This is a genomic window from Phenylobacterium sp. GW821-FHT12F10, assembly GCF_058806695.1.
Window position 1 is genome coordinate 1,850,442 of record NZ_JBXAPY010000001.1, and the last position, 53,688, is coordinate 1,904,129.

General features: G+C 69.7%; 56 protein-coding genes (2 of these 56 running past the window's edge). 21 read left to right on the forward strand and 35 right to left on the reverse strand.

The genetic code is table 11. The features are described 5' to 3' along the window. Window positions 1–142 carry the 3' portion of a non-homologous end joining protein Ku gene (gene ku / locus AC1RN5_RS09310; protein WP_493040908.1) on the forward strand. It extends 707 nt beyond the left edge of the window, so the window shows 142 of its 849 coding nt (coding positions 708–849); its start codon lies beyond the left edge, outside the window; the stop codon is at window positions 140–142. Between the two features lie 120 nt (window positions 143–262). On the opposite strand, the gene ligD is transcribed toward ku, so the two are convergent. Next, window positions 263–2,893 carry a DNA ligase D gene (ligD, locus tag AC1RN5_RS09315; protein ID WP_493040909.1) on the reverse strand — a complete coding sequence of 877 codons (2,631 nt, stop codon included), beginning with the start codon at window positions 2,891–2,893 and terminating at the stop codon, window positions 263–265. A 214-nt stretch (window positions 2,894–3,107) separates the two neighbouring features. On the opposite strand from ligD, the gene AC1RN5_RS09320 reads away from it, so the two are divergent. Continuing rightward, a complete protein-coding gene (locus AC1RN5_RS09320) occupies window positions 3,108–4,772 on the forward strand; it encodes a M10 family metallopeptidase C-terminal domain-containing protein (RefSeq protein ID WP_493040910.1) in 1,665 nt (554 codons plus the stop codon). A gap of 121 nt (window positions 4,773–4,893) precedes the next feature. Here AC1RN5_RS09320 and AC1RN5_RS09325 read toward each other — a convergent pair whose 3' ends face one another. The 4 genes from AC1RN5_RS09325 to AC1RN5_RS09340 all read right to left on the reverse strand — a co-directional run bounded on the left by AC1RN5_RS09325 (window position 4,894) and on the right by AC1RN5_RS09340 (window position 7,481). Then, entirely contained in the window at window positions 4,894–6,492 is a 1,599-nt protein-coding gene (locus tag AC1RN5_RS09325; protein ID WP_493040911.1) for a methyl-accepting chemotaxis protein, read from the reverse strand. Window positions 6,493–6,500: 8 nt separating this feature from the next. Next, entirely contained in the window at window positions 6,501–6,824 is a 324-nt protein-coding gene (locus AC1RN5_RS09330) for a hypothetical protein (protein ID WP_493040912.1), read from the reverse strand. 121 nt (window positions 6,825–6,945) lie between these two features. After that, window positions 6,946–7,194: a hypothetical protein gene (locus AC1RN5_RS09335; protein ID WP_493040913.1), complete on the reverse strand. Its 249-nt coding sequence runs from the start codon at window positions 7,192–7,194 to the stop codon at window positions 6,946–6,948. A 77-nt stretch (window positions 7,195–7,271) separates the two neighbouring features. After that, window positions 7,272–7,481, reverse strand: coding sequence for a cold-shock protein (locus AC1RN5_RS09340; RefSeq protein ID WP_304697132.1), 210 nt, complete (start codon window positions 7,479–7,481; stop codon window positions 7,272–7,274). A gap of 220 nt (window positions 7,482–7,701) precedes the next feature. Between AC1RN5_RS09340 and AC1RN5_RS09345 the strand changes: the two genes are divergently transcribed. The 4 genes from AC1RN5_RS09345 to AC1RN5_RS09360 all read left to right on the forward strand — a co-directional run bounded on the left by AC1RN5_RS09345 (window position 7,702) and on the right by AC1RN5_RS09360 (window position 10,037). Further along, the gene (locus AC1RN5_RS09345; protein WP_493040914.1) at window positions 7,702–7,848 is read left to right on the forward strand and encodes a hypothetical protein; all 147 of its coding nucleotides are present in this window, start codon (window positions 7,702–7,704) and stop codon (window positions 7,846–7,848) included. 91 nt (window positions 7,849–7,939) lie between these two features. Next, window positions 7,940–8,509, forward strand: a complete 570-nt coding sequence (locus tag AC1RN5_RS09350) for a carboxymuconolactone decarboxylase family protein (RefSeq protein ID WP_493040915.1) — start codon at window positions 7,940–7,942, stop codon at window positions 8,507–8,509. A 2-nt stretch (window positions 8,510–8,511) separates the two neighbouring features. Continuing rightward, a complete protein-coding gene (locus AC1RN5_RS09355; protein WP_493040916.1) occupies window positions 8,512–9,312 on the forward strand; it encodes an SDR family NAD(P)-dependent oxidoreductase in 801 nt (266 codons plus the stop codon). Beyond that, complete coding sequence (locus tag AC1RN5_RS09360; RefSeq protein WP_493040917.1) at window positions 9,309–10,037, forward strand: peptidylprolyl isomerase; 729 nt, start codon at window positions 9,309–9,311, stop codon at window positions 10,035–10,037. The genes AC1RN5_RS09355 and AC1RN5_RS09360 overlap by 4 nt, the downstream gene beginning before the upstream one ends. On the opposite strand, the gene AC1RN5_RS09365 is transcribed toward AC1RN5_RS09360, so the two are convergent. Both AC1RN5_RS09365 and AC1RN5_RS09370 read right to left on the reverse strand, forming a co-directional pair. Continuing rightward, entirely contained in the window at window positions 9,997–10,806 is an 810-nt protein-coding gene (locus tag AC1RN5_RS09365; RefSeq protein ID WP_493040918.1) for a thioesterase family protein, read from the reverse strand. The genes AC1RN5_RS09360 and AC1RN5_RS09365 overlap by 41 nt on opposite strands. A gap of 68 nt (window positions 10,807–10,874) precedes the next feature. Next, on the reverse strand, window positions 10,875–11,849 hold the full coding sequence (locus AC1RN5_RS09370) for a phosphoribosylaminoimidazolesuccinocarboxamide synthase (RefSeq protein WP_493040919.1): 975 nt from the start codon (window positions 11,847–11,849) through the stop codon (window positions 10,875–10,877). Window positions 11,850–11,919: 70 nt separating this feature from the next. Here AC1RN5_RS09370 and AC1RN5_RS09375 point away from each other — a divergent pair, with 70 nt between their 5' ends. From AC1RN5_RS09375 to AC1RN5_RS09435, 13 genes are all read left to right on the forward strand, one after another. Beyond that, window positions 11,920–12,483 carry a peroxiredoxin gene (locus AC1RN5_RS09375; RefSeq protein WP_493040920.1) on the forward strand — a complete coding sequence of 188 codons (564 nt, stop codon included), beginning with the start codon at window positions 11,920–11,922 and terminating at the stop codon, window positions 12,481–12,483. A gap of 185 nt (window positions 12,484–12,668) precedes the next feature. Continuing rightward, the gene (gene rpsF / locus AC1RN5_RS09380) at window positions 12,669–13,040 is read left to right on the forward strand and encodes a 30S ribosomal protein S6 (protein WP_421931248.1); all 372 of its coding nucleotides are present in this window, start codon (window positions 12,669–12,671) and stop codon (window positions 13,038–13,040) included. Between the two features lie 18 nt (window positions 13,041–13,058). Beyond that, the gene (gene rpsR / locus AC1RN5_RS09385; RefSeq protein ID WP_215340908.1) at window positions 13,059–13,337 is read left to right on the forward strand and encodes a 30S ribosomal protein S18; all 279 of its coding nucleotides are present in this window, start codon (window positions 13,059–13,061) and stop codon (window positions 13,335–13,337) included. Window positions 13,338–13,349: 12 nt separating this feature from the next. Next, on the forward strand, window positions 13,350–13,934 hold the full coding sequence (gene rplI / locus AC1RN5_RS09390) for a 50S ribosomal protein L9 (protein ID WP_421931247.1): 585 nt from the start codon (window positions 13,350–13,352) through the stop codon (window positions 13,932–13,934). A 170-nt stretch (window positions 13,935–14,104) separates the two neighbouring features. Then, window positions 14,105–16,519, forward strand: coding sequence for a TonB-dependent receptor plug domain-containing protein (locus tag AC1RN5_RS09395; protein WP_493040921.1), 2,415 nt, complete (start codon window positions 14,105–14,107; stop codon window positions 16,517–16,519). Window positions 16,520–16,753: 234 nt separating this feature from the next. After that, window positions 16,754–18,256 (forward strand): replicative DNA helicase, encoded by a 1,503-nt coding sequence (locus AC1RN5_RS09400; RefSeq protein WP_421931245.1) that lies wholly within the window; start codon window positions 16,754–16,756, stop codon window positions 18,254–18,256. A 55-nt stretch (window positions 18,257–18,311) separates the two neighbouring features. After that, complete coding sequence (alr, locus tag AC1RN5_RS09405; protein WP_493040922.1) at window positions 18,312–19,406, forward strand: alanine racemase; 1,095 nt, start codon at window positions 18,312–18,314, stop codon at window positions 19,404–19,406. Between the two features lie 129 nt (window positions 19,407–19,535). Then, window positions 19,536–20,252, forward strand: coding sequence for a DUF4386 domain-containing protein (locus tag AC1RN5_RS09410; protein ID WP_493040923.1), 717 nt, complete (start codon window positions 19,536–19,538; stop codon window positions 20,250–20,252). Window positions 20,253–20,507: 255 nt separating this feature from the next. Continuing rightward, window positions 20,508–21,875 (forward strand): DNA repair protein RadA, encoded by a 1,368-nt coding sequence (gene radA, locus AC1RN5_RS09415; RefSeq protein ID WP_493040924.1) that lies wholly within the window; start codon window positions 20,508–20,510, stop codon window positions 21,873–21,875. A 5-nt stretch (window positions 21,876–21,880) separates the two neighbouring features. Further along, window positions 21,881–22,501, forward strand: a complete 621-nt coding sequence (locus tag AC1RN5_RS09420; protein ID WP_493040925.1) for a CvpA family protein — start codon at window positions 21,881–21,883, stop codon at window positions 22,499–22,501. Then, the gene (purF, locus tag AC1RN5_RS09425; RefSeq protein ID WP_493040926.1) at window positions 22,498–23,988 is read left to right on the forward strand and encodes an amidophosphoribosyltransferase; all 1,491 of its coding nucleotides are present in this window, start codon (window positions 22,498–22,500) and stop codon (window positions 23,986–23,988) included. The genes AC1RN5_RS09420 and purF overlap by 4 nt, the downstream gene beginning before the upstream one ends. Continuing rightward, window positions 23,985–24,983, forward strand: coding sequence for a bile acid:sodium symporter family protein (locus AC1RN5_RS09430; RefSeq protein ID WP_493040927.1), 999 nt, complete (start codon window positions 23,985–23,987; stop codon window positions 24,981–24,983). The genes purF and AC1RN5_RS09430 overlap by 4 nt, the downstream gene beginning before the upstream one ends. Before the next feature lie 10 nt (window positions 24,984–24,993). Then, a complete protein-coding gene (locus AC1RN5_RS09435) occupies window positions 24,994–25,749 on the forward strand; it encodes an SDR family NAD(P)-dependent oxidoreductase (RefSeq protein WP_493040928.1) in 756 nt (251 codons plus the stop codon). On the opposite strand, the gene der is transcribed toward AC1RN5_RS09435, so the two are convergent. From der to AC1RN5_RS09455, 4 genes are all read right to left on the reverse strand, one after another. Then, the gene (gene der / locus AC1RN5_RS09440) at window positions 25,694–27,295 is read right to left on the reverse strand and encodes a ribosome biogenesis GTPase Der (RefSeq protein ID WP_493040929.1); all 1,602 of its coding nucleotides are present in this window, start codon (window positions 27,293–27,295) and stop codon (window positions 25,694–25,696) included. The genes AC1RN5_RS09435 and der overlap by 56 nt on opposite strands. 21 nt (window positions 27,296–27,316) lie before the next feature. Further along, window positions 27,317–28,708 (reverse strand): PQQ-like beta-propeller repeat protein, encoded by a 1,392-nt coding sequence (locus AC1RN5_RS09445; protein ID WP_493040930.1) that lies wholly within the window; start codon window positions 28,706–28,708, stop codon window positions 27,317–27,319. Further along, on the reverse strand, window positions 28,705–29,472 hold the full coding sequence (locus AC1RN5_RS09450; RefSeq protein ID WP_493040931.1) for a tetratricopeptide repeat protein: 768 nt from the start codon (window positions 29,470–29,472) through the stop codon (window positions 28,705–28,707). Before AC1RN5_RS09450 ends, AC1RN5_RS09445 begins: the two co-directional genes overlap by 4 nt. A 94-nt stretch (window positions 29,473–29,566) precedes the next feature. Further along, the gene (locus AC1RN5_RS09455; protein WP_493040932.1) at window positions 29,567–30,424 is read right to left on the reverse strand and encodes an SDR family NAD(P)-dependent oxidoreductase; all 858 of its coding nucleotides are present in this window, start codon (window positions 30,422–30,424) and stop codon (window positions 29,567–29,569) included. Window positions 30,425–30,544: 120 nt separating this feature from the next. Here AC1RN5_RS09455 and AC1RN5_RS09460 point away from each other — a divergent pair, with 120 nt between their 5' ends. After that, the gene (locus tag AC1RN5_RS09460) at window positions 30,545–31,528 is read left to right on the forward strand and encodes an aldo/keto reductase (protein ID WP_493040933.1); all 984 of its coding nucleotides are present in this window, start codon (window positions 30,545–30,547) and stop codon (window positions 31,526–31,528) included. Window positions 31,529–31,531: 3 nt separating this feature from the next. Here the strand turns inward: AC1RN5_RS09460 and AC1RN5_RS09465 are convergent, their stop codons facing one another. Together AC1RN5_RS09465 and crcB are read right to left on the reverse strand one after the other, a co-directional pair. Then, on the reverse strand, window positions 31,532–32,515 hold the full coding sequence (locus AC1RN5_RS09465) for an RluA family pseudouridine synthase (RefSeq protein ID WP_493040934.1): 984 nt from the start codon (window positions 32,513–32,515) through the stop codon (window positions 31,532–31,534). After that, window positions 32,512–32,895 (reverse strand): fluoride efflux transporter CrcB, encoded by a 384-nt coding sequence (gene crcB, locus AC1RN5_RS09470; protein WP_493040935.1) that lies wholly within the window; start codon window positions 32,893–32,895, stop codon window positions 32,512–32,514. The genes AC1RN5_RS09465 and crcB overlap by 4 nt, the downstream gene beginning before the upstream one ends. A 125-nt stretch (window positions 32,896–33,020) precedes the next feature. On the opposite strand from crcB, the gene AC1RN5_RS09475 reads away from it, so the two are divergent. Next, the gene (locus AC1RN5_RS09475) at window positions 33,021–34,259 is read left to right on the forward strand and encodes a hypothetical protein (RefSeq protein ID WP_493040936.1); all 1,239 of its coding nucleotides are present in this window, start codon (window positions 33,021–33,023) and stop codon (window positions 34,257–34,259) included. Here AC1RN5_RS09475 and AC1RN5_RS09480 read toward each other — a convergent pair. The 22 genes from AC1RN5_RS09480 to rpsE form a co-directional block, all read right to left on the reverse strand. Beyond that, entirely contained in the window at window positions 34,256–34,744 is a 489-nt protein-coding gene (locus tag AC1RN5_RS09480; RefSeq protein WP_493040937.1) for a CC0125/CC1285 family lipoprotein, read from the reverse strand. The genes AC1RN5_RS09475 and AC1RN5_RS09480 overlap by 4 nt on opposite strands. A gap of 82 nt (window positions 34,745–34,826) precedes the next feature. After that, on the reverse strand, window positions 34,827–35,582 hold the full coding sequence (locus AC1RN5_RS09485; protein WP_493040938.1) for an RluA family pseudouridine synthase: 756 nt from the start codon (window positions 35,580–35,582) through the stop codon (window positions 34,827–34,829). Next, complete coding sequence (locus AC1RN5_RS09490) at window positions 35,579–36,886, reverse strand: replication-associated recombination protein A (RefSeq protein WP_493040939.1); 1,308 nt, start codon at window positions 36,884–36,886, stop codon at window positions 35,579–35,581. Before AC1RN5_RS09490 ends, AC1RN5_RS09485 begins: the two co-directional genes overlap by 4 nt. A 137-nt stretch (window positions 36,887–37,023) precedes the next feature. Next, window positions 37,024–38,439, reverse strand: a complete 1,416-nt coding sequence (locus tag AC1RN5_RS09495; RefSeq protein WP_493040940.1) for a Do family serine endopeptidase — start codon at window positions 38,437–38,439, stop codon at window positions 37,024–37,026. A gap of 66 nt (window positions 38,440–38,505) precedes the next feature. Further along, entirely contained in the window at window positions 38,506–39,735 is a 1,230-nt protein-coding gene (locus tag AC1RN5_RS09500) for an MFS transporter (RefSeq protein WP_493040941.1), read from the reverse strand. 135 nt (window positions 39,736–39,870) lie between these two features. Further along, the gene (locus AC1RN5_RS09505) at window positions 39,871–41,175 is read right to left on the reverse strand and encodes an MFS transporter (RefSeq protein WP_493040942.1); all 1,305 of its coding nucleotides are present in this window, start codon (window positions 41,173–41,175) and stop codon (window positions 39,871–39,873) included. A gap of 155 nt (window positions 41,176–41,330) precedes the next feature. Then, on the reverse strand, window positions 41,331–42,587 hold the full coding sequence (locus AC1RN5_RS09510; RefSeq protein WP_493040943.1) for a TCR/Tet family MFS transporter: 1,257 nt from the start codon (window positions 42,585–42,587) through the stop codon (window positions 41,331–41,333). A 57-nt stretch (window positions 42,588–42,644) separates the two neighbouring features. Further along, a complete protein-coding gene (locus tag AC1RN5_RS09515; RefSeq protein WP_493040944.1) occupies window positions 42,645–43,109 on the reverse strand; it encodes an SRPBCC family protein in 465 nt (154 codons plus the stop codon). After that, on the reverse strand, window positions 43,106–43,435 hold the full coding sequence (locus AC1RN5_RS09520; protein ID WP_493040945.1) for an ArsR/SmtB family transcription factor: 330 nt from the start codon (window positions 43,433–43,435) through the stop codon (window positions 43,106–43,108). The genes AC1RN5_RS09515 and AC1RN5_RS09520 overlap by 4 nt, the downstream gene beginning before the upstream one ends. 2 nt (window positions 43,436–43,437) lie before the next feature. Beyond that, the gene (locus tag AC1RN5_RS09525; RefSeq protein WP_493040946.1) at window positions 43,438–43,881 is read right to left on the reverse strand and encodes a VOC family protein; all 444 of its coding nucleotides are present in this window, start codon (window positions 43,879–43,881) and stop codon (window positions 43,438–43,440) included. A gap of 11 nt (window positions 43,882–43,892) precedes the next feature. Then, window positions 43,893–44,342, reverse strand: a complete 450-nt coding sequence (locus tag AC1RN5_RS09530; protein ID WP_493040947.1) for a VOC family protein — start codon at window positions 44,340–44,342, stop codon at window positions 43,893–43,895. A 52-nt stretch (window positions 44,343–44,394) separates the two neighbouring features. Then, window positions 44,395–45,603 (reverse strand): alkaline phosphatase family protein, encoded by a 1,209-nt coding sequence (locus AC1RN5_RS09535; RefSeq protein WP_493040948.1) that lies wholly within the window; start codon window positions 45,601–45,603, stop codon window positions 44,395–44,397. A gap of 46 nt (window positions 45,604–45,649) precedes the next feature. Continuing rightward, the gene (locus AC1RN5_RS09540) at window positions 45,650–47,356 is read right to left on the reverse strand and encodes a M61 family metallopeptidase (protein WP_493040949.1); all 1,707 of its coding nucleotides are present in this window, start codon (window positions 47,354–47,356) and stop codon (window positions 45,650–45,652) included. A gap of 225 nt (window positions 47,357–47,581) precedes the next feature. Beyond that, complete coding sequence (gene rplQ, locus AC1RN5_RS09545) at window positions 47,582–47,998, reverse strand: 50S ribosomal protein L17 (protein WP_493040950.1); 417 nt, start codon at window positions 47,996–47,998, stop codon at window positions 47,582–47,584. 178 nt (window positions 47,999–48,176) lie between these two features. Further along, window positions 48,177–49,193, reverse strand: coding sequence for a DNA-directed RNA polymerase subunit alpha (locus AC1RN5_RS09550; protein WP_421931214.1), 1,017 nt, complete (start codon window positions 49,191–49,193; stop codon window positions 48,177–48,179). Between the two features lie 79 nt (window positions 49,194–49,272). Next, window positions 49,273–49,662 carry a 30S ribosomal protein S11 gene (gene rpsK, locus AC1RN5_RS09555; RefSeq protein WP_056730086.1) on the reverse strand — a complete coding sequence of 130 codons (390 nt, stop codon included), beginning with the start codon at window positions 49,660–49,662 and terminating at the stop codon, window positions 49,273–49,275. 12 nt (window positions 49,663–49,674) lie between these two features. Next, window positions 49,675–50,043: a 30S ribosomal protein S13 gene (gene rpsM / locus AC1RN5_RS09560; RefSeq protein WP_215340948.1), complete on the reverse strand. Its 369-nt coding sequence runs from the start codon at window positions 50,041–50,043 to the stop codon at window positions 49,675–49,677. Between the two features lie 465 nt (window positions 50,044–50,508). Next, the gene (locus AC1RN5_RS09565) at window positions 50,509–51,078 is read right to left on the reverse strand and encodes an adenylate kinase (RefSeq protein WP_493040951.1); all 570 of its coding nucleotides are present in this window, start codon (window positions 51,076–51,078) and stop codon (window positions 50,509–50,511) included. Between the two features lie 64 nt (window positions 51,079–51,142). Continuing rightward, window positions 51,143–52,492 (reverse strand): preprotein translocase subunit SecY, encoded by a 1,350-nt coding sequence (secY, locus tag AC1RN5_RS09570; protein ID WP_493040952.1) that lies wholly within the window; start codon window positions 52,490–52,492, stop codon window positions 51,143–51,145. A 108-nt stretch (window positions 52,493–52,600) separates the two neighbouring features. Continuing rightward, window positions 52,601–53,089, reverse strand: a complete 489-nt coding sequence (gene rplO, locus AC1RN5_RS09575; protein ID WP_421931211.1) for a 50S ribosomal protein L15 — start codon at window positions 53,087–53,089, stop codon at window positions 52,601–52,603. A gap of 107 nt (window positions 53,090–53,196) precedes the next feature. Continuing rightward, entirely contained in the window at window positions 53,197–53,382 is a 186-nt protein-coding gene (gene rpmD, locus AC1RN5_RS09580; protein WP_493040953.1) for a 50S ribosomal protein L30, read from the reverse strand. A 3-nt stretch (window positions 53,383–53,385) separates the two neighbouring features. Further along, window positions 53,386–53,688: the 3' portion of a 30S ribosomal protein S5 gene (rpsE, locus tag AC1RN5_RS09585; protein ID WP_304700164.1), read on the reverse strand. Its footprint extends 300 nt past the window's final position; only the last 303 of its 603 coding nucleotides appear in the window; the start codon falls outside the window, past its right edge — the gene reads right to left on this strand; its stop codon occupies window positions 53,386–53,388.

Genomic DNA, 53,688 nt, shown 5'->3' on the forward strand with positions numbered 1-53,688 from the left:
CGAGGCGCCGCAGGGCGCCGAGGTCATCGACCTGATGGAGGCCCTGCGCCGCAGCCTGGCCGGAGACAAGAAGGCCCCGGCGAAGAAGCCTCCCGCCAAGAAGGCCGCCGCCAAGCATCCCCCGGCGAAGAAGCGCGCGTAATCCATCTCCGCTCGTCCCGGCGAAGGCCGGGATCCAGATTCATCCACGGCTTCCAGGACCCTGGCCAGGGCTGTGACCTACGACCTGGGTCCCGGCCTTCGCCGGGATGAGCGGTTCTGGCTACACCTTCCCCAACCGCTTGATCGCCGCCGCCAGGGGGCGCTCGGACTCGAAGTAGTCGGCCCAGGCGGTCAGCTTGGGCAGCAGGGCCGGCACGGTGCGGACGGTGTAGGCGGCCGGATCGAGCCCCTTCCTCACCTGGCTCCAGGTCAGCGGCATGGAGACCGGCGCGCCGTCCCGGCCGCGCGGCGAGAAGGGCGCCACCGCCGTCGCCATCCGGTCGTTGCGCAGATAGTCGAGGAAGATCCGCCCGCCGCGATCCTTCTTGGCCATGGTGATCAGGAACCGCTCGGGATCGTCGGCCGCCATGGCCTTGCAGACGTCCCGGGCGAAGGCCTTGGCGGCGGGCCAGTCGATCTTCCCGGCCTTCAGCGGCGTGACCACGTGCAGGCCCTTGCCGCCGGTGGTCTTGCAGAAGCTCACCAAGCCCAGGTCCTCCAGCCGGTCGCGCACCTCGCGCGCCGCCTCGATCACCGCCTCGAACGGCACGTCCGGCCCGGGATCGAGGTCGAAGACCAGCCGGCCCGGAACCTCCGGCTTGAAGGGCTCGCAGTTCCAGGGGTGCAGTTCCACCGCCCCGATCTGGGCCGCGGCGATCAGGGCCTCGGGCCGGTCGATCTGCAGGTAGGGCTTGTGGTCGCCAGACACCTCCACCTCGGTGAACAGGGACGACGAGCCCCGCGAGGCGTGGCGCTGGAAGAAGGTCTCCCCGCCTGTGATCCCGTCCGGCATGCGGATGATCGAGCAGGGCCGGCCCTTGATGTGGGGCAGGATCGCCCCGGCCATGGCCTCGTAGTAGTGGGCCAGGTCCAGCTTGGTCACCGGCTGGCCGTCGCGCGCGTCGGGCCAGAGCGCCTTGCCGGCGTTGGAGATCGTGACCCCCATCACCACCGCCGAGCTCTTCGGCGAGACGGTCTTCGAATCCGCGGCCCTAGGCGCCGGATCGGCCAGCTCGGCGCTCTGCGCCGGCGCCGGGACCTCGGCTTCCACCTCCTGGGCGGGCTTGTCCTCCCTCAGGCCCTTGAAGGCCGCCTGCCGGATCGAGCCGTCGCCGGTGAAGCCGGCATATTCGATCTCCGCCACCAGCTCGGGCTTCACCCAATGGACCCCGGCGGCCTTCTTCGGCGCGCCCTTGCCGGTGAAGGGGCTCCTGTCGGTCTCCAGGGCCTTCAGCTTCGGCAGCAGGCGGTCGACCTTGTCGCGGCCGAAGCCCGTGCCGATCCGGCCCACATGGACCAGATCGCCGTCGCGATAGACCCCGGCGATCAGCGAGCGGAAGGCGTCGCCGGTGGTGGTCCAGCCGCCGATCACCACCTCATGGCCCTGGCGGCACTTGGACTTGGCCCAGGTCTCGCTGCGGCCGGACCGGTAGGGCGCGTCGGCCCGCTTGGAGATGATCCCCTCCAGGTCCATGCGGCAGGCCGACTGCAGCACCGCGTCGCCGGCGGTGGTGAAGTGGTCGACATAGCGGATATTCGGCGGGGCCTTGGCCGTGAGCGCCTGCAGCCGCGCCTTGCGTTCGGTGAGCGGCAGGCCGCGCAGGTCCGCGGTCCCCGCAAACAGCAGGTCGAAGACGAAGAAGATCAGGTCGTCGGTCCTGCCCTCCGAGATCGCCGCCTGCAGGGCCGCGAAATCCGGCGCGCCGGTGTGGTCCAGCGCCACCACCTCGCCGTCGATCACGCAGTCGGGCAGGCGGGCGCCGGCCGCCACGATGGCCGGGAACTTGGCCGACCAGTCCAGGCCCTTGCGGGTCTTCAGGCTCGCCGCGCCGCCGACGGTCCGCAACTGCATGCGATAGCCGTCGAACTTGATCTCATGCACCCAGCCCGGCCCCAGGGGCGGCTTTTCCAGGGTCTTGCACAGCTGGGGTTCCACGAAGGCGGGCACGGCGGCGACGGTCTTGGGTTTGGCGACGGACTTCGGGTCGGCCCGCGCCACCTTCGGCGAGGCCGCGGCGGTGGAATGGGCGTTGGCCCGGCTCTGCCAGACGGCGTCGGCGGCGGCCCCCTTGGCGGTCATGAAGGGGCTGGCGGGCTCGCCCTCCCCCGCGGCGATCTGGGCCATGCTGCGGCCCGAGGCGATGGAGCGGTCCTCGGCGGCGAGCGCCCCGCCCTCCCCCTCCACGGCGGCCGCGTCGCGGTGCTTGATGAGCAGCCAGTTGTTGCGCTTGGACTTGGCGTCGGGCCGTAGCCGAACCAGCACCCAGGAGCCGTGCAGCCGCCCGCCCTCCATGACGAACTTCAGCTCGCCCGTCTTCAGGGCCTTGTCGATGTCCTCCATCCCCGGCTCGGGCGCCCAGTAGCCCCGGTCCCAGAGTTGGACCGTGCCGCCGCCGTACTGGCCCTTGGGGATGGCGCCCTCGAAGTCGCCATAGTCCAGGGGGTGGTCCTCCACCTCCACGGCCAGGCGCTTGTCGTGCGGATCAAGCGAGGGCCCGCGGGTCACCGCCCAGGACTTGAACACCCCATCGTGCTCCAGCCGCAGGTCGAAGTGCAGGCGGGTGGCGGCGTGCTTCTGGACCACGAACCGCAGGCGGTTGGACTTGACCACCTTGGCGTCCCGGCCCGACGGCTCGGCCGTCTGCTCGAAGTCCCGCATCTTCTGGTAGCGGGCAAGTTTCTCTGCCGCCATGGCCGCCTCCGATCCCGGTTAGATTGCCGAAACGATTGACGCCGATACTCGATCCAGATCGCCCGCGAAGATGAACGGCAGATAACAGAAAACCATAGCTAAGCCTTTGAAACCTGCGGGAAAACGTCGCAACGCGGGGTTCCTGGTTGCCGGGGGCGCCGTCCCCCCGTACGGAGGTCTGGAGTTGGGGAGCTTGTAGTGTGGTGACCGTCCCATGGCCATGACCTCTTCCGGCGACCCCATCGGCGCCAGCTTCGCCCTGGAGGGCGACGCCTCCCCCCAATCCTACCTCAACGCCGACGCCCGCGGCGGCACGGTGGGAAGCAAGCAGAGCTTCACCGTCGCCGAGGCGGCCAACCGCCTGGTGGGCGGCGAGCCCGGCTGGTCCAACGCCCTGGGGGTCGGCTTCACGGTGACCTACGGCTTCCGGGCCGACGCGCCGGCCACCATGCCCGACGACGCCACCGGCTTCTCGCGGTTCAATTCCGCCCAGATTCATCAGGCCGAGCTGGCCCTGGCCGGCTGGTCCGACGCCGGCAATATCAGCTTCGTCCGCGTGGGCTCCGGCGCCTCGGGCGACGCGGCCTACTCCAATTCGGCGAGCATCCTGTTCGGCAACTATTCGGGGGGCGTCGCCGGGGCCTCGGCTTTCAGCTTCTTCCCCCGCAACACCAGCTTTTCCGCCCAGTCGGGGGACGTCTGGACCAACAGCACCTTCAGCTACAACGTCAATCCCACGGTCGGGAACTATGGCGGCTCGGTGCTGATCCACGAGATCGGTCACGCCATCGGCCTGGGCCACCCCAGCAACTACGACGCCAGCGACGCCACGGCCCCCACCTACGCCACCAGCGCCGACTACGCCGAGGATAGCCGCCAGTACACGGTGATGAGCTACTTCAGCGAGACCAACACCGGCGGCAGCTTCGGCGGGACCTATTCGGCCGCGCCGATGCTGGACGACATCGCCGCGGTGCAGCTGGAATACGGCGTCAACACCACCACCCGGCTGGGCGACAACACCTACGGCTTCAACGCCAACGCCGGCCGGCCCTGGTTCGAGGCGACCTCGGGGGGCTCGCGCCTGGTCTTCGCGGTGTGGGACGCCGGCGGCGCCGACACCTTCGACTTCTCCGGCTTCAGCCAGAACCAGGTCATCGACCTGCGCCAGGGCTTCTTCTCCAATGTCGGGGGCTTGGTGGGCAATGTCGCCGTGGCCGTTGGGGCCACGATCGAGAACGCCCTGGGCGGCTCGGGCGCCGACCAGATCAACGGCAACAGCGCCGCCAACCAGATCCTCGGCGGCCTGGGAAACGACACCATCGACGGCGGCGAGGCCAATGACTACCTGCGCGGCAACGAGGGCGACGACAGCCTGATCGGCGGCGGCGGCTTCGACGACATGCTGGGCAACCAGGGGAACGACACCCTGCGCGGCGGCGACGGGCCCGACTGGGTGGTGGGCGGCCAGGCCGACGACCGCCTGTTCGGCGAGGCCGGCGACGACGTGGTCTACGGCAATCTGGGCTCCGACACCCAGGACGGCGGCGACGGTCGCGACTGGGTCCGGGGCGGCCAGGCCAACGACAGCCTCTCCGGCGGCGCGGGCGACGACTGGCTGTCCGGCGACCTCGGCGACGACACCCTCTCGGGCGGCGCGGGCGCCGACACCTTCCACAGCTGGGGCGCGGCCGGGATCGACCGCGTCACCGACTTCAGCCGCGCCGAGGGCGACCGCATCCAGGTCGATGCCGGCACGACCTGGACCCTGGCCCAGGTCGGCGGCGACGCCGTGATCTCCATGGCCGGCGGCGGTCAGGTCATCCTGGTGGGCGTCCAGACCACCGCGCTCACCGGCGACTGGATCTTCGCGGCCTGAGGGTGAGCGGGGGGCCTCGAGCGCGTCAGAGTTGGGTGGAAGCCGGTCAACCCGTCCGACGCGCTCTTTCTCTTTGAACTGGAACCTCGGGTCGGATGCTTCCATCCGACCCTGAGAGGCTCTAGGCCGCCCGTCGCCGGGGCCGGGTCTCGATGGCCACCGCGCCGACGCGGAAGCGTCCGGCCGAGGTGGCGAGGTTCTCGGCCTCGGACGACAGGCTGTGGCTGGCGGCGGTGGACTGTTCCACCATGGCCGCGTTCTGCTGGGTGACCTGGTCCATCTGATTCACCGCGGTATTGACCTGGGCCAGGCCGTTGGACTGTTCCTGGGCGCTGGCGGCGATCTCCCCCACCAGGGCGTCGATCTCGGCCACGCGGCCGACGATCCTCTGCAGAACCTCGCCAGTCTGCCCCACCAGCAGCACGCCCGACCCCACCTGTTGGCTGGAGGCCGAGATCAGCGACTTGATCTCCTTGGCCGCCTCGGCCGAACGCTGGGCGAGCGCGCGGACCTCCGACGCCACCACGGCGAAACCACGGCCGGCCTCGCCGGCGCGGGCGGCCTCGACCCCGGCGTTCAGGGCCAGGAGGTTGGTCTGGAAGGCGATCTCGTCGATGACGCCGATGATCTGGCTGATCTCGGCGGCGGATTTCTCGATGCCGCTCATGGCGGCCACGGCCTGCTGCACGACCTCGCCGCTGGCCTGGGCGTCGCCGCGGGCGGCCAGCACCACGTCGGCGGCCGCCTTCGCCCCGCCGGCGGTCTTGCGGACCGTGGCGGTGATCTCGTCCAGGGCCGCGGCGGTCTCCTCCAGGCCGGCGGCCTGGCGCTCGGTGCGGCGCGACAGGTCGTCGGCGGCGCCGGAGATCTCCGAGGCGCCGTTGCGGATGATCTGGGCCGAGGCGACCATGCCGGCCAGGGTCTGTTCCAGCCGCTCGGAGGCGGCGTTGAAGTCCAGGCGCAGGGTCTCGTACTTGGCGGGGAAGGCCTGGGAGATCCGGGCGGTCAGATCGCCCTCTGACAGTTGCTTCAGGCCGCGCGCCAGGCCGTCCACCACCACCACGGCCTCGTCCTCGACGGTCTTCTGGTAGACCTCACGGTCCCGCGCCGCGGTTCCCTCGGCCAGGCGGGCGGCCTCGACCTGCTGGACGGAGTCCTCGGCCACCTGGCGGGCCTGGGCGGCCTCGGCCAGGGCGGCGCTCGACCGGGCGAACATGCTCGAAATGTTGAAGGTGGCCCACATCAGCACGGCGGCCTCGGCCACCAGGATCACGGCGTGGACGACGACGCGGCCCAGGTCCCCGCCTCCGGGGAAGACCACGGCCGGCGCCACGAAGCTCAGCAGCAGGTGGTGGACCGCCACCACCCCGGCGCCGATGGCGATCGCCCGCCAGTCGCAGGAGACGATCAGCACCGCCAGGGCGGCGAAATAGGCCATGTGCATGTCGACCTGCCAGGGCTTGCCCGCGAAGGCCGCCACCAGCAGGGACACTGAGCCCATCAGGGCCGCGGCGGCGGCCATGCGAACGGCCGCCCCGTGCGGGGCGAGGCGCCAGAAGGCGGTGACCGCGCCCGCCAGGCCGGCCGAGGCCAGGCCAAAGCCGATCCACGGCGCCTTCAGCACGGCGGCGGTGGCCGCGATGATCGGAACCAGCAGCCAGAGCATGGTCACCACAAGTCGGTCGGCGAACCGGCGCTGATCTTCAATGGACTGGAACATGGTGGCTCCTAGGCGGCGCAGGGGGAGACCCGGCCGGGATCGATGGAAAACAGCGCGCCCGCGGCCCGCAGCCGCGCGGGCGCGTCGGCGTCGGGGCTGCGAACGATGACGATGAAGGGAAGGGTTCCGACCGCCAGGACGGCGCCGGCGTCTGAGGCCGCCACCAGGCTGGCCTCGCGGCCCCACCAGGGCGGGAACACGCCGGCCGCTTCGTGGGGATCGAGGGGGCGCGCGCCGAGCAGGGTGGCGCCGGCCACGCTGGCGACCGCGATCAGCCCGATGAAGATCAAGCTCGAAAGCGGCAGGCGCTCTGATGACGGCTTGTCGAACATGTTACCCGCTTGCGGGCGACACGCTTTCCGAATGCTTAATTTCGAGGGAGGTGCGACAAATTTCCCTGGAAAATCAGGGACCAGGTTGCGTTTGAACGCGCCCCGCTATCCTGGGGTGCGTTTAGGACTCGTCGTCGTCCTCATCGGCGTCCTCGACGGGGACGACGGTCTTCTTGGCGCGCGCCTTGGCCGGCGCCTTGGGCGGAACCCGGGTCAGGCGTTCGGCCAGTTCGGCGTCGATCAGCGGCAGCAGGGCCGAGGCCTGTTCGGCCTGGCGGGCGACGCTCGAGGTTTCCAGGCGCTGGGCGTTGGCGCGCAGATTGGCGAGGCCTTCGTCGTCGAGCGTGGGGATCAGGTCGGCCATGGCCATGAGCAGCTCCCGTCAGCGCGAACGCCGCGCGAATAAGATCGGGGCCGGCGCGAGGATCGCGCCGGCCCCTTTTCGTCTTAGGCCGACTTCAGATTGACGGCGCTTTCCTTGCCGGAACGCTGATCGCGCTCCAGCTCGTAGGACACCGTGTCGCCTTCGTTCAGACCATTGAGGTCCGAGCGCTCGACGGCGGAGATGTGGACGAAGACGTCCTTGCCGCCGTCAGCCGGCTGGATGAAGCCGAAGCCCTTGGTGGAATTGAACCATTTGACAGTACCGGTCGCCATGACAGCCTCCGAGAAGTGCGTAGGCGCGCCGGAACAGCCCGGCGGCCATCGAGGTCTGAGAGGGTCGGCTTCGAAAGTTCCGCGCGCTGAGCGAGAGGGCTTAAGAGCGTTGCGCGGCAGAGATCGACGCAGGCCTTATGCGCCTAATGGCCGGCATAGGCCAGACAATCCGCTGAACCCCGCGTTGCCCGCGATGACATGGGCGTGATAGGCCGCCCCCATGACTGACACCCCAGAGCCCACGCCCGAGGAATTGAAGGCCGAGCAACGCCGGAAATGGTTCGGTCGCATCCTGCTGATCGGCTTCGGCCTCCTGCTGCTGGCGCAGGTCATCCCGCTCATCCTGCGGTCCGGCGAGCTCGGCTGATCGCGCGCCGAACATTCGTTTGACAGGCCGCGCCGGCGCTCCGGTAAGATGTCCTCAATGACGCTGCGTAAGGCGTCGCGGAGGAACCTGCATGCGCCTGACCCAACCCCGTATCCAACCGGTCGACCTCGATAAGCTGGACGAGGCTCAGGCCGAGGTCCTGGCGCCGATGGTCGCCACGGGGCGCGTCCTCAACATCTTCCGCACCATGGTCAACGCCCCCAAGGCCGCCAAGGGCTTCCTGGCCTGGGGCAACTATGTCCTGTCGCGCCGCAACGACCTGCCCGGCCGCGAGCGGGAGATCGTCGTCCTGCGCATCGGCTATCTCTGCAAGGCCGGCTACGAGTGGACCCAGCACGTCCCGATCGGCCAGCGCGAGGGGCTGACCGCCGAGGAATGCGAGCGCATCAAGGGCGGGGCCGACGCCCCGGGCTGGAGCGCCGCCGACGCCGCCCTGCTCCGGGCCTCGGACGAACTCCACAACGACCAGTTCATCACCAACGCCACCTGGGCCCAGCTGAAGGCCCACTTCACCGACAAGCAGTGCATGGACGTGGTCTTCACCGCCGGCCAGTACACCCAGGTCTCGATGATCCTGAATTCCTTCGGCGTGCAGCTCGACGAGGGCCAGACCCTCGACCCCGACCTCAAGGGGTTCTGAGCATGGCCGACCGCCTGAAGGGCAAGACCGCCATCATCGTCGGCGCCGGCCAGACGCCCGGCGAGACCATCGGCAACGGCCGGGCCATGGCCATCCTCTTCGCCCGCGAGGGCGCGGAGGTCCTCTGCGTCGACCGCGTCGGCGAACGCGCCGAGGAGACCGCCGCCATGATCGTCGCCGAGGGCGGCAAGGCCACGGCCTTCACGGCCAACGTCACCTCGGCGGCCGACTGCGACGCCATGATCCAGACCGGCAAGGCGCGCCTGGGGCGCATCGACATCCTGGTCAACAATGTCGGGATCGGCGGCGGCGACGGTCCGGCCCACCGGGTCGAGGAGGCCGCCTTCGACCGCATCCTCAGCGTGAACCTCAAGGGCATGTGGCTGACCATCAAGGCCGCCATCCCGGTGATGCGTGAGCAGGGCGGCGGGGCCATCGTCAACATCTCGTCCCTGGCGGGGATCGCCGGCGGCAATCAGGTGGCCTACGAGGTCTCCAAGGCCGCCGTGAACCGCCTGACCACCAGCGTCGCACAGTCCAACGCCGCCAAGGGCATACGCTGCAACGCCATCATGCCGGGCCTGATGGACACCCCCATGGCCGTGGCCGGCATCGCCCAGGCCAGCGGCCAGGAGCAGGAGGCGGTCCGCGCCGCCCGCAACGCGCGGGTTCCGCTCGGCGGCAAGATGGGCGACGCCTGGGACACCGCCTATGCGGCCCTGTTCCTGGCCTCCGACGAGGCCGACTTCATCACCGGGGCGATCCTGCCCGTGGACGGCGGCATGGGGAGCCGGATCGGATGATCCTTCAACGCAGAACCTTCCTGGCCGGGGCCGGCGCGCTCGCCGCCTCCCCTGCCCTGGCCGCGCCGGGCGTGGTCTATGTGAAGCTCACCACCCCGGACGGGGCCATCGTGCTGGCCCTCGACCAGGCCAAGGCCCCGATCACCGTGGCCAACTTCCTGCGCTACACCGACACCAAGCGCTATGACGGAGCGACCTTCTACCGGGCCTCGCGTCCCAAGGGCTACACCGCCGACGACTACGGCTCGATCCAGGGCGGCCTGCAGAACGACCCGGCCAAGGTGATGAAACCCATCCCCCACGAGCCCACCACCAAGACCGGCCTCTCCCACACCGACGGCGCCATCTCCATGGGCCGGTTCGCCCCCGGAAGCGCCACCTCGGACTTCTTCATCTGCGTGGGCGACAACACCTATCTGGACGCCAACCCCAAGGCCAAGGGCGACAACCTCGGCTTCGCGGCCTTCGGCCACGTGGTCGCGGGCATGGACGTGGTGCGCAAGATCCTCGTCAAGCCGCGGTCCCCCACGGCCGGCGTGGGGGTGATGAAGGGCGAGATGCTCAAACCCCCGGTCCCGATCCTCAGCGCGCGCCGCACGACCGCCCCCGCCCCGAAGGTCGAGACGCCGCCGGCCGAGGCCGCGCCGACAGCGCCGGCTGCGACCCCGGCGCCCGTCGCGCCGCCTACGCCTTCGCCGGCGCCGGCGGCGGTCCCCCAGGGCTGAGCCGCCGCTGGGCGAGCGCCGCGCAGGAGGCCTGGCCGATCGGCCCCTGCTCGTCATAGAGCCAGCATTCGCCGATCGCCACGCCGTCGGTGGCGTGGTGGTCGGCCACCTCGAACCCGATCCACTCGGTGGCCGGCAGGCGGTGCAGATAGACCGTCACGTCGGAGTTGATGTAGCCCAGCCCCTCGGTGCTGGAATTGGCGAAGGGACTGGAGAAGTCGGCCGCCAGGGACACCCGCTGGAAGGGCGTCAGCGGAACCCCCTCCACCATCTCGCGGACCTCGCTCATCCAGGTCTTGCGGGGGCCCGGCTGGCCAAAGCCGCCGGTGATCGGCCGCATGGCCCACATGCCGCCCATGCCCTGGCGCCCGTCGGTGGGGGCCGGGATGTCGGCGGGTTTGGGCGCGTCCCAGTCGGGACGATGCCAGGACTCGCCCGGCGAATTCTCGGTGCGCTTCAGGAACTGCACCGAGGCCCGCGCCATGCTGACCCCGCCGGAGATGAACTCGGCGTCGACGACCCGGATGCGGTTGCCGTCGCGGATCACCGTGGTCTTGATCTCGATCGGATCGAAATTGGGCAGCCGGTACATGTCCACCGTCAGGCGGGCCGGCATGAAATCAGGGCTGCCGTGCTTGGCCTCGATCTCGAAGCCCAGCAGGCCGACGATGACGCGCCCGTGCAGGGACTGAGGGTTCCAGGGGCCGCGGCAGGACGGTTGCGGGACGTAAAATTGACCGTCCCTTTTGAAAAAAGGTTCGTTTTGCATGGGGCGGGACCATGACGGATTCCCCCCAGGCGCGCGACTCCCCGTTCCCGTACCCCCGCCCAGAAATTCTAGGCCGGAACGTAGCTGGCCAGGTTGCGCCGGATGCGCTCCAGGATCGGCAGGTCGGAGGGCGGCGCCTCGAAGGCCTGGCCGGTGATGGTTTCGAAGGCGCGGATATAGACCCGGGCCGTCTCGTCGATCATCTGCGCGGGGATCTCCGGGATCGGGTCCTTATAGGGGTCGCAGCGGGCCGCCACCCAGGAGCGCACGAAATCCTTGTCGAAGCTCTCGGGCGGCTCGCCCTTGGCGAACTTCTCCGGATAGCTCTGGGCGAACCAGTAGCGGCTGGAGTCCGGGGTGTGGATCTCGTCGGCCAGGATGATGGTCCCGGCCTTGTCCACGCCGAACTCGTACTTGGTGTCCACCAGGATCAGGCCGCGCGCCGCCGCCATCGCCTGGCCGCGGGCGAACAGCGCCAGGGCGTAGGTCGACAGCGTCTCCCACTGCGCGGCGCTGAGCAGCCCCTGCTCGACGATCTGCGCCGGGGTCAGGGGCGCGTCGTGCTCGCCGTCATTGGCCTTGGAGGTCGGCGTGATGATGGGGCTGGGCAGGATCTGGTTGTCGGCCAGGCCGTCGGGCAGCCTGTGGCCGTACATCTCCCGCGCGCCCTTCTTGTAGAGGGTCAGGATCGAGGTCCCCGTGGTCCCGGCCAGATAGCCGCGCACCACGATCTCCACCGGCAGGATCTCCAGCCGCGTCCCCACCACCACATTGGGGTCGGGATAGGCCAGGACGTGGTTGGGGCAGATGTCGGCGGTGGCCTCGAACCAGAACTTCGCCGTCTGGGTCAGGACCTGGCCCTTGTAGGGGATCACCGCCAGGATGGTGTCGAAGGCCGACAGCCGGTCGCTGGAGATCAGCAGCATGCGCCCGTCGCCCAGATCGTAGGTGTCGCGCACCTTGCCCCGGTAGTGGTTGGGCAGTTCGGGAAGGGTGGCGTCGGCCAGCACCTGGTCGGGGCGCGCGGGGAGCTGCGGTGTCATTGTCTGCCTATGCTGCGAAGACAAAGCGACGTCCAGTTCGTATGATCATCGAACCCCGGAGGAACACCCCATGAAACGCCTGATCGCCCTCGCCGTCCTGGCCGCAACCGCCGCCGCCACGCCCGCCCTCGCCGATCTCGCGGTGGGCGCCAAGGCGCCGGACTTCACCGCCCCGGCCTATCTGGCGGGCAAGCCCTTCACCTTCGACATGGCCGCGGCGCGCAAGAAGGGCCCGGTGGTCCTTTACTTCTTCCCCTCGGCCTTCACCGGCGGCTGCAATCTCGAGGCCCACCTGTTCTCCGAGGCCGCCGACGAGTTCAAGGCCCAGGGCGCGACCCTGATCGGGGTCACCGCGGGCAAGGTCGAACGCCTGGCCGAATTCTCCGCCGACACCACCACCTGCGGCGGCAAGTTCGCCGTGGCCGCCGATCCGGGCGCCAAGATCGCCAAGGCCTACGACTCGCCCATGAAGATGGCCGGCATCAAGGCCCCGGTGGACCTCTCGGCCCGCACCTCCTACGTCATCGCCCCGGACGGCAAGGTCCTGCTGGCCTACGACAACATGAAGGCCGACGACCACGTCAACCAGACCCTCACGGCGCTGAAGGCCTGGAAGGCCAAGCAGAAGAAGTAGCCGCCAGGCGCGGGAAGGCTTGCGAAACAAGCGGTTTTCCCGTATCTGCCCGCCTCTTCACGGACGGCGGTCTCAAGTCGGAACGTAAAAGGCGCGGGAGCCTCCCGCGCGCCGCATTGAGATCCATCGTTTTCGCCGGGCTTCCGCCGTCGACAGCGCCGCCTCCACAACGGAAGAAGGAAAACATGGCGCTCTACGAGCACGTCGTTATCTCGCGGCAGGATATCTCGCCGCAACAAGCCGAAGCCCTCAATGACCAGATCAAGGCCCTCATCGAAGAGGGTGGCGGCGTGGTCGCGAAGATCGAGTACTGGGGCCTTCGCAACCTGACCTACCGGATCAAGAAGAACCGCAAGGGTCACTATTCCCTGATCTCCATCGACGCCCCGCCCCCGGCGGTGAAGGAAATGGAGCGCCAGCTGTCTCTCAATGAAGACGTGCTGCGCCACCTGACGGTCCGCGTCGAGGAGCTCGACCTCGAGCTCTCGCCGGTCCTGGCCCGTCGCGACCGTGATCGTGAGCGCGAACCGCGCCGCGAAGACAGCTTCCAAGCCTAAGAAAGGGAGGATCATCACATGACCGACGAAACCTCCGAAGCCACCACCGCCGGCGCGCCTGCCGCGGGTGGCCAGCGCCGCCCCTTCTTCCGTCGCCGCAAGGTCTGCCCGTTCTCGGGCGCCGGCGCGCCGAAGATCGACTACAAGGACGTGAAGCTGCTGCAGCGCTACGTCTCCGAACGCGGCAAGATCGTGCCCTCCCGCATCACCGCGGTGTCGGCCAAGAAGCAACGTGAGCTGGCCAAGGCCATCAAGCGCGCCCGCTTCCTGGCCCTCCTCCCCTACGTCGTGAAGTAGGGAGACAGGCACATGAAAGTCATTCTGCTCGAACGCGTCGAAGGCAAGGGCGCCCTGGGCGATGTGGTCACCGTAAAGGACGGCTACGCGCGCAACTTCCTGCTTCCGCGCAACAAGGCGCTCCGCGCCAACGCCGCCAACGTCAAGGTCTTCGAGGCCCAGCGCGCCGACATCGAGGCCCGCAACCAGAAGGCCAAGGAACAGGCCGCCAAGACCGGCGAAGGTCTGGACGGCACCTCCTACATCCTGATCCGTCAGGCGGGCGAAAGCGGCCAGCTCTACGGTTCGGTCTCCGGCCGTGACGTCGCCGACATCGTCAACGCGGCCGGCGGCAAGCTGGAACGCTCGATGGTGGCGCTCGACAAGCCGATCAAGACCCTGGGTCTCCACCCGGTGAAGGTCGTCCTGCACGCCGAAGTCGTCGTGACGGTGACCCTCAACATCGCCCGCAGCCAGGACGAGGCCGAGCGCCAAGCCCGCGGCGAGGACGTGATCAACGCTCAGTTCGAGGAAGATCGCGTCGCGGCCGAGGAAGCCGCCCAGGACATGCTGGCCGGCGGCGCCGGTTCGCACGAAGGCGACTACGTCGAGAGCTGATCTCAGCGCGACAATTCAAGATTGAAGACGGCGCGGGACACTCGGTTCCGCGCCGTTTTTCATGTCCGCCGTTGCAGAAATGTCATTTTCACGGGCAGCGGCGCCCCCTAGCTAGGCAGTCATCAGGGCCAAGCTAGAGCTCCAGGGCCTCCCGGAGCAGAGGGGATGACATGCGCTACCGTACACTCTTGATCACCACGGCGTCCGCCGTAAGCCTTTGGACCGGCGTCGCCGCCGCCCAGACCGCGCCCAAGACCCAGACCGAAGTCGAGGAATTCGTCGTCACCGGCACCCGCGCGGTGGGCCGCACGCGGCTCGAGACCCTGGCCCCCGTCGACGTCATCACCACCGAGACCCTGCAGCAGCGCGGCACGACCGAACTGGCCACGGCGCTGGCCACCACCGTGCCCTCCATCAACTTCCCGCGGCCCTCCAACACCGACGGCACCGACACCATCCGCCCGGCCACCCTGCGCGGCCAGGGCCCCGACCAGACCCTGGTCCTGGTGAACGGCGCCCGCCGCCACGCCACGGCGCTCGTGAACACCAACGGCTCGGTGGGCCGCGGCTCCGCCGCCGTCGACCTCAACGCCATCCCCTCCACCGCGATCGAGCGCATCGAGGTCCTGCGGGACGGCGCCTCGGCCCAGTACGGCTCCGACGCCATCGCCGGGGTCATCAACATGCGCCTGCGCGAAGCCAGCAGCGGCGGCGGCCTGTCGGTCACCACCGGCGAGTACGTCACCAGCTTCGACGGCTTCTACGGCGGCAAGCGCGACATCACCGACGGCCAGACCACCACGGTTTCCGGCTGGCAGGGCCTGACCCTGCTGGGCGACGGCTTCCTGACCCTGTCGGCGGAATACCGGGCGCGCCAGAACACCAACCGCAGCGACGTCGATCCGCGCGTCACCCCGGTGCGCGTCACCTCGCGCTTCGGCGACGGCGACTCCGACGACCTGTCCTTCTACGCCAACGCCGGCAAGCCGCTGGGCGACACCTGGAACCTCTACGGCTGGTACGGCTACGAGCACCGCGACGCCTCCTCGGCGGCCACCTACCGCCTGCCCACCGACGCCACCCAGAACATCCCCTCGGTCTATCCCAACGGCTACCTGCCGCTGATCACCACCGACACCGAGGACAACAGCGCCGGCCTCGGCCTCAAGGGCGAATGGGCCGGCTTCAACGTCGATGTGAACCTGGTCTACGGCAAGAACGACATCGACTTCGGCGTCCAGCACACGATCAATCCGTCGCTCGGCCCCACCTCCCCCACCTCGTTCCAGGCCGGCGGCCTGACCTATGACCAGACCGTCTTCGGCGCCGACTTCAGCCGCGAGGTCGAGGTCGGGCTGGTGAAGCCGCTCAACGTCGCCTTCGGCCTCGAGGCCCGCCGCGAGACCTACAAGATCAACCCCGGCGAGCCCGGCTCCTACATCCGCGGTCCGTTCACGACGCTCGCCCTGGGGTCGCGCGGCTTCACCGGCTTCACCCCCTCCAACATCGTCGACGTCGATCGCGACGCCGTCGGGGTCTATCTGGATCTCGAAGGCAATCTGACCGAGAAGCTCTCGGCCTCGGCGGCCGTGCGCTACGAGGACTATTCGGACTTCGGCGGCAACACGACGGGCAAGCTCTCGGCGCGTTACGACTTCACGCCGGAATTCGCGATCCGCGGTTCGGTCTCCACCGGCTTCCGGGCCCCGGCCCTGCAGCAGCAGTACTACACCGCCACCTCGATCCTCTACATCAACGGCGTGCCCTTCGAGACCGGCACCTATCCCTCGGTGAGCCCGGTGGGCCGGGCCCTCGGCGGCAAGCCCCTGGAGCCGGAGACCTCGGACAACTACGCCCTGGGCTTCGTCTTCCGGAAGGGCGCCTTCGAGCTGACGGTGGACGCCTACCAGATCAAGGTGAAGGACCGCATCGTCCTGTCGGAGACCCTGACCGGCAGCGCCACCGCCGCCCCGGGGACCAACGCCCGCGTCATCTATGACCTGCTGTCGCCCTACGGCGCCTCGGCCGCCCGCTTCTTCATCAATGGCGTGGACACCGACACCAAGGGCGTGGACGTCGTCGCCCACTACCGGATCGTCGACGACCAGGCCGGGACCTTCGACCTGACGGCGGCCGGCAACGTCAACGACTTCAGCGTCACCAAGACCCCCACGACCTCGGCCACCATCCTGCCGACCCCGGTCTCGCTGTTCGCCCGCCAGGCCACCCTGCGGTTCGAGGATGGCGCGCCCAAGCACAAGCTGACCCTGCAGGGCGACTGGAAGAAGGAGGGCTGGGGCGCCACCCTGCGCACCACCTTCTATGGCGACGTCCTGTCGCCGGGCACCCTGGCCGACGGCAGCGCCGACAGCCACACGGGGTCCCAGGGCATCGTCGATCTGGAGGGGCGTTACACCTTCCCGATGGGCGTGACGGTCTCGGTGGGCGCCGACAACCTCTTCGACGGCTACCCGCTGCAGATCGCGCCGAACCTCAACACCTCGGGCGCGGCGCCCTTCTCGTCCTTCTCGCCCTTCGGCTTCGGCGGGCGGTTCGTCTACGGCCGCCTGTCCTACAAGTGGTAGGGCCAGGCCCACTCTGAGATGGAGCGGCGCGGAACCCCGGTTCCGCGCCGCTTTCATGTCCACGACAGATTCGGTCGCACACCCCCGGAAGGGGGGCTGAGCGGCGGCGTTGGATGGGTTAGGATCGAGTCCCGACTCCGGTCGGACCGTGGTCATCCACAGGCGCGGCCCGAACCTGTGAGTAGGGCTTCTGGCCGCACTGTTTCGCACCCCGCCTTAAGCTATCAGTAACCCATGGCCCTCGTTCCCGCGCTCGACCTCCGCCCCGCCCACAACGACACGGCGATCCCCCACGCCCCGGCCAATATCGAGGCCGAACAGGCCCTGCTGGGCGCCGTCCTCTACGACAACGCCACCTTCGAGCGGATCGGCGACTATCTGCAGGCCCGGCACTTCTACGAGCCCTTCCACGCCCGCCTGTACGCGGCGATCGAGACCCATGTCCGCAAGGGCCAGCTGGCCGAGCCGATCCTGCTGGCCGAGCAGTTCAGCCGCGACCCGGCCTTCGAGGAGCTGGGCGGCATCCGCTACCTGGCCGACCTGGTGGACCGCGCCCCGCCGGGCGCCAACGCCCCGGACTATTCCCGCGTCATCTACGACCTGGCCCTGCGCCGCGACCTGATCCGCATCGGCGGCGACATCGCCCAGGCGGCCACCGCGCCCGAGGACGACCTCTCGGCCCGCGACCAGATCGAGGCGGCCGAACAGCAGCTCTACGCCCTGGCCGAGAGCGGCGGCCAGAGCCAGGGGTTCGTGCCCCTGTCGGAGGCCCTGCACGGCGCCGTGACCATGGCCGCCGAGGCCCACAGCCGCGACGGCGGCCTGGCCGGCCTCTCCACCGGCCTGATCGACCTGGACCAGAAGCTGGGGGGCCTGCACCCCTCCGACCTGCTGATCCTCGCGGCCCGCCCCTCCATGGGCAAGAGCGCGCTCGCCGTGAACATCGCCTTCCACGTGGCCCGCAACTACGCCTGGGAGCCGCAGCCGGACGGCACCAAGAAGACCGTCAGCGGCGGGGTGGTGGCCTTCTTCCAGCTCGAAATGTCCGCCGACCAGCTGGCCATGCGTATGCTGGCCGATGTCTCCGGCGTGTCCGGCGACCGCCTGCGCAAGGGCGAGATCGACGCCGTGGAGTTCGGCCGGGTGCGCGACGCGGCCCTCGAGATCCAGGACGCCCCCCTTTATATCGACGACACCGGCGGCATCACCATGGCCAAGCTGGCCGCCCGCGCCCGGCGCCTGAAGCGCATGGTGGGCCTGGACCTCATCGTCGTGGACTACCTCCAGCTCGTCACCATCGGTCCCGGCAGCAAGGTGGACAACCGGGTGCAGGAGGTCAGCGCCATCACCCAGGGCCTCAAGACCCTGGCCAAGGAGCTCTCCGTTCCGGTCATCGCCCTGGCCCAGCTCTCCCGCCAGGTGGAGAACCGCGAGGACAAGAAGCCCCAGCTCTCCGACCTGCGGGAATCGGGCTCCATCGAGCAGGACGCCGACTGCGTGATGTTCATCTACCGGGAGGAATACTACCTCTCCCGCACCGAGCCGCGCGAAGGCACGCCGGAACACCTCACCTGGCAGGACCAGATGGACCAGGTGGCCGGCCTGGCCGAGGTGATCATCGGCAAGCAGCGTCACGGCCCCATCGGCACCGTGAAGCTGTCCTTCAACTCCGACCTCACCAAGTTCGGCAATCTGGCCCGCGACCACAGCCGCTACGATCAACAGCAGCGCGACTGATCGCGCCGCTTGAACCGCCTTTCCCTTCCGGCTGCCAGCCTCTAAGGGAGCGCCAATGGCTCTCCCCTCCTCCGCGCGCCTGACGATCGATCTCGACGCCCTGGCGCACAACTACGGCGTCCTGCGCGCCCATGCGCCGGGGGCGGAAGCCGCCCCCGTGGTCAAGGGGGACGGCTATGGCCTGGGCGCCGGCGCCATCGGCCGACGGCTGTGGGCCGAAGGCGCCCGCAGCTTCTTCGTCGCCCGCCTCACCGAGGGCGAGGCCCTGCGCGCCGCCCTCGGCCCCGAGCGCCCGGCTGTCATCTATGTCCTGGACGGCATGACCAGCGGCACGGCCCCGCGCCTGCTGGCCGCCGATCTCACGCCATCCCTCACCAGCGTGCCGCAGATCGAGGCCGCCGGCAGCTTCGCCTCGGGCCTCGGCCGCCCCCTGGCCGTGGCCCTGCACGTCGATACCGGCATGAACCGCCAGGGGATCACGCCGGACCAGGCCGTGGCGCTCGCCCAGTCCCGCGATCGGCTAGCCCATCTCGAGATCGGCCTGGTGATGAGCCACCTGGGCTCGGCGCCGGAACCCCGGAGCCCGCGCAACGCCCGCCAGCTCGAACGCTTCGCCGCCGTCCGCAAGCTGTTCCCCGACGCCCGCGCCAGCTTCGCGGCCTCGGCCGGCATCTTCCTTGGCGAGGACTACCGCTTCGAGATGGTCCGCCCCGGCGTCAGCCTCTATGGCGGCGGCCCCGAGGAGCGCCCCGATGCGCGCCTCAAGGCGGTGGCCACCCTGGAGGCCCCCATCCTCGACATCCGCAATATCGAGGCCGGCGAGACCGTCGGCTATGGCTCCAGCCGCGTCGTCGATCGCCCCACCCGGGTGGCCGTGGTGGCCGCGGGCTATGCCGACGGCCTGGTGCGCGCCGCCAAGGCCGCGGGTCACGGCTGGTACGCCGGCGCCCCGCGCCCCTTCCTCATCGTCACCATGGACCTGATCCTGGTGGAGATCGGCGACACCCCCGCCGGCCTGGGGGACATGGTCGAACTCATGGGCCCCAACGCCCACATCGACGACCTGGCCGCCGCCGCCGGCACCGTGGCCCACGAATGCCTGGTCCGCCTCAGCCCGCGGGCCGAGCGGGTCTATCTCGGCGAGGTCTGAGCCCCTCCAACGCCAAGGCGTCGGCCTGTTCGGCCAGCCCGTCTTGACCTGCAATCATGTGTCAGTTATTCCTGACACCTGAAATGGAACTGCCGGATCGGTCGGCGTCTCCAGCCTGTCGAGAACGCCATGACCCGCACGATCGAGACCCATCCCAACCTCTATGCCCGGCTGGCCGGGGCCATCTACCTGCTGGTGATCGTGTTCGGCGGCTTCTCGGAGGGGTTCGTCATGAACGCCCTGGTGGTCTCCGGCGACCCCGCCGCCACGGCCCACAACATCATCGCCTCGCCCGACCTGTGGACCCTCAGCGTGGCGGGCAACCTCCTCGTGCCGCTGATCGCGGTGGTCCAGCTCTGGATCGAGTACCTGCTGCTGCGGCCGGTGAGCCGCAACGTCTCCCTGCTGTTCCTGCTGTTCAACCTGGTCTCCCTGGCCGTGGAGTGCGTCAGCAAGCTGTTCCTGCTGATGGTGGTCCCGATCCTGCGCCGCGCGGACGGGGCCTTCGATCCGGGCCAGATCCAGGCCCTGGCGGGCCTGGCCCTCACCGCCCACGACATCGCCTTCCACATCACCCTGATCTTCTTCGGCGCGGCCTGCCTGCTCAGCGGCTTCCTGATCTTCCGCTCGGGCTACCTGCCCCGGCTCGTGGGCCTGCTGATCCAGGCCGCCGGCGCCAGCTACCTGATCGCCGCCTTCTCCCAGCTGTTCGCCCCGGCCTTCGCCGCCCAGATCACCCCCGCCATCCTGCTGCCGGCCCTGGTGGGCGAATCCACCCTCTGCCTGTGGCTCCTGCTGAAGGGCGTGAACCTCCAGAGGTGGACCGCGCGGCTCGCCCAGGCCTGACTCCGTGGCGCCTTGCGGGTCACTTGTCGGCCAAGATTGGTCGGCCTGATCGGCTGCGCACCCTTGGTGCGCAAGGCTTTGTCGGCGTTCGTCGGCCCGTGAACCGCCTTGTCTTCCATCCACGGCCACCGACGAACGAAATCCGACGCCCCGCCGCCCTTCCCCGTCGCCCATGTTCCCTATATGTACTCCTGATCCGCCAACGCCTCGCGGCGTTTCGCGCTAGTCTGCCCCGACCCCGAATCAGGAGACCCCATGGCCCGCGACGGCGCCGTCTATGTCTGCCAGACCTGCGGCGCGACCCAGTCCAAGTGGGCGGGCCAGTGCCCGGCCTGCCTGGCGTGGAACGCCCTGGTGGAGGAGGTCCAGAGCCGCCCGCCCGGCGCCCTGGCCCCCAGCCGCGGCAGCCTGCGCGGCAAGGGCCTGCCCTTCCAGGGCCTGCAGGAACACACCCCGGCCCCACCCCGCATCCTGACCGGGGTGGGCGAGTTCGACCGCGTCTGCGGCGGCGGCGTGGTGCCGGGCTCGGCCATCCTGGTGGGCGGCGACCCCGGGGTGGGCAAGTCCACCCTGCTGCTGCAGGTGGCCGCCTTCGCCGCCCGCCGCGGGGCCAACTGCGCCTACATCTCCGGCGAGGAGGCCGTGGAGCAGGTCCGCAGCCGCGCCCAGCGCATGGGCCTGGCCGACGCCCCGGTCCGCCTGGCCGCCGAGACCTCCCTGCGCGACATCGTCGAGGGCCTGAAGCGCGAGAAGTTCGACCTGGTGGTGATCGACTCCATCCAGACCCTGTGGAGCGACGCCCACGAGGCCGGCCCCGGCTCCGTCACCCAGGTCCGCGCCGCCACCGGCGAACTGGTGCGCCTGGCCAAGAAACAGGGCGTGGCGGTGATCCTGGTGGGCCACGTCACCAAGGAGGGGACCATCGCCGGCCCCCGGGTGATCGAGCATATGGTGGACGCCGTCCTGGCCTTCGAGGGCGAGCGCGGCTACCCGTTCCGCATCCTGCGCGGGGTCAAGAACCGCTTCGGCGCCACCGACGAGATCGGGGTCTTCGAGATGGGCGACGCCGGCCTGGCGGAGGTGAAGAACCCCTCGGCCCTGTTCCTCGACACCTCCGGCGAGCGGGCGGCGGGCGCGGCGGTCTTCGCCGGCATCGAGGGCTCGCGGCCCGTCCTGGTGGAATTCCAGGCCCTGGTGGCCCCCTCGGCCTATGGCACCCCGCGGCGCGCGGTGGTGGGCTGGGACACCGGCCGGCTGAACATGGTCCTGGCGGTGCTGGAGGCGCGCTGCGGCCTCGGTCTCGGCAATCGCGACGTCTATCTCAACGTGGCCGGCGGCCTGCGGATCAGCGAGCCGGCCGCCGATCTGGCGGCGGCGGCGGCCCTGGCCTCCTCAGCCCTGGACGTCGCCCTGCCCCAGGACTGCGTGGTGTTCGGCGAGGTCAGCCTGTCGGGGGACGTGCGTCCTGTCAGCCGCATGGATTCACGTCTGAAAGAAGCCGCAAAGCTCGGTTTTAAAAGGGCTTTCGGGCCGGCCGACGTCGATGGCGGGCCCCTGAGGATGACCGGTGTGGCCCGCCTGGGCGACGCCATCCGCCGCATCGGCGACGGCGATTGGGATTAGACGGCTTGCCCTGGTTCGACATCGTCGTGCTGTCCATCCTGCTGACCTCGGCGGGGATCGGATTCTACCAGGGCGCGGCCCGCGAGATGGTCGCGGTGCTGTCCTTCCTGATCGCCGCCGTCGTGGCGGTCTATGGCCTGCGCTTCACCGGCCCCCTGGGGCGGGCCATGGTCGATCCCGACTGGGCGGGCATGGCCGGCGCCATCGTGGCCACCTTCGTCCTGGTCTACGGGGCCCTGCGGCTTACGGGCGCAGGCCTTGCGCGGCGCATCCAGGAGACTCAGATCCTGGGCCTGCTGGACCGCACCGTCGGCCTCGGCTTTGGACTGATCCGCGCCTTCGTGGTGCTGGGAGCTTTCAACCTGGCCTTCAACGCCGCCACCCCGCCCGAGCTTCGGCCCAAATGGATGACCGGCGCGGTCTTCTATCCGATGACCACGGCGGCCGGTCAGCTCCTGAAGGCCTTCGCGCCGCGCGGCCTGGACATGGCCAACAAGCTCAAGCCCGCGGTTTCCGAGGCGGTTCGTGACGGTTCGGCGAAGGCCCCGCGTGACTCTGGCGACGGTCGCGGCTATGACGCCCGCGATCGCGGCAGTATCGACGATCTAGTGGAGAAATCCCGATGAGCCAGACTTCGGATCGATGGCGACAGGTTTCCCGCGATCCGGATGATGACACGCCCCGCCTGGAGTGCGGCGTGTTCGGCGTCTTCGACACCGAGGGCGCCTCGGCCATCACGGCGCTGGGGCTGCACGCCCTGCAGCACCGCGGGCAGGAAGCCTGCGGCATCGCCAGCTTCGACGGCCTGGGCTTCCACACCGAGCGCCACATGGGCCATGTCGGCGACGCCTTCGCCGGCGGCGACCTCATCGACCGCCTGCCGGGCGCCTCGGCCATCGGCCACACCCGCTACTCCACCGCCGGCGGCAGCTTCATCCGCAACGTCCAGCCGATGTTCGCCGACCTCGAGGCCGGCGGCCTGGCCATCGCCCACAACGGCAACCTCACCAACTTCCTGACCCTGCGCCAGCAGCTGGTGGCCGAGGGCGCGATCTTCCAGTCCACCTCGGACTCCGAGGTCATCCTCCACCTCATCGCCCGCTCGCGGCGCGCCCGTCTGGTGGACAAGTTCATCGACGCCCTGTCGCGGATCGAGGGCGGCTACGCCCTGGTGGCGCTCTCCAACAAGAAGCTGATCGGGGTGCGCGATCCCCTCGGCATCCGCCCCCTGGTGCTCGGCGACCTGGACGGCAAGCCGGTCCTGGCGTCCGAGACCTGCGCCCTCGACATGATCGGCGCCACCTTCGTCCGCGACGTCGAGCATGGCGAGATGGTGGTCATCGACCACGACGGCATCGAGTCCCTGCGCCCCTTCCCGGCCGCCAAGGCCCGGCCCTGCATCTTCGAATACGTCTATTTCGCCCGTCCCGACTCCGTGGTGAACGGCCGCTCGGTCTATGAAGTGCGCAAGCGCATGGGCCGCAAGCTGGCCATGGAGAGCCACGTGCCGGTGGACGTCATCGTCCCCGTCCCCGACTCTGGCGTGCCCGCCGCCCTGGGCTACGCCCAGGAGGTGGGCATTCCCTTCGAGATGGGGATCATCCGCAATCACTATGTCGGCCGGACCTTCATCCAGCCGACCCAGGGCGCCCGCGAGAACGGGGTGCGCATGAAGCTCTCGCCCAACCGCTCGGTCCTGGCCGGCAAGCGGGTGATGCTGATCGACGACTCCATCGTCCGCGGCACCAACTCCGTCCGCGTCGCCCGCATGGTGCGCGAGGCCGGCGCCGCCGAGGTCCACCTGCGCTCGGCCTCGCCGCCGATCATGTGGCCCGACTACTACGGCATCGACATGCCCGACCGCGACAAGCTGCTGGCCGCCAACCACACCGTCGAGGAGATCGCCAAGATCCTCGAGGTCGACTCCATGGGCTACCTCTCCGTGGACGGCCTCTACTGGGCCATGGAATCGGCGCCGCGCAATCCCGACGAGCCGCAGTTCACCGACCACTACTTCACCGGCGACTATCCGACCCGCCTGCTGGATCGCGAGATCGCCGAGGGCCGCAACGAGACGGCCGAGCGCCAGCTGTCGTTCCTGGTCGACGCGTGAGCGGAGGGAAGGCCGGCGGCTGGATCAGCCGCCTGAAGCCCGACTGGTACATCATCCTGATCGTCAGCATGGTGGTGCTGGCCTCGATCCTGCCCGCCCGCGGCGCGGCGGCCCCGGCCTTCGGCCTGGCCACCAAGATCGCCATCGCGCTGGTCTTCTTCCTGCACGGCGCCAAGCTTTCGCGGGAGGCGGTGATCAAGGGCGTCACCCACTGGCGGCTGCACCTGCTGGTCCTGGCCGCCACCTTCGTCCTCTTCCCCCTGCTCTGCCTGGGCCTGGCCGCCCTGCCCGGCGCGATCACCCCGGCCGCCCTCGCCCCTGGCCTGATCTTCCTGGGCTGCCTGCCGTCGACCATCCAGTCCTCCATCGGCTTCACCGCCGTGGCGCGGGGCAATGTGGCGGCCACCGTCGCCTCGGCGACGGCCTCCAACCTGCTGGGCATAGCCCTGACGCCCCTGCTGGCGGCGATGCTGATGCACACCCAGGGCGGCTTCTCCCTGCACTCGGCCCAGTCGATCGTCCTGCAGCTGCTGCTGCCCTTCATCGCCGGCCAGGTCCTGCGCCCCTGGGTCGGACCCTGGATCAGCGCCCGGGCCAAGGCGGTGGGCTATGTGGACCGCGGCTCCATCCTGCTGGTGGTCTATTCGGCCTTCTCCGAGGCCGTGGTCCAGGGCATCTGGACCAAGGTCAGCGCGCTCGACCTGGTGCGCCTGCTGATCCTCTGCCTGGTCCTGCTGGCCACCGTCCTGCTGGCCACCCTGTTCGCGGCGCGGGCCTTCAAGTTCAACAAGGAGGACGAGATCACCATCGTCTTCTGCGGCTCCAAGAAGAGCCTGGCCAGCGGCGTGCCCATGGCCGGGGTGCTGTTCCCCGGCGCGACGCTCGGCCTGATCCTGCTGCCGATCATGGTCTTCCACCAGATCCAGCTCATGGCCTGCGCGGTGATCGCCGGCGTCTATGCAAAGCGGGCGGACAGCGACGCCCAGACCAGCTAGAAGCCCCGCCATGACTGACCAGAATCTCCCCCTCGCCGGCAAGATCGCCCTCGTCACCGGCGCCTCCCGCGGCATCGGCCGCGCCAGCGCGCTGGCGCTCGCCAAGGCCGGCGCCCACGTCATCGCCGTGGCCCGCACCACCGGCGGCCTGGAGGAGCTCGACGACGAGATCCGCGCCGCCACCGGCCAGCCCGCCACCCTGGTCCCCATGGACATCTCCCAGGTCGAGGGCCTGGACCAGCTGGGCCTGGCCATCCACGAGCGGCACGGCCGCCTGGACATCCTGGTGCACGCCGCCGCCATCCTGGGCGCCATCACCCCGGTCAGCCACATCGAACCGGCCCTCTGGGACAAGGTGATGGCCACCAACCTGACGGCCACCTACCGCCTGATCCGCACCACCGAGCGCCTGCTGCGGGCCTCCGACGCCGGCCGGGCCATCTTCCTCACCACCGGCCGCGTGCAGCGCCCCAAGGCCTTCTGGGGCGTCTACGGCGTCTCCAAGGCGGCCATGGAGCACCTGGTCCAGACCTGGGCCGACGAGCTGGAGAACACCACCATCCGCGCCGCCCTGGTGGATCCGGGCGTCATGCGCACCAAGATGCGCGCCGAGGCCATGCCGGGCGAGGATCCCATGACCCTGCCCGAGCCCTCGGAGATCGGGCCGATGATCGTGGAGCTTGCCCAGGCGGACCTGGGCCTGCCGAAATCTAGCGTTTTGTTTTCGGACTGGAAGCAGAGGTCCGGCTCGCCCGCTTCGGCTTGACCCCCGGGCGGGCCAGCTTCTGGGTCCGCCCCTTGGGATTTCCCACCTGCTTGGGCTTGGCGACATAGGCGCGCTTCGGCTTGGCCGCCGCGCCGGCCTTGGCCTTGGCCGAGGCCGCCGCCTTGGTCTTGGCGCGCAGGCCCGTCGAGGGGCCTGAGGCCGCCTTGCTGGCGGCCTTGGCGGCGAAGCCCGCGGCCGGGCCGCTCTTGGCCTCGCCCTCGGCGAAGGGGTTCTTGTTCGACTTCACCGTCAGCCGCATGGGCACGCCGGGTAGGTCGAAGCTCTCCCGCAGCGAGTTGATCAGGTAGCGGCGATAGTGGTCCGGCAGCTGGTCGGCGCGGCTGGCGAACAGCACGAAGGTCGGCGGCCGGGCCTTGGTCTGGGCCATGTATTTCGGCTTGATCCGGCGCCCGCCCACCGAGGGGGGCGGATGCCGCTGGGTGGCCATGGAGAGCCAGTCGTTCAGGTCGCGGGTCTTGACCTTGGTGGACCAGTCGGCGTGCACCTTGAAGACCGCGGGCATCAGCTTGTCGAGGCCGCGGCCGGTCTCGGCCGACAGGGCCACCACCGGCGTGCCGCGAAGCTGCGGCAGCAGGCGGGCGGCCTCCTCGTTGAACATGGCGAGCGTCGCGCGCTGGTCCTCCACAAGGTCCCACTTGGCCAGGCAGAAGACCAGGCCCCGGCCCTCCCGCTCGACCAGGTCGGCGATCTGCAGGTCCTGGACCTCGAAGGGGTGGGTGGCGTCCATCACCAGGATCACCACCTCGGCATAGGTGATGGCGCGGATGGAGTCCTGGCCCGACAGCTTCTCCAGCTTCTCCTCGACCCGCGCCTTGCGGCGCAGGCCGGCGGTGTCCACCAGGCGGATGGCCCGGTCGTCCCAGGTCCAGTCCACGGGGATCGCGTCGCGGGTGATGCCGGCCTCGGGGCCGGTCAGCAGCCGGTCCTCGCCGATCAGCTTGTTCACCAGGGTCGACTTGCCGGCGTTGGGGCGCCCGACAATGGCGATCTGCACGGGCTTCTCGACGGCCTCGCCGTCCTCGAATTCGTGCTCGACCGAATAGGGGGCGATCGCCTGGTAGAGATCGGCCATGCCCTCGCCGTGCTCGGCGGAGATCGGGATCGGCTCCCCCAGGCCCAGGCTGAAGGCGTCGTTGATGCCGGCGTCGCCGCGTTTGCCCTCGGCCTTGTTGGCCAGCAGGATCACCGGCTTGTCGCGGCGGCGCAGGATCTCGCCGAACACCCGGTCCATCGGGGTGACGCCATCGCGGGAGTCGATCACGAACAGGGCCACGTCGGCCTCGTCGATGGCGAGCTCCGTCTGGGCGCGCATCCGCGCCTCCAGACTCTCGTCGGTGACGTCCTCGAATCCGGCGGTGTCGATCAGCTCCAGATCGATGTCGCCGATGGTCCCGACGCCGAAGCGCCGGTCACGGGTGACGCCGGGCCGGTCATCGACGATGGCGAGCTTCTTGCCCGCCAGCCGATTGAACAGGGTCGATTTGCCGACGTTCGGACGCCCTACGATCGCAAGCCTGAGCGGCATGGGGTCCTGGTCTTCTCTGGCTTAGCGCAGCGCGATGAGTTGAGCCTCATCGGTCGCGATATAGATGACGCCATTGACGGCGATCGGGCCCAGCAGAACGCTGGAACCGAGGTTCATGGTCTTCTCCACCACGCCGGTCTTGGCGTTGAGCGCCACCAGCTCGCCCTGGTTGGACACGGTGATCAGCTTGCCCGAGGCCAGCAGGGGGCTCGACCAGATCGGCTTGGAGACATATTTCTTGCGGCCCAGGCTGAGCCCCATCAGGCCGCCCTTGGCCTTGCCGCGGCCCACGCTGAGGTCGCGGATCCAGTAGATCTGGCCGCTCTCGCGGGCCACGCAGATCACCTGGCCGCCCTTGTCGACGACATAGACCACGTCCCCCGCCGGCCAGGGGGTGGTGATGCCGGTGATCGGCAGGCTCCAGCGCGCCTGACCGGTGCGCAGGTCGGTGGCCGCGAAGACGCCGGAGTGGCTGACGGCGAAGACATCGCCCTGATAGATGACCGGCCGGCCGGGAATGTCGCGAATCTCGGAGAGCGCGTTGTTGCGGCTGGCCCGCGACAGGGCCTCGTTCCACAGGTCGTTGCCGTTGGCGGCGCGCAGGGCCACCAGTTCGCCGGACCCGAAGGCGGCCACCACGGTGTCGCCCGACACCGCCGGCGTCGAAGCGCCCAGGATGCGCGAGGATTCCGACAGGGCCTGATAGGTCCAGCTCGGGGTCCCGTCGGCGGTGTTGTAGGTCAGCAGGGTGTTGTCCACCGCCACCACGAACAGGCGGCCGCCGGAGACGGTGGGGGCCGCGTGGATCGGCTGCTCGGTCTTCACCTTCCAGCCGACCGCGCCGGTGTCGGCGTTGAGCTGGGCGACGAACCGGTAGCCGGAGGCGACGTAGAGCTTGCCGTCGGCGATGGCGATGCCGCCGCCGAAGGATTCCTTGTCGCGCTTGCCGTCCGGACGCAGGTCGACCTTCCACACCTCGGCGCCCGACTGGGCGTCATGGGCCGAGACCGTGGCCTCGCCGTCCATCACATAGATCTTGCCGTTGACGGCCACCGGCGGGGCGGTGACGTGGGCGCCACGGTCGGAGCCCTTGCCGAAGCCGCGCTTCCAGGCGATCGACAGGTCTCCGCCGGCCGCGACGTGCTCGACGGAGTTTTCCAGCGTGCCGCCCGGCAGGGACCACTGGGTCACCTGGACGGGGTCGGGCAGGAAGAAGTCGGCGCCCTTCAGGGCCTCGGCGGCCTCCACCTTCTGGTCGAAGGCGACGATGGCGATGCGTTCGCCCTCGCTGGCGACTTCGCCGGGAGCTTCCTTCTTGGGGAAGGGGTTGAGGCGGCTAAGGGTCGAGCACCCGCTCGCGGCCAGGGCGGCCGTCAGGAGCAGGGCAAGTCCGGTGCGGCTGCGAAGCGTCATTTGGCGTCCGGGGTTTGTTGCGTCGGAGCGGAAGGGCCAGCCGCGGCGGCCCCCGGTTGAACAAGGCTCTGCGGCGGCAGGGCCGCGGCGGCGCGGGCGGCGGCGGCCACGTTCTTGGCCGAGCCGGAATCGATCAGGTCCATGGCGGCCTTGGCGCGGTTGCGCGCGCCTTCCGAGGCGTCGGCCAGCAGGGAGATCACCACGAAGTCGCCCCGCGCGCCGGCCAGGTCGCCGGCCATGATCTTGGCGAACGCCAGGGCTTCGCGCGCCTCGGTGCGATAGGGCCGACCTTCTTTGAGCATCGGCGTCAGGCGCGCCTCCAAGTCCTTGTAAGGAGCCGTGTCGAGCAAGGCGAAGGCGGATTTGAGGCGGGCGGCGTCCCCGATGATGTCGTTCGGCGCGGCTTCCGCGGCCTGGTCGAAATACTTCACCGCCTCGGCGGTCTTGCCGGCGGCCAGCTTCACGCCGCCCTGATGCTGCAGGGCCAGCGACTTGTAGGCCTTGGAGCCCGACTTCGCGACCTCGGTCCACAGCCGGTCGGCCTCGTCTGCGCGGCCGGCGTTGAAGGCGTCCAGGGCCTGGCTGTACTGCTCCGAGGCCTTCGACGTGGTCTTGGTCTGATAGGTCTCGTAGCCCCAGATCGCGAGGGCCACCACCAGGGCGGCGGCCATGACGGCGCCGACCCAGGGCAGGGCTTTCAGCGCAAGCGCCTTGTAGCGGTCGGTGCGGAGCTGCTCCTCGACCTCTTCAAAGACATCAACCACGTCGGGAAACTCCGCACGAAAGGCGCAAGGGAATAGAGCGGCGGAACCTATAGCGGCAGCTTGGCCGCCGCAACGGTTCGGCTCTCCGCCCGACTTAGCCTGCCCCGAGCTTCGACGCCATGAAAGTCTCGAAGGCGGCCATGTAGTCCGGATCCCAGCGCGACAGGGCCGATCGGTTGAGGATCAGGTCGTCGGCGGCCCAGCGGATCCGCTTCTCGTCGGTCTCGCGGGTGACGTCGTTGTCGGGGCACAGGATGTAGAAGTCCCCCTTCCCCATCGCCGCGATCATGAAATCGGCGACCTGCTCGGCGCTCCAGGCGCCGGGCGGCTTCTCGGTGGCCCGCGCCGTCATGCCGGTGAAGGTGAAGCCGGGAATCAGCAGGTGGGCGCTCACCTGCCCGCCCTCGACGTTGCGCAGCTGGTGGGCCAGGCCCTCGGTCAGGGCCTTCACCGCCGCCTTGCTGGTGTTGTAGGCCACGTCCCCGGGCGGATTGGTGATCCCCTGTTTGGAGCCGGTGTTGACGATGGCGCAGGGGGTCTGCTGGTCGATCATCAGCTGGGTGAAGGCCTGCAGGCCGTTGATCACCCCCCACAGATTGACCTCCAGCAGCCGACGCCAGCGGTCCGGATGCTCCCAGGCCCCGGCCCCGCCCCCGACCCCGGCGTTGTTCATCAGCACCCCCACCTCGCCGAACCGCTCGTAGGCGGCGTCCCGCAGGCGATTGACCGCCTCGGCGTCGGAGACGTCGGTGGGGACGCCGAACACCTGGTCGGGCGCGGCCGCCACGGCCTGGACCGCCTTCACCGCGGCCTTCAGGGCCTCGGCGTTCTGGTCGGCCAGGCAGACCTTCATCCCCAGGGCGGCGAACCGTTTGGCGGCCGCCAGGCCGATGCCGCTGGCGGAGCCGGCCACCACCGCGGCGCGGCCGGAGGTCAGGGCGGGGTGGGTCATGGTCATCTCCCGTGGATCAGCGGCGCGAGGAGGCGTCGAAGGCGAACAGATACGGCCAGCCTGCGCCGCGATATAGTGACCCCGGCATTGAATCGGTCACGCCATCCAGGGAGTACGCGCATGAAGACCCGTCAACTGGGGGCCAAGGGCCCGACCGTCTCGGCCATGGGCCTGGGCTGCATGACCATGACCGCCGTCTATGGCGCCCCCTCCGACAAGGCCGAGAGCCTGGCCACCCTGGACCGCGCCCTGGAGCTGGGGATCAACTTCTGGGACACCGCCGACATCTACGGCCCCTATGAGAACGAGGAGCTGCTGGGCGAGGCCCTGACCGGCCGCCGGGACAAGGTGTTCCTGGCCACCAAGTTCGGCATCGTCCGCAAGGGCGAGGCCACCGGGGTGGACGCCAGCCCGGCCTACGTCCGCTCGGCCTGCGACGCCAGCCTGAAGCGCCTGAAGACCGACGTCATCGACCTCTACTACCTGCACCGCGTCGACCGCGACACGCCCATCGAGGAGACCGTCGGCGCCATGGCGGAGCTGGTGAAGGCCGGCAAGGTCCGCCACCTGGGCCTGTCGGAAACCTCCGCCGAGACCCTGGAGCGGGCCTGCAAGGTCCACCAGATCACCGCCCTGCAGAGCGAATACTCCCTCTGGACCCGCGATCCGGAGACCGGCCCCCTGGCCGCCTGCGAGCGGCTCGGCGTCGGCTTCGTGCCCTACAGCCCCCTCGGCCGCGGCTTCCTCACCGGCGAGATCAAGACCCCCGACGACTTCGGCGCCGCCGACTGGCGCCGTTCCAACCCCCGCTTCCAGGGCGAGAACTTCGCCCGTAACCTGGCCATCGTGGAGAAGGTGAAGGCGCTGGCCCAGGCCAAGGGCGTCACCGCCTCGCAGCTGGCGCTGGCCTGGGTGATGTCCAAGGGCGAGCACGTGGTTCCGATCCCGGGCACCCGGCGCATCAAGTACCTGGAGGACAACGCCGGCGCCGTCGACGTCGTGCTCACCGCCGCCGACCTCGCCGAGATCGACGCGGCCTTCCCGCCGGACATCTCCGTCGGCGACCGCTACGCCGCCGGGATGATGGGCTCCCTGAACGGCTAGGACCTACTTCCGGCCCCGGCGGAACGGCTCGGGGTCGGCCTCGTGCTCGTCGAAGCCGAAGCGGGCGAAGCCCTCCTTCATCTCCGGGCTCAGGGGCGCCTCCAGCACCAGGGTGCCGCTGGAGGGGTGCGGCAGGCTCAGGCGCCGGGCGTGCAGCTGCAGCTTCAGCGGCCCCGACAGCTCCTTGGAGGCCGCGGTGTTGTACTTCGGGTCCCCCAGGATCGGGTGGCCCATGGCCAGCATGTGGGCCCGCAGCTGGTGGGTCCGGCCGGTGTGGGGGCGCAGGGCCATCCAGGCGGCCCGGGGCCCGGCCCGGCTGATGGTGACGAACTCGGTCTCGGCGGGCTCGGCGCCCGGCTCCTTGGGCTGGGCCGGGACCACCATCTCGCGGTCGCCGACCCCCTTCTTCACCAGGGGCAGTTCCAGCACCCCCTCCCCCGGCTTGGGGAAGCCGATGACGATGGCCCAGTAGGTCTTGTGCGCCTTGCGCCGGGCGAAGGCGCCGGCCAGCTTGGCCGCCGCGCCGGGCGTCTTGCCCAGCACCAGGACGCCGGAGGTGTCGCGGTCCAGGCGGTGGACAAGGCGCGGCCGCTCCAGCCCCTCGCCCCAGGCGCTCAGCAGCCGGTCGATGTGCTTGTGGGTCTTGGTGCCCCCCTGCACCGCCAGGCCCGCGGGCTTGTTGAGCACCAGCACCTCTTCGTCCTCATAGAGCACCAGGCTCTTGGCGTAGGCCGCCTCGCGGGCGTCGATGCCCTTGTCGCGGGTCCCCGGCTCCGGGGCGTCGGGCAGGGGCGGCACGCGGATCTGGGCGCCGGCCGACAGCCGCGAGTCCGGCTTGGCCCGGCCGCCGTCGACGCGGATCTGGCCCGAGCGGGTCAGTTTCTGGATCTGGATATGGTTCAGGTGCGGCCAGCGGCGCTTGAACCAGCGGTCCAGCCGGACCCCGTCCTCGCCGGCGTCCACGAACAGGGTGCGGACCTCCTTCATGCGAACATCCGCCGCGCCAGCAACAGGCCCGCGAACAGGGCGGTGATGGAGAGCAGGACCGAGGCGGTGGCATAGGAGGCGGCCACGCCATAGGCGCGCCGCTCGATCATCAGGGCCGTCTCCAGGGAGAAGGCCGAGAAGGTGGTGAAGCCCCCCAGCACCCCCACCCCCAGCAGCAGCCGCAGCCGCTCCTGATCGGCCCCGCCGCGATGGGCCAGGAACCCGGCCAGCATGCCCATCAGCAGGCCGCCGAGGATGTTGGCGAGGAAGGTCCCGAACGGCCAGGCCGGGCCGAACAGCCGCATCGCCTGAATCCCCAGGGCGTAGCGCGCCATCGCGCCGGTCGCCCCGCCGGCGGCCACCAGAAGCAGTTTTTCCATGGCCCCTTATGCGACGGTGCGCCGCCGCCGTCGAGAAGCCGCGCTCGGTAACCCTGGCCCGCAACGCCTGGTTAAGGGCTGGGCGGGATTATGCTCGTCCAAGTTCCTGAACCCGGCCGCGCAAAGTGTCCCCCGGCGAGCCCAAGAGTATCGAGCGTCTCACCGCCGGCGGCGCTGCCGCGGCGCTCGAACGGCTGGCCGCGACCGACCTGGTGGAACGGGGCTGCGTCACCATCATCAGCGTCGAGGCCATCCGTCAGCGCTCCGGCGACCGCTGGACGCGCAAGCGGGACGCGGTCTGGGCCTATGTCGGCAAGAAGTGCGACGAACACCTGGCCTATCAGGACATCCGCCACCGCGTCGGCGAGACCGACTTCCTGATCGCCATGACCTCGGAGGAAGGCGTCGCCGCCCAGGCGGTCAGCCTGAAGATCCTCGAGGAGGTGCTGCTGTTCTTCCTCGGCGTCGCCGATCGCGCCGACATGAAGATCCGGGCGGTCAGCGCCATCAACGGCGACGAGCTGTCCTGCTCGGAGATCGACCTGGCCCGCATCGCCGCCCCGCGCGCCGCGCCGCCCGAGGAGGTCATCGCCGTCTCGCCCTACCACGCCGGCGTCGACCCGGCCGAGGAGCGCCGGCGCAATCCGATCTCCTTCGTCACCGCCTCGGGCCAGAACCTGCGGATCGACTTCGCCCTGCAGGAGGTGGTCAGCCTTCGCCACAAGGTGACCGCCGCCCTGCGGGTCGATCCCACCGTGACCCACATCGCCAGCGGCCGGCTGATCCCGGCCCGGGCCTTCGGCAAGCTGTCGGACGACGACATCGCCTTCATCGACCGCTCGGCCCTGGACTTCGCCGCCCTGTTCGCCGGCGCCGAGGGCCGTCCCCAGCCGCCGCTGATCCTGCCGCTGTCCTTCCGCACCATGTCGGCCCGCAAGGGCCGCCAGGCCCTGATCTCGGTCCCGGGCCTCACCCCCGCCCGCATGAAGACCGGCATCATGGTGGAGCTGATCGATGTCGACCGCGGCACCCCCGAGGCGCGCCTGCTGGAGGTCACCGGCCTGGTGGGCCAGGTCTGCAAGGGGGTGCTGGCCCGCATCCAGCCGGTGCGCGACGCCATCGGCCCGGTGCGGGGCGCGCGGCTCCAGGGCCTGACGGTGGACGCCGGCGATCTGCTCGGCGGGGATTCCCAGGTCGCGAGCCAGATGATCGCCCTGGCCGCCCAGGCGCGCGGCCGCGCCCCGGCCCTGATGATCCACGGCCTGACCTCCGAGGGCTTCCTGGACGTGGCCGGCGTCGCTGGCTTCACCCACGCCTCGATGAAGGTCGTCCGGCCCGCCCAGCAGCAGCAGCCTGCGGCCTAGACCCTGGGCCCGATGGTCGCGCGCAGCTGGTGGGCGTCATAGACGTCGCCGCCCGGGGGCTTGGGGCCCTTGCCCATCACCACCTCGATCGTCTGGGCCAGGGCCGGACCGCCGCCCAGGTTGAAGCTGGTCCCCAGACCGATCCCCACGCCGCCGCCCCGGCCATAGCTGCCGCCGCCCGTGCCCAGGGAGACCCGCGGTCCGTTGTCGGGCCCGGCCTGGCGCATCACCCGGTCGGCCACCCGGAACCAGTCATAGCCGTCGGCCAGCGCGATATCGGCCGCCCGCAGCAGGGCGTAGTCGGCCACCTGCTCGGGCGGCGCGCCGGGGCCGCCGCGGAAGGTCACCCGGTAGCGGCCGGGCTCGATCCGGTAGTCGGAGAACCCGACGGCCTGGGGCCCGTTGGCGGCGGTGAAGACGGTGGGCGCGCTGGCGCAGGCCGCCAGGCTGGCGCAGAGGGCGGCGGTGAGGATCAGGCGTTTCATCGGGCGGTCTCGGTCTGGCGGAAAGTCGTTTGACTTCCAAGGCTTGCCCGACAGAACGGCCAAGCCCCGCCCCCGTTCCCCCTTACGGCTCCAGGCCGATGGCCGCCAGGATCGTCGCCATGTCCGGGGGCGTCGGCGCCTCGATCCGCCTGGTCCCGCCTTCGGGATGCGGGAACGATAGGGCCCCGGCGTGCAGCATCAGGCGGGGAACCGGTTGCCCCCCGACAGCGAGGGCGCCGCCATACCGAACGTCCCCGGCGATGGGCCGCCCGATGGAGGCCAGGTGGACCCGAAGCTGGTGCATGCGCCCGGTGTCCGGCGACAGCTCCAGCAGGGCCGCGACATCGTTGGCGGCCAGGGTGCGATAGCGGGTCTGGGCGGTCTCGGCGTCCGGGTGATCGGGCGCGCATATCCGCATGAAGGCTTCTCGCCCCGCCTCGTCCCGGCGCAGGGGAACCTCGATGGTCCCGCCGGTGGGATCGGGCGCGCCGGGCGTGACGATAGCCCGGTAGGTCTTGGAAAACCTGCGCCCCATCATGGCCTTGCCGAGGAATCCTGCGGCGGGCTTGGTCTTGGCCGTGAGGATCACCCCGGAGGTGTCGCGGTCCAGGCGGTGGATCAGCCGAGGCCGCGCCTTGCCCGGCTTGGCGAAGGCCCAGAGCATCTCGTCGAGGGTATGGACCTGGCCGCGCCCGCCCTGGCTGGACAGGCCCGCCGGCTTGTTGAGCGCCAGGATGTGCGGATCCTCATAGATCACCAGGCCGCGGACGAGCGCGATCTCTTCGGGCGTCAGCACCACCGGCGCGGGCTCGGCCTTCCGCTTGGGCGCCGGCCTCACTTGCCGTCCCGTTCGGCGCGGATCGCCGCCCAGCGCGCCAGGCGCTCCTTGATGCGCGCCTCCGAGCCCTGGTCCTTGGGCTGGTAGAAGCTGGGCCGCGCCATGCCGTCCGGGAAGTAGTTCTGGCCCGAGAAGCCCTCCTCGGCGTCGTGGTCGTAGGCGTAGCCCTTGCCGTAGCCGAGGTCCTTCATCAGCTTGGTGGGAGCGTTGCGGATATGGGCCGGCGGCATCAGCGAGCCGGTCTCCTTGGCCGAGCGCATCGCCGCTCCGAAGGCCTTGTAGACGGCGTTGGACTTGGGCGCGGCGGCCAGGTGGACCACCAGTTGGGCCAGGGCCAGGTCCCCCTCGGGCGAACCCAGGAAGTCGTAGGTGTCCTTGGCCGCGTTGGCCAGCACCAGGGACATGGGGTCGGCCTCGCCGATATCCTCCATGGCCGCCCGGATCAGCCGGCGGGCGATGAACAGCGGGTCCTCGCCCCCGGTCAGCATGCGCGCCAGCCAGTAGAGGGCCGCGTCCGGATCGGAACCGCGGATCGACTTATGCAGGGCCGAGATGAGGTTGTAGTGCTCCTCCCGGTCCTTGTCGTAGGCCGGGCTGCGCTTCTGCAGGATCTCCCCCAGCTCCTTGATCGACAAGGGTTTGGCCGTGCCGATGTTGAGCAGGGTCTCGGCCAGGGTGAGCAGGTAGCGGCCGTCGCCGTCGGCCAGGGCCACCAGGGCGTCGCGGGCCTCGGGCTCCAGCGGCAGGGCGCGGGCCTCGTGGATCTCGGCCTTCTCCAGCAGCATCTTCAGCGCCTCGTCGTCCAGGCGCTTGAGCACATAGACCTGGGAGCGCGACAGCAGCGCTCCGTTTAGCTCGAAGGACGGGTTCTCGGTGGTGGCGCCCACCAGGGTGACGATCCCCTCCTCCACGAAGGGCAGGAAGCCGTCCTGCTGGGCGCGGTTGAAGCGGTGGATCTCGTCGACGAACAGCAGGGTCGATTGCCCCGCCGAACGCCGCATCTTCGCCTGTTCGAAGGCCTTCTTGAGGTCGGCGACCCCGGAGAACACCGCCGAGAGCTGCTGGAACTCGTAGCCCGCCTCCTTGGCCAGCAGCCGGGCGATGGTGGTCTTGCCGGTGCCGGGGGGCCCCCACAGGATCATCGACGACAGCCGCTTGGCCTCGGCCATCCGCCGGATCGGCCCCTCGGGTCCCAGCAGGTGATCCTGGCCCACCACCTCGTCGAGCTTCTGCGGCCGCAGGCGGTCCGCCAGCGGTGAGGGAGCATGCGGCGTCAGACCCGCGGCTTCGAAGAGGTCGGCCATGGAGCGGTTCTAGCCTTCCCTCCCCTTCATGGGGAGGGGAAGATCGCGAGGCGATCGGGGTGGGGGTGTCTGACCACAATCCCCCACCCGTCCGAAGCTTCGCTTCGTCCACCCTCCCCATAAGGGGGAGGGAGACTCTACGTCCTGAAGTTGGCCGAGATCTCCTGGCCGCCGCGGACGATGGTCACCTGCCATTGGCCAGCGCCCGTACCCACCACGGCCATCAGGTCGCGCACCGTGCCGATGTCGCGGCCATTGACCCGGCGGATCAAGTCGCCCGGACGCAGACCGGCGTTCATGGCGAAGCCGCGGCCCATCTTGGTCACCAGCACCCCCTTGCCGGAGAAGGGATCCAGGCCCAGCTCGTCGGCAACGGCGGGCGAGAGGTTCACCACCGTCGCCCCGTCGAAGGGATGGCGGCCGCTCAGCGCCTGCTCGTCGCGGGCGGGCGTCGCCGGCGGCGCCTCGGCCTTGAGGTTCAGGGTGAGGTTGGCGCCGCCGCGCAGGACACCGAGCTTCAGCACCTCGCCGGGCCGGCTGGAGCCCAGGGCGTAGCTCACCCCGGCGGGGTCGGCCACGGGCCTGCCATCCACCGACAGGATCACGTCCTCGGGCCGCAGGCCGGCGCGGGCGGCGGGGCCGCCGGGCCAGATCTCGGCTACCAGGGCGCCCGACGGAATGGCCATGCCCAGGCTGTGGGCGATGTCGCCGGTCACCGGCTGGGTCCGCGCGCCCAGCCAGGGCCGCACCACCACGTGTCCGCCGCCGGCGGCGGTCTCGACGATGCGCTTCACCATCGCCCCAGGAATCGCGAAGCCGACCCCCGACGAGGTGCCGGAACGCGAGAGGATGAAGCTGTTCACCCCGATCAGGTCGCCGTCCATGTCCACCAGGGCGCCGCCGGAATTGCCCGGATTGATCGCCGCGTCGGTCTGGATATAGGCGTTGGCCGCGTCGCCATTGGGGTCGGCGGTGCGGTTGAGGGCCGAGATGATGCCGTTGGTCACCGTCTGGCCGACGCCGAAGGGGTCGCCGATGGCCAGGACCAGGTCGCCCACCTGGGCCTCGCCGGTGTCGTCGATGGGCAGGACCGGCAGGCGCTCGGCGCCCACGTCGATCTTCAGCACCGCCAGGTCGGTGCGCGGGTCGGCCAGCAGCACCTTGGCGGGGAATTCACGGCGGTCGGCCAGGGCCACGGTGATCTCCTGGCCGCCTTCCACCACGTGGTTGTTGGTGATGATCACCCCGTCGGAGCGGACGATGACCCCCGAGCCGAGGGAGCCCTCCACCCGGTCGCGGGGAGCCCCCATGCCGAACATCTGCCAGAACGGATCGGCCTGGGTGCGGACCATGCGTTTGGAAGAGATGTTCACCACCGCCGGCGCGGCGCGCTTCACCACCGGGGCGAAGGACATCTTCATGGTCATGGAGTCCCCGGGCGCGGCCCGGGTGGGCTGGGCGAGCGGCGGAATCTGCGCCTTGGACCTCGCGGTGGGATCGGAACAGGCGGCCAAGAGGGCCAGGATGGGGATCAGGACGCGATGGGCTCGCATGGGCTCTCCGAGCGGGGAAACGTCGCCGGACTCTGACGAGGTTTCGGGCGCAATGATGGCGCGCATTTAGGGGTTCTTTTTCTCAGGGGAAACAGGGCGCGCGAAGAGCAGGACAAGTATCCAGGCGCCGAGGCTCAAAACCCCGCCGATCAGGATGGTCAGGCCTGACCACTGGGGTCCCCAGGTCAGGGTCGCGGCGAACACCTGGGTGACCGCGATGGGCGCCGTGATGCTTGTCAGGCTGGCGATGGAGCCCATGGCCCCCTGCAGCCGCCCCTGCTCGTCCTCGCCGACCCTGGCGCTCATCAGGGACTGCAGCGCCGGCGTCGCCATGCTGCCCAGCACCACTGGCAGGTGGGCCAGCCAGAACCAGAGGCCGGTGGGCGCCAGACCCACGGCGGCGAAGCCGGCGACCTCCAGGGCCAGACCCAGCAGCACGGCGCGCCGGTCCCCCAGGGCCTTGGCGACCCGTCCGGTCAGGCCGGTCTGGACGGCGATGCTGGCCACCGCCAGCGCGCTGCAGAAGACCCCGAAGTCCAATGGGCTCCAGCCGTAGCGGTGCGCCGTATAGAGGACCAGCAGGTTGTCCTTGGCCTGGAAGGCCAGCCAGATCAGCAGCAGGGCCGCGCCCAGGACCAGCAGTCCCTTGCGCTGAACCAGCAGGTCCACCGCGCCCCACGGGTTGGCCTTGGCCCAGCGCAGCGGCGCGCGCTTCGCCCTGGGCAGGGACTCCGGCAGGACGAACAGGCCGTAGACGCCGCCCAGTCCCGCGAAGCCCGCCGCCACCCAGAACGGCGTCCGCAGATCGTGGGCCGCCAGCAGGCCGCCGAGGGCCGGCCCCAGGATGATGGCGCTCCACATCGCCGCGCTCATCCAGCCATAGGCCCGTGTGCGGTCCTCGGGCGGCGTGATGTCGGCCACATAGGCCATGGCGGCGGCCTGGGCCCCGCAGGTCAGGCCACAGAGGACGCGCGCCGCCATCAGCCATCCGACGGTGGGCGCGAGCGCGCCCATCACCAGCTCGGCGCCGACCCCGAACACGGAGATCAGGATCACCGGCCTTCGCCCGAACCGGTCCGACAGCATCCCCAGGAACGGCGCGGCCAGGAACTGCGGGATCGCCCATCCCACCTCCAGGAAGCCCGTCCAGCGCGCCGCGCTGGCGGCGTCGCCCCCCAGCAGCTGCTGGGCCAGGCGGGGCAGGATCGGGAAGGAGATGGATTGGGCGGCGTAGTCCAGGAAGATGGTGACCGCGACGAAGGCGAGCGCCGCGCGTCGGGTGTTGCGAGGGTTCATGAGGGTCTCGAGGTTCCGGCGCCTGCCGGCATGACGAAGGGCCCGGCCCAGGGGTCGGTGGCGAGGACTGCGGCGCCGGAGGCTTGGCCTCCGCGCGCGTCCTAGGCCCTGGTCTTCTCGAATGCGCTCATGGGGTCAGCCTACCGCGCCGGCCCCGCTTGGCAAGCTCTCGGTCCTGGCCTCCGGCGGCACGTCCCTCGCGAAGGCCACCGACAGCCCCCACGCCACCAGGGTCAGGGCGGCTCCGGCCAGGATGGTCAGGCCCGACCAGCCGGGTCCCCTGCCCGCCGCGACCGCCAGGGCGAAGACCTGGGTGAAGGCGATGGGACCGAACAGGCCGGTCAGACTGCCCACCCCCATCATCGCCCCCTGCAGCCGGCCCTGCTCGTCCGGGTCGACCTTGGCGGTCATCATGGCCTGCAGGGCGGGACCGGCGATGTTGGAGAGGGCCATGGGCAGGTTGGCGATCCAGAACCACGTCCCGGTCGGCGACAGCCCCACGGCGGTGAAGCCGATCACCTGCAATCCCAGTCCGGCGATCAGCACCTTGCGCTCGCCAAGCCACTTCACCGACCGGCCGGTGAGCTGGCTGGTGACCACGATGTTCACCGCCCCCAGCGCGCTGCAGAAGATCCCCAGCGCCATCGGGTCCCACTGATAGCGATAGGCCGTGTAGAGCACGAAGACGCTGTTCATGGCGTGCATGGCGAACCACAGCAGCAGCAGGATCAGGGCCAGGACCGGCAGGCCGGGCCTGGAGAACACCAGGCTCAGCGAGCCGATGGGATTGGCGCTGGCCCAGCGCAGGGGCGCGCGGCGCTCGGCCGGCAGGGATTCCGGCAGCACGATCAGGCCATAGACCCCATTGGCGAGCGCCACGGCGGCGGCGGCCCAGAAGGGCGCGCGCGGATCCATCGCCCCCAGCAGGCCGCCCACCGCCGGCCCCAGGATCACCCCGGTCCAGGCCGCGGCGTTCAGCCAGCCATAGCTCTTGGCCCGCTCCTCCTGCGGGGTGATGTCGGCCACATAGGCCATGGCCGCCCCCTGCGCCCCCGCGGTCAGGCCGCAGAGGATGCGGCCCAGCAGCAGCCAGGCCAGGGTCGGGGCGAGCGCCATAATCGCCAGGTCGATGGACAGGCCGAAGATGGAGATCAGGATCACCGGCCGCCGTCCGAAGCGGTCCGACAGCATGCCAATCACCGGGGCGGCGAAGAACTGGGCCACCGACCAGGCGGCCACCAGCACGCCCACCCAGCGGGCGGCGGACGAGACCTGGCCGCCCACCAGCTCCTCCACCAGGCGCGGCAGGACCGGGAACACCATGGTGTGGCTGACCACGTCCAGGCAGATGGTGATGGCGATGAACGGCAGGCCGGCCTTGCGGACGGCGCTGCGCGCGGACGCCCCCGAAACGGGGCTGGGGTCGATGGACGGGGTCATGGCGTATCTCGATGCGCCGGCCGCCGGAGCGGTCGGGGGAAGGCGGTCGCGAGGCGAGGCGGGTCCGGCGCGCGGCCGGCTGCCGCCTAGGCCCTCATCGTCTCTGTCCGCGTCGTCGTCATGATCGCCTCAGGGTAGAGACGCCTCCGGTTTCGTCAAGCGGTCGCCGGCGACGCCGCCGGCGCATGGGCCACCCGGACCCCGAGCGCCAAGGCCATCAGCAGCAGGAAGGCGGCCAGGTAGATGGCCAGGCCCGGGGCGTGCAGGATGGCGTCGTGGCGGATCGACCAGGCGAAGATGGTGCCGAACATCATTGGCCCCAGCACCGAGGCGATGCCCTGTAGGCTCTGGTTGGCGCCCTGGAGCTGGCCCTGGTGGGTGGGGCCCACCCGCCGGGTCATCAACCCCTGCAGACCCGGCTGCAGGAAGTTCATCACCGCGAACACCGGGGCCGAGGCGATGTAGAACCAGCCGGTCGGCGCGAACCCATAGAGGGCGAACCCGACACAGCCGCCCGCCGCCCCCAGCAGCAGGGCGCCGCGCTCGCCGATCCTGGCCACCACGGGGCCCACCAGCAGGGTTTGGACCGTCACCCCCAGCAGGCCGGTCGCCATCATGGTCAGGCCGATGATCCCGGGGCTCCAGCCGTAGCGGTAGCCGGAATAGAGCACGAAGATCGAGGGCAGCACCGTGTGGGCGAGCTGGAACAGGAAGCCGACGCCGGCCAGGCCCAGCAGGTCACCGTGCGCCCGCAGGAAGGCCAGGGATCCGAGGGGGTTGGCCCGCTTCCAGTCGAAGCTGGTGGTGCGCTTGTCCACCGGCAGGGACTCCGGCAGCACGAAGTAGCCGTAGAGCCAGTTGATGGCCGTCAGGCCCCCGGCCACCAGGAAGGGCAGCCTCAGGTCGAAATCGGCCAGGAACCCGCCGAGCGCCGGGCCCACCAGGAAGCCGAAGGAGAAGGCCGAGCCCATCCAGCCGAAGGCCTTGGCCCGCTCCTGGGGCGGGGTGACGTCGGCCACATAGGCGTTGGCGGTGGAGAAACTGGCCGCCGTCAGCCCGTTCAGCACCCGGCCGACGAACAGCCAGGCGAGGTTGGGGGCGAAGGCCATGAACATGAAGTCGACGGCCAGGCCAAACAGCGAGATCAGCAGCACCGGCCGCCGTCCGATGCGGTCGCTCAGCATCCCCAGCACCGGTCCGCAGAACAGCTGCATGAGCCCCCAGACCGTGGCGAACAGCACGTTCCACTGCGCGGCCTCGGCGGTGTCGCCGCCGGTGAAGCTCTTGATCAGGTTGGGCAGGACCGGGATCATGATCCCGAAGGAGACCGCGTTCATCACCGCGCAGGCGAAGATGAAGCCGAAGGCGGCCTTCCGGCGGGCGGCCGTTGGCGTGGAAGATCCGTCGGTCATGGTCTCAATTCCCCCTCGCACCAAGCTTGAAACAAAACAGGAACTCGCGCAACCGCGTTATGCCGCCCGCGCGTAGCTGGCCAGCAGCGCCTGCCACCATTCGGCCAGCCGCATCAGCAGGACCTGGTCGGCGAAGCCGTGGCGGGCGGCGCTGTCGGCCGGAACCTGGTGGAAGCCGCGATGCTCGATGCTGACCCGTGTCTCCGCGCCCACGACCTCGAACCGCACCTCCACCTCAGTCTTAAGCTCCGGCGGGAAGTTCGCCTGCCGCCAGGAGAATTCCAGCCGGTGCGGCGGATCCCAGACGGTGATGCGCCCGATCTCGAACACCTTGCCACCCGCCAGGGTCTCGGTCAGCCGCCCGCCCGCTCCCGGCTCGAAGGCCAGGACACCCGGCGGCCGCGGCGTGGTCTGGAAGAGGCCGTTGGGCTTCCACCAGGCGCCGATCTCGCCGACGAAGGTCTCGAAGGCCCGCTCCGGCGTCGCCTTCACCCGCAGGGCGACGAAGACCTTGGAGGTCACGGGGCCTTCTCGACATGGGCCTTGAAGGCCAGGAGCTGTTCGCTCCACAGCCGCTCGCTCTCCTCCAGCCAGCGCAGCAGGTGGGTCATGGGTTCGGGCCTCAGGGCGTAGATGCGCACCCGCGCATCCAAGGGCGGATGGGATTCCGCCACCAGGCCGCTCTCGCGCAGGGTGCGCAGGTGGCGGCTCATGGCGGGCGCCGGCAGGCCAAGCTCGCGGGCCAGGTCGCCCGCCGGCCGCGGCCCCCGGCTCAGCAGATCCACCACCCGCCGGCGGTGGGGATCGGCCAGCGCGGCGAGCGTCCTGTCGAGCTGAGCCTGGGGCAAGGTCAGACCCAGCCCGTGATCTTCAGCCCGCTGACGGCCTCGGCCTCCTCGCGGCTCACCACGGCCACGGTCTGGGCGACGTTCCAGATGTGCCCCTCGGGATCGCGGCAGCGATAGGTGCGGTCGCCATAGAACTGGGTCTGCGGCTCGGCATAGATCTCCGCCCCGGCGGCGCGGGCCCGCGCGCAGTGGGCGTCGATATCGTCGTCGATCTGAATGCTCACCGTCTGGGTGTTCTTACCGCCGATGGACCTGGGGCTCCTGTGGTCCTCGGTCCACTCGGAACCCACCATCACCACGCTGTCGCCGAAGCTGAGCTGGGAATGGGCGACATTGCCGTCGGCGTCCTCCAGCAGCATGGTCAGCTCCAGGCCGAAGGCCTTCTGCAGCCAGTCGATGGCCGCCCTGGGATCCTGGTAGGACAGGGCCGAACTCATCCGCGCCATGGGTCTGCTCCTTAGATTGACGTTGCGATGTCGTGGCCGGTGGCTCTGCCCATCTCGTCGGGGCTCAGCGCCGACACCGTCTGGCCGAAGGACCAGGGATGGTCCTCGAGATCCAGGCAGGTATAGACCCGGTCGCCATAGGCCTGCGTTTCCGGCTCCCGCTCGATCCGGGCGCCGGCCGCCCGGGCCCGCGCGCAGTGCGCGTCGATCCCCTCGGCCAGTTGCACGTGAACCGACTGGGTGGCGCGGCCGCCGAACGCGATCGGGCTCGTGGCCTTGTCGCGGGGCGGACCGACGATCATCACCACCCCGCCCTCGATCAGGGTCTCGGAATGGATGACCCCGCCGGCGCCGTCGTCCACCACCAGGGTGGTCTCGAAGCCGAAGGCCCGCTCCAGCCAGGCGAGCGCCGCGCGGGGATCACGATACCAGATCACGGGACTGACGGCGGGGCGGGCCATGACGGCCTCCGGAATATGTTCCTAATTCCAGAATATTTCTACATTTTGACAATCATCTGTCAAGCGCTCGCTTGAGACCCGAGAGCTTCCCGTCCCCAGGCTCGCCCTCGATCCCCAGCAGCCGCGCCACCAGGGGATAGACGTCCACATTGTCCGCGGTGCGCAGCCGCACGCCCCGGCGGATGTGGGGCCCCTGGGCCACCAACACCGCCGCCATCTCGGGCGCATAGGGATCGTATCCGTGCGCCCCGCCCTCGATCGGCGTCTTGGCCGCCGCCGCCCGGGTGGTGATCTCCCAGCCGGTCTGCGGCAGGCAGAAGATCGGTGGGATGCGCCGGTGGGTTCCGAAATGGTAGCGCGCCGGGATCTCGCCCTTGCGCCAGCAGGTCATGTGCGGGTGGCCGCCCAGCAGCGCCTTCTCCACCTCCTGAGTGCGCCCCGGCGCGGGGATCACGGTCATGAAGGCGCCCATGGCCACCCGCCGCGCCGCGTCGTCGGCCAGGAGGTCCTCGACATAGATGGCGCGCTCGGCGGCGACCGGCGCCATGCCGTGGTCGGCGGTGATCACCAGGTCGGCGGTCAGCCCCCGCGCCTTCAGGCCCGCGGTCAGACGCCCGATGGCCGCGTCGGTGTGGACCACGGCGGCGTTCAGGGCCGCGCTGTCGGGACCGTCATGGTGGCCGGCGGTGTCGGTCTCGTCGAAATAGAGGCTGACGAAGCCGGGCCGGCGATCGGCCGGCAGGTCGAGCCAGGCCAGGACCTGGTCCACCCGGGCCTCGGCGCTCACGCTCTGGTCGTAGGTCAGCCAGTAGGTCGGCTGCGCCCCCTGGATCGCCGTCTCCGACCCCGGCCAGAAGACGCTGGCCGACCGCACCCCCTGGCGTTCGGCGGTGACCCACAGCGGGGTGGCGTCGTTCCACCAGCGGGGATCCTTCACCGTCGCCCGGTCCCCCAGGCTGAAGGTGACCCCGGGGATCAGGGGATCGATCATCACATTGTCCACCAGGCCGTGGTGGTCGGGCCGCAGCCCGGTCACCAGGGTGTAGTGGTTGGGATAGGTCTTGGAGGGGAAGGAGGGCCGCACCGCCCCGCGCGCGCCCTCCGCCGCCAGGGCCGACAGGTTGGGCGTGATCCCACGGTCCAGATAGTCGGCGCGGAAGCCGTCCATGGAGACCAGAATCACCAGGGGTCTGTCGGCGGCGAAGGCCGGCAAGCCGGTCAGCCAGAGGACGGCGATGAGATGCAGGAGCAGTTTGCGCATCCCCACTCTCTAGACGACCGCGATGACAGGCCGATGGCCGAAAATCTCAGCCGCCCGAGAGATCCTTCACGCAGGCGGCCCGTTGCGCATCGGTCAGGCCCGGCCTGACCGACACCGCCTGCAGGTCGAAGGTCGCCCGGCCCTCCGGCCGGTACTGGATCAGCCGCTCCACCCCGTCGGCGCCGGCGACCCGGTAGCCGATGGGGACCCGGCTGTCGCCCTCCTTGCCCCCCACCCGGCCCAGGCGCTTCATGCCGTCGCGCAGACCCGCGGCATGGGCCGGCCCCGCCGGATCGACGCCGCTGATGATCCCCGTCCGGCCGCTGGTCTCCCCATCGAACCCGCGGTCGAAGACGGGGATGGCCGAGCTGCTGAGGGCCAGGCAGGCCCCGAAGACGCCGGGCGCGAGGCGGACCGTCTCGCCGCGGGTCACGTACCGCGCCAGGTCCTCGCGCACCGCGATCCCCGGGACGGCGGCGCTCAGCATGTCGGGGAACAGGGCCGCCCCCGTCCCCTTCGCCGTCCCGGCCCGCACCGCGTCCCGCTGCCGGCGCATCACATCGTCCAGGGACAGCCGCCCGCCGCTGGCCTCGCGAACCGCCCGGTCCCAGGTCACCGCCAGCAGCCGGCCGCGGTCATAGGGCGACTGCTGGGCGTCCTGGTTGCTCCAGAACACCGCCATCACCTGGTCGGCGGTGAAGTTGCGGGCCGGCGAGCCGTCGTAGCGGGTCAGGACTTCGTTGTAGCGGGCGGCGTAGTCCTCCAGGGACCACAGGCCGGCGCGCAGCAGCACGCGGGTCGCGTAGAAGTCGGTGAAGCCCTCGCTGAACCAGTAGTCCCGCGCCTCGTCCTGCTCGGGCAGGCCGCCCACCTGGTTGGCGATCCAGCTGTGCATGTACTCGTGGGCCAGGAAGTGCGGGTCCTGGGCCGGGTCCCGGTTGGTGGTGGACTCGATGGCGAAGCCGTCGCCCTTCCCCGTGCCGGTGGAGGAATAGGACCCGCCCTCCCCGCCGGTCAGCGGCGTGACGGTGATCAGGAAGGGCTGCGCCCTGTCCCCCCACAGGGCGTTCTCGGCGGTCATGATCCGGGCGGCCTGGTCGGCCAGCACCTCCGGGGGTGAGGGCCACTGGCCCAGCACCGCCACCCGCAGCGGGGCGCCGGCGAGCCGGCGCTCGACGACCCTCAGGCCGGTTCCGCCCACCACCACGCTGTCCACCACCTCGGAGACCTTGCCCCGACGGCGCGCCAGGTGATCCAGGTCCGAGACCAGGGTCCAGCCGGAGGGGCGCGGGCCCCAGGCGAACCGGGCCGGCGCCGCCTGGCGGCCGGCCGGGACCGCGAAGAGTCCCTCCCCGTGGACCATGAACCAGTCGGGCCGCACCACGGGCTCGCCCTTCAGGTGGTCGCGGCCGGGATCGGCCTGGCCGGTGACCGCGATCTGGTAGGAAACCTTGATCGGCGCGCCGGGCCGATGGCGCAGCCGGCGCACGGGGCCCGTTCCGGGCTCCAGGGTCGCGCCCCGGACCTGCAACTGCGTGACGAGACGCGACAGGTCTTCGGCCTCGGCCCAGTGGTCGGGCAGTTCCAGGCTCGTCTCGCCGTCGGCGTCGCCCTGGAAGGCGACCTCCACCGCCAGGGCGCTCAACGCCCCCGCCTGCATCATCGGAGACAGCCGATAGCCCACCGGCGCTTCAGCCGCCCGCGCCCCGCCCGCCGCCAATAGCGCCGTCACCGCCAAACCCCAAGCCCGCATGGTCCCTCCCGTATCCTGCGGGAAGCTTAGCGGCGCCAGAGAGTGGCTGTCAGCCCTCCCTCCCCTTCATGGGGAGGGGAAGATCGCGAAGCGATCGGGGTGGGGAATGGCTCCCCACCCGTCCGGCGTTCCGCCGTCCACCCTCCCCATGAAGGGGAGGGACTGAAACGCAAAAACCCCGGACATCGCTGTCCGGGGCTTCTGAACTTGAATGGGCCGTTCGGCTCAGTCCTCGGTGAAGGAGGCGTTCTGAGCGGGACCGGAGTCCTTGCCCTTTTCGGCCGGGTCGCGGTCGACGAACTCGATCACGGCCAGGGCCGCGTTGTCGCCGTAGCGGAAGCCGGCCTTCAGGACGCGGATATAGCCGCCGTTGCGGGCCTTGTAGCGCGGGCCGATCACGGCGAAGAGCTTGCCGACCTGCTCGACGTCGCGGACCTTGCTGATGGCCTGACGGCGGGCGTGCAGGTCGCCGCGCTTGGCGAGCGTCACCAGCTTCTCGACCACGGGGCGGAGCTCCTTGGCCTTCGGCAGGGTGGTGACGATCTGCTCGTGCTTGATCAGGCTCGCCGCCATGTTGGCGAACATCGCGGTGCGGTGGGCGGAGGTCCGACCCAGTTTGCGGTGGGCGTTACCGTGGCGCATCTCATATCTCCTGGACCGTCTGGCCCGCTGGACGGTTCCGATCTCCGGAAAGCCGCCCTTACCTGATCAAATCCCAGCCTGCTCCCGCCTGGGTCATCACGAAGCGCCGGGGCCCTCCACCGCTGTTGCGGCTTCAAAGGACCCAGGCCGCGCAAGCGGCCCGGAGCCGGCGCGGGTCTTACATCTGGTCTTCGAACTTCTTGGCCAGCTCTTCGATGTTTTCCGGCGGCCAGTTGGGCACGTCCATGCCGAGATGCAGGTTCATGCCCGCGAGCACTTCCTTGATCTCGTTCAGCGACTTGCGGCCGAAGTTCGGGGTGCGGAGCATTTCCGCCTCCGTCTTCTGGATCAGGTCGCCGATGTAGACGATGTTGTCGTTCTTCAGGCAGTTGGCTGAACGGACCGAGAGCTCGAGCTCGTCGACCTTCTTCAGCAGCGCCGGGTTGAACGGCAGTTCCGGCTTGGCTTCGCCTTCGACCTTCTTCTTCGGCTCTTCGAAGGTGATGAAGATCTGCAGCTGGTCTTGCAGGATGCGGGCGGCGTAGGCCACCGCGTCCACCGGCGAGATGGCGCCGTTGGTTTCCACTTCCATGATCAGCTTGTCGTAGTCGAGGCTCTGGCCCTGACGGGTCGGCTCGACACGATAGGCGACGCGCTTGACCGGCGAATAGAGGCTGTCCACGGCGATCAGGCCGATGGGAGCGTCTTCCGGACGGTTCTGGTCGGCCGGGACATAGCCCTTGCCGTTATGCACGGTGAACTCCATGCGCACCTGGGCGCCGTCGTCCAGGGTGCAGAGCACGTGGTCAGGGTTGAGGATCTCGATGTCCGAGCCGGCCTCGATCTGACCCGCGGTCACCGTGCCGGGGCCGGTGGCGCGCAGGGTCATGCGCTTGGGGCCCTCGGCGTGCATGCGCAGGGCCAGTTGCTTGATGTTCAGGACGATGTCGACCACGTCTTCCCGCACGCCTTCCAGCGAGGAGAATTCATGCACGACGCCGTCGATCTGCACGGCCGTCACAGCGGCGCCTTGCAGCGAGGATAGAAGAACGCGGCGCAGGCTGTTGCCCAGCGTCACACCGAAGCCGCGTTCGAGAGGTTCGGCCACCAGACGCGCCTTGCGGTTCGCGTCGGCGCCGGTCTCGATCATCGGCTTCTCGGGACGGATGAGCTCGTTCCAGTTTCTTTCGATCACGGATAGGTGTCCCTCGAACGCAGGATCGCCGGACGCGGCTTACGCGGTCCGGCGAAGGGGGATAGCAGTACTTCGGTACTCAGACTCGCCGGCGCTTGGGCGGCCGGCAGCCGTTGTGCGGAATGGGGGTCACGTCGCGGATGGTGGTGATCGTCATGCCCACCGACTGCAGAGCGCGAAGCGCCGATTCCCGCCCGGAACCCGGGCCGGAGACGTTCACTTCGAGGGTCTTCACGCCGTGCTCGGCGGCCTTCTTGCCCGCGTCCTCGGCCGCCATCTGGGCGGCGTAGGGCGTGGACTTCCGGGAGCCCTTGAAACCCATCATCCCGGCGGAAGACCAGGAGATCGTGTTCCCCTGGGCGTCGGTGATGGTGATCATGGTGTTGTTGAACGAGGCGTTCACGTGCGCCACGCCCGAGGTGATGTTCTTGCGTTCGCGACGTTTGACGCGCGCCGGTTCCTTGGCCATCGACTAGCTTTCTTACTTCTTCTTGCCGGCGATCGGCTTCGCCGGACCCTTGCGGGTGCGGGCGTTCGTGTGGGTGCGCTGGCCACGGACCGGGAGGCCCTTGCGATGGCGCAGGCCGCGGTAGCAGGCCAGATCCATCAGGCGCTTGATGTTCACCGCGGTCTCGCGGCGCAGGTCGCCTTCCACCGTGTAGTCACGGTCGATGGCTTCACGGATCTGAAGCACCTCGGCGTCCGTCAGCTGGTTGACGCGACGAGCGTCTTCGATGCCAACCTTCTGGACGATCTCGGCGGCTTTCGCCTGGCCGATGCCATGGATGTACTGAAGCGCGATGACGACGCGCTTGTTAGTCGGGATGTTTACGCCGGCGATGCGGGCCACTTGGGGTATTCTCCTGGTCACGCAGAGAAGCGCGAACAACGCCCCGGCCCAAGTTGGGAGGCCGGCACGTCCCTCGCGCGTTTCGCGGAAGCGGCCCGTTATAGGGACAGTTGCGTTTCCGTCAATGCCGGAAGCGCCGGAAAATGACCTTCTTTGGGCTCTTGTCCGCCCGGCCCGCCCTCCCCTGGGGTCCAGGCGGGGGCTTGGCCCGATCATCACGCGACTTTCGCGGCGAAAACAAGTCCCCGGACGGTGCGCCAGGGCGTGGCGCGGCGTTTCGAATCGATTCCGCGGCGCCGAACGGGGGATTCGGGGCGACCGCCCGCCTGGCTTGGCCCAGTCCATCGGCTCTGAGGGCGGGATGTGAAACGCAAGACGCCGCCGGCGCCCTGTCGGGCGCGGCGGCGGTCCTGGAACCTCGAGACGCGCCCGCGGGCGACGTTGCGGTGAAGTGGGGCCTCGCCCCTAGCGCGGGGCGTCCAGGGCCTTGTCGATGGCCGCGGCGACGGTGTCGATGGAGCCCATGCCGTCCACCTGCACGAGCTTCTTCTGGCCCTCGTAATAGGGCAGCAGCGGCGCGGTGTTGTCGTTATAGGCCGACAGCCGGACCTTGAAGCTTTCCGGATTGTCGTCGGGGCGGCCGGATTCGGCGAAGCGGCCGGCGATGCGCTCGATCAGGGCCGCGTCGTCCACCTTCAGGCGGACCACCAGGTCGATCTTCTTGCCGCGCTTGGCCAGCATCTCGTCCAGGGCCTTGGCCTGGGCCAGGGTGCGCGGGAAACCGTCGAAGATGGCGCCGCCAGCGGCCTCGGTCTCCGGCAGGCGCTCCTCGATCAGGGCGATGACGATCTCGTCGGTCACCAGCTCGCCGCGCTCCATGACGCCCGCCACCTTCTTGCCGAGCTCGGAGCCCGAAGCGATGGCGGCGCGCAGCATGTCGCCGGTGGAGAGCTGGACCATGTTTCGGCCATCCACCAGCCGCTTGGCCTGGGTGCCCTTGCCGGCGGCCGGCGGTCCGAACAGAATCAAATTCATGACTTAAATATCCCCTCCCCGCCGGCCATCCCCATGACCGGCGTCAAATTTGGTGGCGCGGAGTCTAGCGACCGCGTCCGCCCCGCAGCTTCGACTTCTTGATCAGGCCCTCATATTGGTGGGCCAGAAGATGCGACTGGATCTGGGTCACGGTGTCCATGGTCACGCTCACCACGATGAGGATCGAGGTGCCGCCCAGATAGAAGGGCGCGTTGTAGAAGGCGATCAGCGCCTCCGGCAGCAGGCAGACCAGGGTGATATAGGCCGCGCCGACGACGGTCAGGCGGGTCAGGACGAAGTCCAGATACTCCGCCGTGCGCTTGCCGGGCCGGATGCCGGGCAGGAAGCCGCCGTACTTGCGCAGGTTCTCGGCGGTGTCCTCCGGATTGAAGACGACCGAGGTGTAGAAGAAGCAGAAGAACACGATCAGGGCGCCGTACAGCACCATGAAGGCCGGGCGGCCGTGCTGCAGCTGGCCCACCACGGTGGGCATCCACTGCAGGTAGCTGGGCAGGTCGGCGTTGGCCAGGAAGCTCATGGCCGTCGCCGGCAGCAGCAGCAGGGACGAGGCGAAGATCGGCGGGATCACGCCCGAGGTGTTGATCTTCAGCGGCAGGAACGAGGTGTCGCCGCCGAACATGCGGTTGCCCTGCTGGCGCTTGGGATATTGCACCAGCAGCCGGCGCTGGGAGCGCTCCATGAAGACGATGACCAGCACCACGCCGATGGCGAGCGCGGTGATCAGGAACAGGGCCGCGGCCGGCAGGGCCCCGGTCCGGGTCATGGAGAACATCTGGAAGATGCCGCGCGGCAGGACCGCGACGATGCCGGCGAAGATGATCAGCGAGACGCCGTTGCCGACCCCGCGGCTGGTGATCTGCTCGCCCAGCCACATCAGGAACAGGGTGCCGCCGGTGAGCGTCACGACCGTGGAGACCAGGAAGAAGACGCCGGGATTGTTCACCAGGCCCTGGCTGTTCTGCAGCCCGATGGCGATCCCGAAGGACTGCAGCAGGGCGAGCACGACGGTCAGGTAGCGGGTGTACTGGTTGAGGGTCTTGCGGCCCGCCTCCCCGCCTTCCTTCCGCAGCTTCTCCCAGGGCGGATAGACCGTCCCCAGCAGCTGCACGATGATGGAGGCCGAGATGTAGGGGCCGACATTGAGGGCGAAGATCGCCATCCGCTGCACGGCGCCGCCCGAGAACATGTTGAACATGCCCAGGATGCCCTGCGACTGGCCCTGGAAGGCCTGCTCGAAGGCGGCGATGTCGATGCCGGGGATCGGGATGTAGGTCCCGAGCCGGTAGACCACCATCGCCATGATGGTGAAGGTGATACGCTTATGAAGCTCGGTCGCCTTGGAGAAGGCGCCGAAGTTCATGTTGGCGGCGAGCTGTTCGGCGGCCGAAGCCATAGGGTACCCCGAAGCTTTGAGACCGGTCGTACATAGGGCGTCCGACCGGCGGTGTCATCTGACGCCCGCCATCCCTCCCCGTTTACGGGAAGGGACGGACGGAGGGTCTTAGGCTTCGGCCGATTCGGCGGCGACGGGCGCGGTCGTGGTGACCTTGCCGCCGGCCTTCTCGACAGCGGCCTTGGCCGCGGCCGAGGCCGAATGGACGGTGATGTCGATCTTGGAGCTCAGGACGCCCTTGCCCAGCAGGCGCACGCCGTCCAGTTCGCGGCGCACGATGCCGGAGGCCACCAGGACCTTGGCGTCGATGGGCTTCTTGGCGTCGAGCTTGCCGGCGGCGATCGCCTGCTCGAGACGCCAGAAGTTCACCTCGGCGAACTTCAGCGCGTTGGGATTGTTGAACCCGCGCTTGGGCATGCGCATGTGCAGCGGCATCTGGCCGCCTTCGAAGCCGGCGATGGCGACGCCGGAGCGCGCCTTCTGGCCCTTGACGCCGCGGCCGCCGGTCTTGCCCTTGCCGGAACCTTCACCGCGGCCAACGCGCATGCGGTTCTTGGTGGAGCCTTCGCGCGGCTTCAGTTCATTGAGCTTGGTCATGTGACGCCTCTCCTTGGAGATCAATCGCCGGGCTGGCGCCCGACTCGGCTGATGGAAATGTCAGAAGGGCGGCGCAAGCGCCGCCCTTCGAAGTCTTATGCAGGCCTTTAGGCCTTGGTCTCGACCACTTCAAGCATGTGGGCGACCTTGGCGATCATGCCGCGCACCGAAGGGGTGTCCTCCAGGGTGGAGACACGGCCCATCTTGTTGAGGCCCAGGCCCGCCAGGGTGGCGCGCTGGTCCTTGGTCCGGCGGATCGGGCTGCCGGTCTGACGAACGGTGACAGTAGCCATGGATTATTCTCCGTCGGCGGCGGCGCTGGCGCCGTCGGCGCGGCGGCCGATCACGTCAGCGACCTTCTTGCCGCGCTTGGCGGCGACCTGGCGGGGCGAAGACTGAGCCTTCAGCGCCTCGAAGGTCGCGCGCACCATGTTGTAGGGGTTGGACGAACCGACCGACTTGCCCACGACGTCCTGGACGCCAAGGGTTTCGAGAACGGCGCGCATCGGACCGCCGGCGATGACGCCGGTGCCCGGAGGGGCCGAGCGGACCATGACCTTGCCGGCGCCCCAACGGCCATTTCCGTCGTGGTGCAGGGT

What these genes read in the sequence shown, in the direction of transcription:
- ligD (WP_493040909.1), bottom strand. Translation starts at nt 2,893, where the DNA reads ATGGCGGCAGAGAAACTTGCCCGCTACCAGAAGATGCGGGACTTCGAG.
- AC1RN5_RS09320 (WP_493040910.1), top strand. Translation starts at nt 3,108, where the DNA reads ATGGCCATGACCTCTTCCGGCGACCCCATCGGCGCCAGCTTCGCCCTG.
- AC1RN5_RS09325 (WP_493040911.1), bottom strand. Translation starts at nt 6,492, where the DNA reads ATGTTCCAGTCCATTGAAGATCAGCGCCGGTTCGCCGACCGACTTGTG.
- AC1RN5_RS09330 (WP_493040912.1), bottom strand. Translation starts at nt 6,824, where the DNA reads ATGTTCGACAAGCCGTCATCAGAGCGCCTGCCGCTTTCGAGCTTGATC.
- AC1RN5_RS09335 (WP_493040913.1), bottom strand. Translation starts at nt 7,194, where the DNA reads ATGGCCATGGCCGACCTGATCCCCACGCTCGACGACGAAGGCCTCGCC.
- AC1RN5_RS09340 (WP_304697132.1), bottom strand. Translation starts at nt 7,481, where the DNA reads ATGGCGACCGGTACTGTCAAATGGTTCAATTCCACCAAGGGCTTCGGC.
- AC1RN5_RS09345 (WP_493040914.1), top strand. Translation starts at nt 7,702, where the DNA reads ATGACTGACACCCCAGAGCCCACGCCCGAGGAATTGAAGGCCGAGCAA.
- AC1RN5_RS09350 (WP_493040915.1), top strand. Translation starts at nt 7,940, where the DNA reads ATGCGCCTGACCCAACCCCGTATCCAACCGGTCGACCTCGATAAGCTG.
- AC1RN5_RS09355 (WP_493040916.1), top strand. Translation starts at nt 8,512, where the DNA reads ATGGCCGACCGCCTGAAGGGCAAGACCGCCATCATCGTCGGCGCCGGC.
- AC1RN5_RS09360 (WP_493040917.1), top strand. Translation starts at nt 9,309, where the DNA reads ATGATCCTTCAACGCAGAACCTTCCTGGCCGGGGCCGGCGCGCTCGCC.
- AC1RN5_RS09365 (WP_493040918.1), bottom strand. Translation starts at nt 10,806, where the DNA reads ATGCAAAACGAACCTTTTTTCAAAAGGGACGGTCAATTTTACGTCCCG.
- AC1RN5_RS09370 (WP_493040919.1), bottom strand. Translation starts at nt 11,849, where the DNA reads ATGACACCGCAGCTCCCCGCGCGCCCCGACCAGGTGCTGGCCGACGCC.
- AC1RN5_RS09375 (WP_493040920.1), top strand. Translation starts at nt 11,920, where the DNA reads ATGAAACGCCTGATCGCCCTCGCCGTCCTGGCCGCAACCGCCGCCGCC.
- rpsF (WP_421931248.1), top strand. Translation starts at nt 12,669, where the DNA reads ATGGCGCTCTACGAGCACGTCGTTATCTCGCGGCAGGATATCTCGCCG.
- rpsR (WP_215340908.1), top strand. Translation starts at nt 13,059, where the DNA reads ATGACCGACGAAACCTCCGAAGCCACCACCGCCGGCGCGCCTGCCGCG.
- rplI (WP_421931247.1), top strand. Translation starts at nt 13,350, where the DNA reads ATGAAAGTCATTCTGCTCGAACGCGTCGAAGGCAAGGGCGCCCTGGGC.
- AC1RN5_RS09395 (WP_493040921.1), top strand. Translation starts at nt 14,105, where the DNA reads ATGCGCTACCGTACACTCTTGATCACCACGGCGTCCGCCGTAAGCCTT.
- AC1RN5_RS09400 (WP_421931245.1), top strand. Translation starts at nt 16,754, where the DNA reads ATGGCCCTCGTTCCCGCGCTCGACCTCCGCCCCGCCCACAACGACACG.
- alr (WP_493040922.1), top strand. Translation starts at nt 18,312, where the DNA reads ATGGCTCTCCCCTCCTCCGCGCGCCTGACGATCGATCTCGACGCCCTG.
- AC1RN5_RS09410 (WP_493040923.1), top strand. Translation starts at nt 19,536, where the DNA reads ATGACCCGCACGATCGAGACCCATCCCAACCTCTATGCCCGGCTGGCC.
- radA (WP_493040924.1), top strand. Translation starts at nt 20,508, where the DNA reads ATGGCCCGCGACGGCGCCGTCTATGTCTGCCAGACCTGCGGCGCGACC.
- purF (WP_493040926.1), top strand. Translation starts at nt 22,498, where the DNA reads ATGAGCCAGACTTCGGATCGATGGCGACAGGTTTCCCGCGATCCGGAT.
- AC1RN5_RS09435 (WP_493040928.1), top strand. Translation starts at nt 24,994, where the DNA reads ATGACTGACCAGAATCTCCCCCTCGCCGGCAAGATCGCCCTCGTCACC.
- der (WP_493040929.1), bottom strand. Translation starts at nt 27,295, where the DNA reads ATGCCGCTCAGGCTTGCGATCGTAGGGCGTCCGAACGTCGGCAAATCG.
- AC1RN5_RS09445 (WP_493040930.1), bottom strand. Translation starts at nt 28,708, where the DNA reads ATGACGCTTCGCAGCCGCACCGGACTTGCCCTGCTCCTGACGGCCGCC.
- AC1RN5_RS09455 (WP_493040932.1), bottom strand. Translation starts at nt 30,424, where the DNA reads ATGACCCACCCCGCCCTGACCTCCGGCCGCGCCGCGGTGGTGGCCGGC.
- AC1RN5_RS09460 (WP_493040933.1), top strand. Translation starts at nt 30,545, where the DNA reads ATGAAGACCCGTCAACTGGGGGCCAAGGGCCCGACCGTCTCGGCCATG.
- AC1RN5_RS09465 (WP_493040934.1), bottom strand. Translation starts at nt 32,515, where the DNA reads ATGAAGGAGGTCCGCACCCTGTTCGTGGACGCCGGCGAGGACGGGGTC.
- crcB (WP_493040935.1), bottom strand. Translation starts at nt 32,895, where the DNA reads ATGGAAAAACTGCTTCTGGTGGCCGCCGGCGGGGCGACCGGCGCGATG.
- AC1RN5_RS09480 (WP_493040937.1), bottom strand. Translation starts at nt 34,744, where the DNA reads ATGAAACGCCTGATCCTCACCGCCGCCCTCTGCGCCAGCCTGGCGGCC.
- AC1RN5_RS09490 (WP_493040939.1), bottom strand. Translation starts at nt 36,886, where the DNA reads ATGGCCGACCTCTTCGAAGCCGCGGGTCTGACGCCGCATGCTCCCTCA.
- AC1RN5_RS09495 (WP_493040940.1), bottom strand. Translation starts at nt 38,439, where the DNA reads ATGCGAGCCCATCGCGTCCTGATCCCCATCCTGGCCCTCTTGGCCGCC.
- AC1RN5_RS09500 (WP_493040941.1), bottom strand. Translation starts at nt 39,735, where the DNA reads ATGAACCCTCGCAACACCCGACGCGCGGCGCTCGCCTTCGTCGCGGTC.
- AC1RN5_RS09505 (WP_493040942.1), bottom strand. Translation starts at nt 41,175, where the DNA reads ATGACCCCGTCCATCGACCCCAGCCCCGTTTCGGGGGCGTCCGCGCGC.
- AC1RN5_RS09510 (WP_493040943.1), bottom strand. Translation starts at nt 42,587, where the DNA reads ATGACCGACGGATCTTCCACGCCAACGGCCGCCCGCCGGAAGGCCGCC.
- AC1RN5_RS09525 (WP_493040946.1), bottom strand. Translation starts at nt 43,881, where the DNA reads ATGGCGCGGATGAGTTCGGCCCTGTCCTACCAGGATCCCAGGGCGGCC.
- AC1RN5_RS09530 (WP_493040947.1), bottom strand. Translation starts at nt 44,342, where the DNA reads ATGGCCCGCCCCGCCGTCAGTCCCGTGATCTGGTATCGTGATCCCCGC.
- AC1RN5_RS09535 (WP_493040948.1), bottom strand. Translation starts at nt 45,603, where the DNA reads ATGCGCAAACTGCTCCTGCATCTCATCGCCGTCCTCTGGCTGACCGGC.
- AC1RN5_RS09540 (WP_493040949.1), bottom strand. Translation starts at nt 47,356, where the DNA reads ATGCGGGCTTGGGGTTTGGCGGTGACGGCGCTATTGGCGGCGGGCGGG.
- rplQ (WP_493040950.1), bottom strand. Translation starts at nt 47,998, where the DNA reads ATGCGCCACGGTAACGCCCACCGCAAACTGGGTCGGACCTCCGCCCAC.
- rpsK (WP_056730086.1), bottom strand. Translation starts at nt 49,662, where the DNA reads ATGGCCAAGGAACCGGCGCGCGTCAAACGTCGCGAACGCAAGAACATC.
- AC1RN5_RS09565 (WP_493040951.1), bottom strand. Translation starts at nt 51,078, where the DNA reads ATGAATTTGATTCTGTTCGGACCGCCGGCCGCCGGCAAGGGCACCCAG.
- secY (WP_493040952.1), bottom strand. Translation starts at nt 52,492, where the DNA reads ATGGCTTCGGCCGCCGAACAGCTCGCCGCCAACATGAACTTCGGCGCC.
- rplO (WP_421931211.1), bottom strand. Translation starts at nt 53,089, where the DNA reads ATGACCAAGCTCAATGAACTGAAGCCGCGCGAAGGCTCCACCAAGAAC.
- rpmD (WP_493040953.1), bottom strand. Translation starts at nt 53,382, where the DNA reads ATGGCTACTGTCACCGTTCGTCAGACCGGCAGCCCGATCCGCCGGACC.